The organism is Citrobacter sp. Cb028 (genome assembly GCF_030336705.1).
Classification (GTDB): Bacteria; Pseudomonadota; Gammaproteobacteria; order Enterobacterales; family Enterobacteriaceae; genus Citrobacter; species Citrobacter braakii.
In genome coordinates this window covers 1-57,671 of record NZ_JAOWCZ010000021.1, presented here as the reverse complement: position 1 = coordinate 57,671, position 57,671 = coordinate 1, and the positions used below count along the sequence as shown (strand labels likewise).

Here is a 57,671-nt window from a genome sequence, read left to right as displayed (position 1 = left end):
TTCTCTTGTTTCCCAGTCTTTTTGCTGCTGAAACATCGGGTATCCAGCCTCGCTGACCAAGTAAAATCGTTTTTTTCGCCGTCGCTGACACAACCTAACGGCAGTAGCGTATTGTGGCATAAAAATAGACAATCCGGGAGTTTCTCATGACCTTTGAATGGTGGTTCGCCTACCTGTTGACCTCTATTATTTTGAGCTTGTCTCCAGGCTCTGGCGCAATCAACACCATGACCACCGCCATCAGTCACGGTTATCGCGGCGCCAGCGCGTCGATCGCTGGTTTACAGACCGGGCTTGGCATTCATATCGTTCTGGTTGGTGTAGGACTGGGAACGCTATTTTCACGTTCGGTGATCGCATTTGAGGTGCTGAAATGGGCGGGGGCGGCCTATCTGATTTGGCTGGGTATTCAGCAATGGCGGGCGGCGGGTGCTATCGATCTGAACACCATGGCGAATACGCAATCGCGCAGCCGCCTGTTCAAACGCGCAGTCTTTGTTAATCTGACCAACCCCAAGAGCATTGTTTTCCTTGCCGCCCTGTTCCCGCAGTTTATCCTGCCACAGGAACCGCAGTTAATGCAGTACGTGGTGCTTGGCGTCACGACCATCGTGGTCGATATCATTGTGATGATCGGTTACGCGACGCTGGCCACGCGCATTGCTGGCTGGATTAAAGGGCCAAAGCAAATGAAAGCGTTAAACAAAGTGTTTGGCTCGCTGTTTATGCTGATAGGCGCCTTGTTAGCCTCGGCACGGCATGCCTGATGAAGGTGCCGGAGGCGCTTGCGCTTATCCGGCCCGGAAGAAACTTAACGCGAGATAATCAGGTGGATACCGAAGCCCGCAAACAGCGCACCGGCAAAACCATCAATCCACTTCGCCAGACGCTGATAGCCACGACGCATTTTCGGCAGTGCAAACAGGCTGGCGACTACGGTAAACCACGCCAACGTTTCCACGATGATCAGGGCAAAGATCCCCCAGCGTGCGCCCGTTCCCACGTTATCGCCAACGAACAATGAGAACACGGAGCCAAAATAGATAATGGCTTTAGGGTTCGCCAGGTTGGTCAGCAGCCCCTTCAAAAAGCTGCGTCCGCTCTGCGCGAGCTCAACCTGCGGAGTGGGAGTCGCAACATTCTGTTTTTTAAACGCGCCGCGTAGCATCTGATAACCCATCCAGCACAGATACAGCCCCCCGCCCACCATAATAATGGTGTGCAGCCAGGCCATTTTTTCGATAATCAGATGTAGGCCGAGCAGCGCTACGCCAGCCCAGACCATGACGCCACAGGTAATACCCAGCACGCCCATCATGGCTTCTTTGCGCGAACGGCTAACCGCTGTTTGAGAAACAAAGAAAAAGTCGGGACCAGGGCTCATCAGCGCAACGATATGCACCAACGCAACGGTGAAAAATAGCGTTAACATAAAAATGACTCGCGGGGGAAATAGTTCAGTGAGTCACCATCCTGGCACTTTTTTGCCTGGCTGACTACTCTTCGTCGTCACCATCAACGTGCGCGCGAATAAGCGCCATAAACTCTTTGCCAAAACGCTCAAGTTTACGCATCCCCACGCCATTAACGCTCAGCATTTCGCTCGGTGAAACCGGCATCTGCTCAGCCATTTCAATCAGCGTGGCATCGTTGAACACCACATACGGCGGGATATTCTCTTCATCAGCAATGGCTTTACGCAGCTTCCGCAATTTGGCGAACAGTTTGCGATCGTAATTGCCACCGAAGGATTTCTGCATCGCTCGCGGTTTCAGCGCCACAATTCGCGGTACCGCAAGCTGTAGCGCAACATCACCACGCAGTACCGGACGCGCGGCTTCGGTTAGCTGTAACGCGGAGTGATGAGCAATATTCTGCGTCACCAGCCCAAGATGAATAAGCTGGCGGATAACGCTTACCCAATGTTCATGGCTTTGCTCACGACCAATGCCATAGACAGGCAGCTTGTCATGGGCCAGCTCGCGAATTCGCTGGTTATTCGCTCCGCGCAGAACCTCCACGACGTAACCCATACCAAAGCGTTGATTAACACGGTAGATAGTCGACAGCGCTTTGCGCGCATCCATGAGTCCGTCGTACTGTTTTGGCGGGTCGAGACAGATGTCGCAGTTACCACACGGCTCCTGACGCCCCTCGCCAAAATAGTTCAACAGCACCAGACGACGACAGGTTTGCGCCTCGGCAAACGCCCCCATCGCATTGAGCTTATGCCGTTCGATATCCAGCAGTTGTCCGGCGGGTTTCTCTTCGAGGCAACGGCGCAGCCATGCCATATCAGCCGGATCGTAAAACAGCATTGCTTCCGCAGGCAGGCCGTCACGCCCGGCGCGGCCGGTTTCCTGATAATAGGACTCGATGTTGCGCGGAATATCGAAATGCACCACGAAGCGTACGTTAGGTTTGTTGATTCCCATGCCAAACGCCACGGTCGCCACAACGATTTGCAGGTCATCACGCTGGAATTTCTCCTGCACTTCTGCACGTACAGCGTTTTCCAGCCCGGCATGATAAGCCCCGGCGCTAATGCCTCGGCTTTGCAAACGCGCGGTGGTGTCTTCTACTTTAGCGCGACTGTTACAGTAGATAATACCGGACTTACCGCGCTGCTCTTGCACGTAGCGCATCAGTTGATCGAGCGGCTTAAACTTCTCCATCAACATGTAGCGAATATTCGGGCGATCAAAGCTGCTGATCTGAATTAACGGGTCGTTGAGCCCCAGCAGACGCACAATATCCAGCCGGGTTGTCTCGTCCGCGGTCGCGGTCAGCGCGACAAACGGCAGAGTTGGGAAACGCTGACGCAACTGCCCCAGCGCGGCGTATTCCGGGCGGAAATCATGCCCCCACTGCGAAATACAGTGCGCTTCATCAACCGCCAGCAGCACCGGGTTCCAGTGCGCCAGATTTTCAAGGAAGTTATCCAGCATCAGGCGTTCGGGCGCAATGTACAGTAAGCGAATCTGCCCGCTACGACAGCCTGCCATCACCTCAAGCTGCTGCTCACGACTTTGGGTGGAGTTCAGACACGCGGCCGCCACGCCGTTGGCAAGCAGTTGATCGACCTGATCTTTCATCAGAGAAATCAGCGGAGAAACAACAACGGTGAGGCCGTTAAGCAATAATGCGGGAATTTGATAGCACAGGGATTTTCCGCCACCGGTCGGCATAACGACCAGGCAGTCGCGACCAGCGATCACGGTATCAATGATTTCTTCCTGACCAGGGCGAAACTGTTGGTAGCCAAAGGTTTCCTGCAAAACCTGTTTAGCGCCCATTTCCAGATTCAACACTTCCGCCTGCGCCACATTAACCCCATTAGCCTGAAATAAAAACAGGCGCTATTTTCAGCGCCTGAGAGAGAAACTGCAATGATTAAAATACTCTCAATACCTGTCAGAAGATATCGTTAAGCATTACACCCACGCCAACACGGGTCTGATTGAAGTTGTAGTCAATCAGTGATTCGCCGTAGCCGCTGTAGACCTGGGTATAAAGACGCACATGCTTGGTAATGGGATAACTGGCCCCCAGCTCTGCGCCGCCATAGCCGGTATTCCAGTTGTACTGGCCTTTCACACTGATCACCGCGTCACCCAGGTGATAACCCATTTTCAACTGATAGTAGCCCATATATTTGGTGATATCAGGGTTATCGTCAGTGCTGCCGATAACGTACCACGGCTTAACTTCCACCAGCCAGTTACCGTTTTCAGCCATCAGCCGGGTGTAAAGGCGGTTCCAGCTACGTGAGGTGGGGTCGGATCGACCATTGGAGTCATGGTTATAGCCCATTTCGACATCGCGGAGCGTCCAACCGGCAAAGCGATAGTCGGTGGCGAAACCGAGGAACAATTGCGGTTCATAGTTGGTTTCGCGAAACGGCGCAGACTCTTCACTGTTCGAAAGCTGCCACCAGGACTTCTGGGTATAGGAACCGCCGAGTACCGAGTTCGGGCCTAATATTCCGCGCCAGAGCGGAAACGCCAGGCTTAGCTGAAACTTAACCTCATCTTTGCGCGCATTTTCGGACCAGCTATAGCTGCTGATCGCCTCTTTGTTCATGTCGCTGGTATTGGTGTAGATGAGATAGTTGGTCTCATAAGGATAAAGCGTGAAAGGGTTGTCATGCTCCTGCAGCATGTTGGCGATAATACTGCCGCGAACCGCCGGTGCATCATGAATCTCTTTCACTGTCGCTTCCTGCGCATACGCGGTCAACGGCAGCATGACTGCTGGTAGTAACCATCCCAGAATCGCCCGCATCGGTAATGTTCTCCTGAACCAAAATATTGATGAATTGTATAATTATCTGGCAAGTATTCTACATACTTAGCGAGTTCCTCGTTAGTTATCCCGTCCTAAAGTAGAAAACAACAAATAATAAGCATAATATCAACATTTCATTAACCATTGAGATGTAGGGATCGTATGTCTGCCGTACTTACTGCTGAGGAAGCGCTGAAGTTAGTGGGTGAAATGTTTGTCTATCATATGCCGTTTAACCGGGCGCTGGGTCTGGAGCTTGAACGCTATGAGAAAGAATTTGCTCAATTAGCCTTTAATAATCAACCGATGATGGTCGGCAACTGGGCGCAAAGCATTCTGCATGGCGGCGTGATCGCGTCGGCGCTGGACGTTGCCGCCGGGCTGGTGTGCGTAGGCAGTACGCTGACCCGCCATGAGACGATCAGCGAGGACGAACTGCGTCAGCGAATGTCGCGCATGGGAACAATCGATTTGCGCGTTGATTACCTGCGCCCGGGGAGAGGAAATCGCTTTACCGCTACCAGCAGCCTGCTGCGGGCGGGGAATAAAGTCGCCGTTGCGCGCGTGGAACTGCATAACGAAGAACAGCTTTATATTGCCAGCGCAACCGCTACTTATATGGTGGGGTAAGTGCCCAAAAAAAGGTAAACTGCTGTTACATTTCTGAAATGAGTTTTCCCGATGGATGCTAAACAAACGCGGCAGGGCGTGTTACTCGCTCTTGCTGCTTATTTTATTTGGGGTATCGCTCCTGCCTACTTCAAGCTGATTTACTATGTCCCGGCGGATGAGATCCTGACGCACCGCGTCATCTGGTCATTTTTCTTTATGGTGGTACTGATGAGCATCAGCCGCCAGTGGTCGGGCATCAAAACGCTGCTACAAACGCCAAAGAAGATCTTCCTGCTGGCGCTCTCTGCAGTGCTCATCGGTGGAAACTGGCTGCTGTTCATTTGGGCGGTCAATAATCATCATATGCTGGAAGCCAGCCTGGGCTATTTTATTAACCCGCTGGTGAATATTGTGCTGGGAATGCTTTTCCTCGGCGAGCGCTTTCGTCGCATGCAGTGGCTGGCGGTACTGTTAGCCGCCTGCGGCGTATTGGTACAGCTGTGGACCTTCGGATCGCTGCCAATCATCGCGTTGGGCCTGGCGTTCAGCTTTGCTTTCTATGGTCTGGTACGCAAGAAGATTGCCGTCGAAGCACAAACCGGCATGCTGATCGAAACCCTGTGGCTTTTACCTGTTGCGGCTATCTATCTGTTTGGCATCGCGGACAGCCCAACCAGCCATATGGGGCAAAACCCCATGTCGCTCAATCTGCTGCTGATTGCTGCGGGTGTCGTGACCACCATTCCGCTGCTGTGCTTTACCGGCGCGGCGACCCGCCTGCGTCTGTCCACGCTGGGTTTCTTCCAGTATATCGGACCCACGCTAATGTTCCTGCTGGCCGTCACTTTCTACGGTGAAGTTCCGGGAGCGGATAAAATGGTCACGTTTGCGTTTATCTGGGTGGCGCTGGCAGTTTTCGTGATGGATGCGATTTATACGCAACGACGGGTACGTCGGAGCTGAAGAAGTGCCGGATAAGGCGTAACCGCCATCCGGCACAGCCATTACAGCCAGTTCTTGCGCTTAAAGTACAGATACGGTGCCAGACCCGCGAGCATCATAAAGACAATCGCCCCTGGGTAACCGAAGCTCCAGTGCAGTTCCGGCATGAACTCAAAGTTCATCCCGTAGCTGGAAGCCACCAGCGTCGGCGGCAGGAACACCACAGAGACCACCGAGAAGATCTTGATGATGCGGTTCTGCTCGATATTGATAAAGCCCATCGCCGCCTGCATCAGGAAGTTAACCTTCTGGAACAGTGATTCGTTGTGCGGCAGCAGGGATTCGATATCGCGCAGAATCTCGCGCGCCTGTTCCAGCTGACTCCCCGGCAAACGCGCTTTACGCACCAGGAAGTTCAGTGCGCGCTGGGTATCCATCAGACACAGGCGGACCTTCCAGCCGATATCTTCCAGTTCCGCCAGCGTCGAAAGCGCTTCGTCATATTCATCGCCCTGACGCCCTTCCATGATCACACGGCTGAGTTTTTCCAGGTCGCTGTAGATGTTTTCGATCTCATCCGCCAACTGTTCAATTTTAGTTTCAAACAGGTCGAGCAGCAGCTCGTAGGCATTGCCATCCACCATCGCCTGATTACGCGCACGCATGCGGTACAGGCGGAATGCCGGCAGCTCGCGCTCGCGCAGAGTAAACAGGCGACCTTCGCGAATGGTAAATGCGACGGTTGAGTTACCCGCGTGATCGTCGGCATCTTCATAGAAGAAGAAGGAGTGAATGTGCAGACCGTCTTCGTCTTCAAAAAAACGCGCAGATGCTTCGATGTCTTCCAGTTCAGGGCGCGTAGCCAGATTCTGGCCCAAGTCCTTTTGCACACGGTTTCGTTCTTCGTCATCCGGCTCGACTAAATCGACCCAAACCGAACTGGCCAGGTGCTCGATTTCGTCTGCCTCAAGGCGAGTTAAACGATTGTTTTCCAGTTGAAATGCGCTCAGCATGACCGGGACTCCCAATGCAAAAAATTATCGGACAGTTCGGAGGGCACACAGAAACAAATTGGGTTTCAGACCATTAAACAGCCTGACTCAGCGCGACGGGAAAAAACAGAAGGTCGCTGACAACCGCGAAGGCTATCAGCAAAAAGGGATAGCCTTAGGAGTTGATCCTGGATGACAGGATAATGAGCCAGTATCTACTGGGTGTGTCCAAGGCGAATGTCCTCTTAGCGTAATCGTGCGCGCATGTTACGCCAGCAAAATTTTGACGTCAACACGCAACAGATGGCGAAAAAGTAATAATTTCCCCTTATACAAAAAGGTTAGCAGAGGGGAATTATTTATCTATGATTTCAGAATATTAACCGACAGATAGCGGGATGGCGGCTTCGCCTTGTCCGGCCTGGAAATCAAAATGTTACCCGGCCTGTAGGCCGGATAAGACGCGCCAGCGTCGCCATCCGGCAAAACCAAACCGATCAAACCGTTTCCAGTCTGGCGTAGGCCGCCACCAGCCATTTGATCCCTTGCCCCTGGAACGCGACCTGTAAACGACTGTGCTCACCGCTTCCTTCCAGATTGACGATGGTGCCCTCACCAAACTTAGCGTGGCGCACGCGCTGGCCGAGCTTGTAGCCGGTATCATTTTCCGCCATTGGCGTGCCCATCCGCTGATGGCTCACCGGGCGGCTAACCGTGGCGCGCAGGCGAACCTCTTCAACGCACGCTTCCGGCAGTTCGCCGATAAAGCGCGACGGACGGTGGTAAACCTCTTTGCCGTACAGACGACGCGTTTCGGCGTAGGTCAGAGTCAGCTTTTGCATCGCGCGAGTCACGCCTACGTAAGCCAGGCGGCGCTCTTCTTCGAGGCGCCCACCTTCGTCCAGCGACATCTGGCTGGGGAACATGCCTTCTTCCATACCCACGATAAATACCTGGGGGAACTCCAGACCTTTCGCCGAGTGCAGCGTCATCAGTTGTACCGCATCCTGCCAGGTATCCGCCTGCCCTTCGCCTGCTTCCAGCGCGGCGTGAGACAGGAACGCCTGTAGCGGCATTAAGTCTTCGTCTTCTTCGTTGTAGCTGAACTGGCGCGTTGCCGTCACCAGTTCGTCTAAGTTTTCGATACGCGTCTGACCCTTCTCGCCTTTTTCCTGCTCGTACATCATGCGCAGGCCGGAGTCTTTAATCACCCGGTCAGTCTGCACGTGCAGCGGCATATCGGCGGTCTCCTGCGCCAGCGCATCGATCAGCTCCATAAAACGCTGTAAGGCGCTGGCGGCTCGACCCGCGAGGGCTTTTTCCTGCAACAGCTCACGACAGGCCTGCCACAACGTAAGCTGGCGGTCACGGGAGGTCTGACGCACGACATCTAATGTACGATCGCCAATCCCGCGGGTTGGCGTATTCACCACGCGTTCAAATGCGGCGTCGTCATTACGGTTAGCGATCAGGCGCAGGTAGGAGAGCGCATCTTTGATTTCCTGGCGTTCAAAGAAGCGCATCCCACCATAGATACGGTACGGCATGCTGGCTTGTAACAACGCCTCTTCCAGCACGCGCGACTGGGCGTTGCTGCGATACAGAATGGCGCACTGTTCCAGCGCACCGCCGTTGTCCTGCCAGGTTTTGATACGATTGACCACAAAACGCGCTTCATCGAGTTCGTTGAACGCGCAGTACAGTGAGATTGGTTCGCCGTCGATGCCATCGGTCCACAGCTTTTTACCCAAACGCCCGTTGTTGTTTTCAATCAGGGCGTTGGCCGCGCTGAGGATGTTGTTGGTCGAGCGGTAGTTCTGTTCCAGGCGAATGGTTTCTGCGCCCGGGAAATCCGTGAGGAAGCGCTGGATGTTTTCCACCTGCGCCCCGCGCCAGCCGTAGATCGACTGGTCATCATCGCCAACGATCATCACTTTGCCGGTATCGCCCGCCAGCAGGCGGATCCAGGCGTACTGAATGTTGTTGGTATCCTGGAATTCGTCCACCAGGATATTGGTAAAGCGTTCGCGGTAGTGCTGCAGGATATGCGGCTTGTTGAGCCACAGTTCATGGGCGCGCAGCAACAGCTCGGCGAAATCCACCAGCCCCGCGCGGTCACACGCTTCCTGATAGGCCTGATACACCTTTTGCCAGGTTTGCTCAACCGGGTTGCCATAGCTCTGCAGATGGTGCGGGCGCAGCCCTTCGTCTTTCTGGCTATTGATAAACCACATCGCCTGACGCGGCGGCCACTGCTTCTCATCAAGATTCATCGCCTTGATCAAACGCTTGAGCAAACGCAATTGGTCTTCGCTGTCGAGGATCTGGAAATCCTGCGGCAGGTTCGCATCCATATGGTGCGCGCGCAGCAGGCGGTGCGCCAGACCGTGGAATGTACCCACCCACATACCGCCCTGGCTGGTTCCCATGATCTGGCCAATACGGTGGCGCATTTCCGCCGCTGCTTTGTTGGTAAAGGTCACCGCCATAATGGAGTATGGCGAGTTGTTCTCTACCGTCAGTAACCAGGCGATACGGTGCACCAGCACGCGAGTTTTACCACTCCCCGCGCCGGCCAAAACCAGCATGTTGCTGCGTGGCGCGGCCACCGCTTCACGCTGTTTATCATTAAGGCTGTCGAGCAGGTAAGAAACGTCCATTGGCACCGCCGCGTAAAAGTAGGTAAGGCGGATAAGCGTAGCGCCATCCGCCAAAAAGCTGGGTATATATACAGAGTTCTGCTGGTGATTATATCAGCGAGGTCAGAGATGCCAACTGTGAAATTTCGATATGCGGCAGCAAACGGCTGTCTGCGGTTTGCATCAGGTCGGCATTTTCCGGCTTGATCCAGCAGGCCTGCATACCGCAACGGATGGCCCCCGCCACGTCTGTCGTCAGGTCATCGCCCACATGCAGAATCTCAGCCACAGGCATTTTCAGTTTATCCGCCGCCAGCGCATACATGTCGCTGAACGGTTTTGATCGCCCGTCGGGACCGGCGCGCAGCACAAACTCAAAGTAATCGCCCAGGCCGAACAGTTCTGGCTGTGCGTTACCGTTGGTGATCGCCACCAGCGGCCATTTGCGGGCCAGCGCCTTCAGCGTGTCATGCGTCGCCTGCGGGACGTCAATGCGGCTACGCCATTTGGCGAAATTCATCATCGCCGCATTTGCCCCCATTCTGGCTTCTGCTTCTGACAATCCCGCCTCCAGCATAGCGCGCTCTACGGCGCGGTGACGCCATTGGGTAACGTCGTGGTAGATTTCCGGCTCAGCGTCGCGAACGGCCTGACGTAAGCGCTGTAGGTCGCTATTTTGCAGCGAATTCAGCGCCGGATGGTAATTCTGTACAAACGCGAGCGCTTCCTGCTCGGTGCGTGTGATAACGGGACGGTTATCGTAAAGGGTGTCATCAAGGTCAAAGGTGAGCGCAGAAATGCGCCCCAAAGGCCGGTAAAAACGCATTATTTCCCCCGTTTGGCGCGTGGATGCGCCGCATCGTACACTGAAGCCAGGTGTTGAAAATCAAGATGGGTATAGATTTGGGTAGTGGAGAGATTCGCATGCCCCAATAACTCCTGTACCCCGCGCAGATCGCCGCTCGACTCCAGCATATGCGTCGCAAAAGAGTGGCGCAATTTGTGGGGATGTACGTGGCTGTTCAGCCCCTGTTTTATCCCCCATTCCGCAAAGCGTTTTTGTACATTACGCGCAGAAATGCGTTTGCCCAGTTTTGACAGGAATAACGCATCGTCATCGCAGCCAAATAGCCCCCGCAGGTCCAGCCAGTGCTCAATCCACGCCACTGCATTGCGGCCAATTGGCAGGCGACGTTCTTTACTGCCCTTCCCCATCACCCATACTTCGCCGGTGTCGAGATCGAGATGTTTAATATCCAGCCCAACCAGTTCAGACAAACGCAGCCCTGCGCCGTACATCACTTCTAACATTGCCCGGTCGCGCACGGCGAGGGGATCGTTGAGGTCGATATCCAGCAGACGATTAACGTCGTCGACATCGATATTTTTAGGTAGATGACGCGGTGCTTTCGGCGCGGAAACACTTTTTGCGGGATTGGCTTTCAGCTCGCCCTGATTAACCAGCCAGTCAAAGAAACTGCGCAATGCGGAGAGACGCAGCGCCAGGCTCGCCGGCCCCAGCCCTTTACGACGGCTGCGCACGGCAAAACTGCGTACCATCGAAGCGTCACATTGTTGCCAGCTTTGCAGACCGGTCTCTCCGGCTAACGCAATGATGGCATCAAGCTGACGCTGATAATTCAGCAATGTGATCGGGCTAAGCTGGCGCTCAACGCCCAGATAGCGTAAAAAGCGCGCCACATCCTGAGAAAGGGGTGAATCGGTCATACGCGTTCAATCCAGCGCTCCAGCAGCTCCGGCAACATCAGCGAGATTTCCTGCAGTAATTGCGTACCTTGCCCCTGCTGGTAATGATTAACGTCGCGACTGCTGAACAGCATCACGCCCAGGGATCCATCTTGCCCCAACATCGACATCGCCACCGAGCCTATTGCTTTCGCTTCGGGCATCATGACCAGAAGTTCCGGGCCATTGAGCGGTCCAAGATAGTGCTGTGACTGGCCCAGACGCTGAATACGCAGCGGTTCAAAAGCCTGACGGCTTAATGCCAGATGAGTGAATTTTGATGGCGCACCAAGTCGCCAGCGATCCGGGAACAGACGAACCGTCGCCCCAGCCAGCCCTAACTCACGCGCCCAGCGATGAAATCGCATCAGCATGTCGTCAAGACTGCTGGCCGATACCAGCCGGGCTTGCAGATTTAACAGACGATAGAACAGGCTTTCATTGGCGTTGGCTTGTTCCATCAACAACGCCATATTCTCTTCCAGCACGTTAATATGATTACGTGCCCGCGCCATATGCCATTCCACTAAAGAGACCGTGCCCCGCACCGGGTGTGGAACACGCATCGCTTCAACTGCCTGGGCATTACGGATAAAAAACTCAGGATTACGTTGCAGGTAATCGACGACCGCCCGGTCGTCCAGCTCCATGAGCGTTTCCTGTAGTTCTTCCCCTGGTTGCTTCATAAGTGAATAAATCCGTCGTAGACATGTGCCGCCGGGCCAGTCATATACAGCGGATGACCCGGACCTTTCCAGGCGATATCAAGTCGACCGCCCGGTAATTCCACCCTCACTTCTTCTGCCAGCAGGCCCTGCTGGATACCAACCGCAACAGCGGCGCACGCACCGCTGCCGCAGGCCTGCGTTTCACCCGCGCCGCGCTCATAGACGCGCAGCCGGATATGCTCGCGCTTTACCACTTGCATAAATCCGATATTGGCGCGTTCAGGAAAGCGTTCGTGGCTTTCCAGAACCGGCCCCAACGTTTCTACCGTGGCCGTATCAACATCATCAACCTGAATTACGCAGTGCGGGTTCCCCATTGAAACCACGCCGCACAATACTGTCTGCTCAGCCACGCGCATAATATAGGTCTTCTCTGCTTTGTTGGCGCGAAACGGAACCTGCGCGGGTTCAAAATTGGGTTCACCCATATTCACCCGTACCAGCTCGTCGTCGGTTACGGTTAATACCATACGACCATTAGCGGTACTGACGCGAATATCACGCTTATTGGTCAGCCCTTTCAGGCGAACAAAGCGGGCAAAACAGCGGGCGCCATTGCCACACTGTGACACTTCACTACCGTCGGCATTAAAAATACGGTAGTGGAAATCCAGCTCCGGATCATACGGAGGTTCAACCACCAGCAGTTGATCAAATCCAACGCCGAGATGCCTGTCGGACAAGCGGCGGATCAGCTCTGGTGAGAAAAAGACATTCTGCGTTACCGCGTCGACGACCATAAAATCGTTGCCAAGGCCATGCATTTTAGAGAATTGCATCATTCACTCCGTTCACGCGGGTACAGAAATATACATCTATTCCTGCCGTCAGTAATTCACCTGAGAAGGCCCGTCACTAATCCCACGATCGTTTTTCTCTGGCGTGGTGGATTGCGATTGCGGCTGAACGCTCTTGGTCGGAGGCGGCGCGGTTTTATCTGCTGGCGGGAAATAGAGCGGGCCTTTTAGCCCACAGCCCGTCAGGCTGAACAGAGTAAAAATGACAGCGAGTGGCTTTAACACGTTTTTCATTATCGATTGCCTGTAAAGTTCATGCTTTCTGTTTTCTATCATCGCAGGAGAAGGCGTAAAAGCAAGAGTTAGCCTGTAATCTGCAACGCGTTTTGTTTCAGGTTATACTGCCGTCATCACGAAAAACAGGATAAGAAAATGAACGACAGTGAATTTCATCGCCTTGCTGACACCCTTTGGATGACCATTGAAGAGCGTCTGGATGACTGGGACGGCGACAGCGATATCGATTGTGAGATCAACGGCGGCGTGCTGACCATCAGCTTCGAAAACGGCAGCAAAATTATTATTAACCGTCAGGAGCCGCTGCATCAGGTGTGGCTGGCGACCAAACAGGGCGGCTACCACTTTGACCTGAAAGGCGACGAGTGGATCTGCGATCGTAGCGGCGAAACGTTCTGGGATCTGCTAGAACAGGCGGCAACACAGCAGGCGGGTGAAAAGGTGAGCTTCCGTTAAGTTTTATTGCCGGATACGCTTCGCTTATCCGGCATCATGCTCACGAGAAATACTGCTGCAACAGCGGTGTGTCGTTTTCCTGACTGACAGGCGGCACGGCGCTAATCGGCTGGGTACGGAACGGGATCACCTGCGCGCGCCCGTCGGTTTTCACAATCTGATAGAACTGCGGCAGGTTAAAGTTGATGAAGCTGGAGCCGTAGGTAAAGCGATCGTGCGACGACGAGTAGAAACGGCTGACATCGCGTACCAGCTCCTCTTTGCTACCTTCGCAGTGGTGATACACCTCAGCCCGATTACTCTCATCCAGAATGTAGATATTAAAGCCCTGCTCATCACCCGTTTCTTCGAAAAAGAACTGAATGATCCCTTCGCTGGCAAAACCGTCAACCACTGACGGAAGTTTCACATGATTGGTCTCAACCTGAACGGAAAGCCCGTGCAGTTTGTTATGTGAAATCGCGCCATAAAATTCAATCGCGTTTTCCAGCTTCTGTACCGAGACGTTCAGGCGCTCGAAGAACAGACCCCACGTCTGACCAGAAACGCGCAGCGCTTTGAAGCGTCCGGTTTCCTGACGGGTGCTGGAGAGGCGCAACTCGATGCACTCAGACACCAGTTGCTGCACGCGGGTGCGAATTAAACCGCGCAGATGCTGGCTATAGCAGAAGACCTCGACGCTATCCGGCGGCGCGGCATCCTGGTGCATTTTGCCCAGAATCGTTTTTAACGCTTCAATCATCGCCTGCTCACCATTGAAGTGCAGCGTACGCACTTCATTCCACGAGTTGCGGTACAACAGGTCGACGCTACCCACCAGGCAATTTTGTTCTTCACCAAAGCTGAAGACGTCCGGCTTACGGAAATCAAAATGTACCACCTGATTGCGAAATGCTGCCGTCGGGTCATATTCAAGGTTAACGATAATCGCCAGGTGGCGAATCTCGCACGGGCTATAGAGCGCTTTCGGCGTTGGCGCTGGCAGTCGCAGCGGGAAGTGATGCGACACGTCGGCGACCATTTCTTGCAGCTTCGGCAAATCAACAATGCCGTTGCCCTTAATAAATAAATGCGTACGCGAGGTCAGCAGGCCGTTGAACCAGGCCCACGCCACCAGTTTATTGAGGTAGCGGTTATATTCCAGCGGCTGATGGCTGATGATCGAGTCCATGTTAGGCGCGCGGTTATAGAGATACCAACCCGAACGGTTGGCACGGCCCGGCGGCACATGGATAAAGGTCAGATTCGGTTCCGAGAGATCCGGAGATATCTGCGGGTTCACCAGCGTTACTTTACCTGGCAATGCTTCAAACGCGGCATACAGCTTACGGGTCAGCACGCCGATATCCTGCGGGCTGGCGCTCACGCTGAGGTTATTTCGGCGGGCAAAACGGATCAGGTTACGATAGCTCTGCATCATCGCATCGAGCAGTTCGTTATGCGCTTCGCGTACCTGGTCAATCTTCCAGTTAGCGCGGTTATCCAGCATGGTCAGACGGGCGTCATCCCAGCCCCACTCTTTCACTAACTGACTTAATACTTCACGACGCCAGCCCACACAGGCGCGCTCGCGGCTCAGTTTCTCACACACTTTTAAGTAGAAACATCGACGCACTAAATCCAGACGAGTCGGGTCTTCGATCGCCGTGAGGTACTCGGTAACGCGCTCCAGCATCATGCAGTAAGGGTCGAGACCAAAAGAGACGATCTCGCCATCGTGCAGGCGCTGTTTAATATCTTTCGCCAACAGGCGTGGATTGGGGTATTCCCAGGAATAAGCTTCCAGCAGCAGCGTTTTCAATACCGCTTTGTACGGGGAGTCGATACTCTTGTACAGCTGCCAGAGGCTGGCGCCAAAGTACTCTTCGGCGGAGAGCGAACTGAGTCCGCCGAGATCCAGCCATTCGTTTGGCGTTAACACCCCCTGTGCGTAAAGCGTCATGACGTAATCGTCGTAATGCTCTTCTTCGTCGCCCGGCACCATATTCCACAGAATACGTTTACCCGCGAGACGCACAGCGGTGCGATAGAATTCATCAAGCAACAGGATATGCTGCGTCGAGCCACAGTCTTCACCACCCAAACTGCCGCTTTCATTGTGGCGGAAACGGTTTTCATCAATCAGGAAGAAGCTGACTTCCACGCCCAGCGAGGCGGCCCAGCTTTCCAGCAGGCTACATTTACGCTGCAGCAGCTGGCGCTCTTCGCTATCCAGCCAGGATTGATGGCAGACCCAAATATCAAGGTCAGAGGAACAGCTTTGCCCTACCGAAGAGGTGCTGCCCATTGAGTAAACGCCGGTGATAGGCAGTTCGCCCTTGGGAGGATCCTGCGGCGACATACCGCGGTACAGTTCCAGTTCGTTCAGGTAGTGGCGTTGGGTTTCATCAGGCGTGTAAAGGCATATGCCTTTGGGAACGTTACCATCAAGGTAACCCGGCATCAGCGGATGGTGGTAGTGCAATAATGTCGGCAGCAGACTGTATACCTGCTGGAAGGCAGGTCCCATGGCAGCAAGCGCGCGATCCACACGCAGTTGATTTATGGCATCCAGTCTCTGTTTCAGAGTCTCAATATAGAGGTACAAGACGTATCGCCTGATGTTGCTATCCGTCATGTTGTCGATTGCTGCGGCACAAGCGCTCACAATAATCGTCATCAATTCGGATAAACCGTATGTCAAAAATAACCGTTACCTGTTTTTTCGCCCATATTTTTTTATGCTGTACAGCCGAAAAAATGGTCTAAAACGTGATCAATTTAACACCTTGCTCATTGACCGTAAAGAAAGATGCGCTACATACAAGTGTAGCACCGTTCGTTACGTGTAAATTCCTTCATACGGTCGGGAGGTTTCTCGTCATTATTCACTGCCAGTGATGATGCAGCGCCTTTTCCTCTCACTCACGTTTGAGCGTAACGCTGACATCCCTTTGATAAGGATGTTAGGATGGTCAATGATTGATAATGACGGTAACAAGCATGTTAGACAATGTTTTGAGAATTGCCACACGCCAAAGCCCCCTTGCGCTCTGGCAGGCACATTATGTCAAAGACGCCTTAATGGCAAACCACCCCGGTCTGATCGTGGAACTGGTTCCGATGGTAACCCGTGGCGATGTGATCCTTGATACCCCGCTGGCGAAAGTCGGGGGGAAAGGGTTGTTTGTTAAAGAGCTGGAAGTCGCGCTGCTGGAAAAACGCGCCGATATCGCCGTGCATTCCATGAAGGATGTGCCGGTTGAGTTCCCTGACGGTCTTGGACTGGTCACCATTTGCGAGCGAGAGGATCCGCGTGATGCTTTCGTCTCAAATAAGTACAACACGCTGGATGAACTCCCGGCAGGCAGTATCGTCGGGACATCCAGTTTGCGTCGCCAGTGCCAGTTGGCAAAGCGTCGCCCGGATCTCGTCATCCGTTCACTGCGCGGTAACGTAGGTACGCGTCTGAGCAAACTGGATAACGGCGATTATGACGCCATTATTCTGGCGGTCGCCGGATTAAAACGTTTAGGTCTTGAGTCGCGAGTCCGCACCGCTCTGCCGCCGGAAGTCTCCCTACCCGCTGTCGGGCAAGGCGCAGTTGGCATAGAATGTCGACTGGATGATATGCGCACTCAGGCGCTGTTAGCGCCGCTCAACCATGAAGAGACGGCGCTGCGCGTCAAAGCCGAACGCGCCATGAATACCCGCCTGGAAGGGGGATGTCAGGTCCCTATCGGCAGTTATGCAGAACTCCTTAACGGTGAGATTTGGCTGCGGGCGCTGGTCGGCGCGCCTGACGGTTCGCAGATGGTATGCGGAGAACGTCGCGGCGCCGCGCAGGAAGCTGAACAGATGGGCATCTCTCTGGCTGAAGAGCTGCTGGAGAACGGTGCGCGCACCATTCTGGCTGAAGTTTACAACGGAGAAGCCCCAGCATGAGTATTCTGGTCACCCGCCCGTCTCCCGCAGGGGAAGAGTTAGTGAGCCGTCTGCGCACACTGGGGCGGGTGGCCTGGAGCTTTCCGCTCATCGAGTTTTCGCCCGGTCGGGAGCTGGCAACGCTGGCTTCCCGGCTGTCGGCGCTAACGGAAAACGATCTGGTCTTCGCCCTCTCGCAGCACGCCGTCACCTTTGCAGATGCCGAGCTTCAGCAACAGGGGAAAAGCTGGCCCTCCCTTCCGCGTTATTTTGCCATTGGTCGCACAACGGCGCTGGCGCTGCATACCGTTAGCGGTTTCAATATTCACTACCCTCTGGATCGGGAAATTAGCGAAGTCTTGCTACAATTACCTGAATTACAAAATATTGCGGGAAAACGCGCGCTTATATTACGCGGTAATGGTGGCCGTGAGCTGATAGGTGAAACCCTGACAGCACGCGGAGCTGATGTCGATTTTTGTGAATGTTATCAACGCAGTGCAAAATATTACGATGGTGCAGAAGAAGCGATGCGCTGGCAATCTCGTGGTGTGACCACGGTGGTTGTCACCAGCGGAGAGATGCTACAACAGCTCTGGTCGCTCATTCCGCAGTGGTATCGTGAGCACTGGTTACTACGCTGTCGGCTGCTGGTCGTCAGTGAGCGTCTGGCGCACCTCGCCCGGGAACTGGGCTGGCAAGATATTAAGGTCGCTGATAACGCCGACAACGATGCGCTACTACGCGCATTACAATAACTCTCATAATGGGATGCCATAATGACGGAACAAGAAAAATCCTCCGCCGTGGTTGAAGAGACCAGGGAGGCCGTGGAAACCACGTCACAGCCAGTCAATACTGAAAAAAAGAGTAAGAACAGCACGGCGCTGATTCTGAGCGCAGTGGCGATTGCTATTGCGCTGGCTGCAGGCGTTGGGCTGTACGGTTGGGGGAAACAGCAGGCAACAACGCAGACAGCAACCAGCGATGCGCTGGCGAACCAGCTTACGGCGTTGCAAAAAGCGCAAGAAAGCCAAAAAGCTGAGCTGGAAGGCATTATTAAGCAGCAGGCAACGCAGCTGGATGAAGCCGCTCGCCAGCAGGCCGCGCTGGTCAAACAGCTTGACGAAGTCCAGCAAAAAGTCGCCACTATCTCCGGCAGCGATGCCGGGACATGGCTGCTGGCGCAGGCTGATTTTCTGGTGAAACTGGCCGGTCGCAAATTATGGAGCGATCAGGACGTTACTACCGCCGCGGCGCTGCTGAAAAGCGCTGACGCCAGCCTGGCGGATATGAATGACCCAAGCCTGATTACCGCCCGTCGCGCGATTACCGACGATATCGCGAGCCTCTCTGCGGTGACTCAGGTCGACTATGACGGCATTATCCTGAAAGTGAATCAGCTCTCTAACCAGATTGATAACCTGCGTCTAGCCGACAACGATACCGACGATTCGCCGATGGATTCCGACAGCAGCGAGCTTTCCAGCTCGATCAGCGAATGGCGCATCAATCTGCAAAAAAGCTGGCAGAACTTTATGGACAGCTTTATCACCGTTCGCCGTCGTGATGAAACCGCCGTCCCGCTGCTGGCACCGAACCAGGACGTTTACTTACGTGAAAATATCCGTTCTCGCCTGTTAGTGGCCGCCCAGGCCGTGCCGCGTCATCAGGAGGAAACATATCGCCAGGCGCTGGAAAACGTCTCCACCTGGGTGCGCGCCTACTACGACACCGACGATGCAGCCACCAAAGCTTTCCTTGAAGAGGTAGACCAACTGAGCCAACAAAGCATCAGCATGGACGTACCGGAAACGCTGCAGAGCCAGGCGCTTCTCGACAAGCTCATGCAGACCCGCGTACGTAATTTACTGGCACAACCTGCCACAGCGCCGGTTGCAGCAGCTCCTGCGCCTTCAGCTGAAACTCCGGCAACTGCGCCGCAAGGAGAATAATGATGCTAAAAGTATTATTGCTCTTTGTGCTATTGATCGCCGGGATCGTTGTCGGTCCAATGATTGCCGGTCATCAGGGCTACGTACTGATCCAGACGGATAATTACAATATCGAAACCAGCGTGACGGGTCTGGTGATCATTCTGATCGTCGCAATGGTCGTCTTGTTTGCGATTGAATGGCTGCTGCGCCGAATTTTCCGCACTGGCGCGCATACCCGCGGATGGTTTGTCGGTCGGAAGCGTCGTCGCGCCCGTAAGCAGACGGAGCAGGCGCTGCTCAAGCTGGCAGAAGGCGATTATCAGCAGGTTGAAAAGCTGATGTCGAAAAACGCCGATCATGCAGAACAGCCGGTAGTGAATTACCTGCTGGCGGCAGAAGCGGCTCAACAGCGCGGTGACGAAGCACGTGCCAACCAACACCTTGAGCGTGCTGCCGAACTGGCCGGAAATGATACGATCCCGGTAGAAATCACTCGCGTTCGCCTGCAGCTGGCGCGTAATGAAAATCACGCCGCGCGCCACAGCGTAGATAAACTGCTGGAAGTGACGCCACGTCATCCGGAAGTGCTGCGTCTGGCTGAACAGGCCTACATTCGTACCGGTGCATGGAGTTCGTTACTGGATATCATTCCATCCATGGCAAAAGCGCACGTGGGTGATGACGAGCACCGCGCGATGCTGGAACAGCAGGCATGGGTTGGTCTGATGGATCAGGTTCGCGCCGATCAGGGCAGCGAGGGGCTACGTGCATGGTGGAAAAACCAGAACCGTAAAACCCGTCACCAGGTTGCCCTGCAGGTAGCAATGGCTGAACATCTGATTGAGTGTGACGATCATGATACGGCACAGCAGGTCATCATTGATGGTCTTAAACGCCAGTATGACGACCGCCTGGTGCTGCCGATCCCGCGTCTGAAAACCAACAACCCGGAACAGATAGAAAAAGTGTTGCGCCAGCAGATTAAAGCCGTCGGCGATCGCCCATTACTGTGGAGCACGCTGGGCCAGTCGCTAATGAAGCACGGCGAATGGCAGGAAGCCACGTTCGCCTTCCGTGCCGCTCTCAAACAGCGTCCAGATGCCTATGACTACGCCTGGCTTGCTGACGCGCTGGACAGACTGCATCAGCCAGAAGAAGCCGCCACCATGCGTCGTGATGGCCTGATGTTGACGCTGCAGAACAACAATCCCCCGCAGTAATTCCCTCTTGCCCGGTGACGCTTCGCTTACCGGGCCTACCGTTATTTCATATACACCAAATCATTCGAGATGCTTCGAGGCGACTTGAAGGATGAGGTGTATATGCATAAAAAAACGCCCGCTCTTTTGGAGCAGGCGCTAAACAGGTCTGTATGACAACATAAATGGGTGCTTCACTCAACGTTATGTCCATGGTGTTTGATGAGGCCAGAGCGACATCTGTCTGTGGACGATAAGCACCGTAAACGGCTCTGCATCATTCCTGAGTTTATGAGGCCAGATGGCGAACATAAGAGATGGAATGAGCATCTACCCGTATATTATTGCACAAGGCATGCCACGATTGCACTGCAAAAACAATGGAACCGGACTTTTTAAGACATCAGGAAATTCGGGGAAATAAAGGCTGAGAAGGGAAAATCAGAAAACAAAAAACCCCGCCGAAGCGGGGTTCAAAATTGGTCGGCGAGAGAGGATTCGAACCTCCGACCCACTGGTCCCAAACCAGTTGCGCTACCAAGCTGCGCTACTCGCCGTTTTACTGCTTTTTGAATTTTTAGTTCAATTCTTTAAGTCGTGGTGCGAGGGGGGGGACTCGAACCCCCACATCCTAAGGACACTAACACCTGAAGCTAGCGCGTCTACCAATTCCGCCACCTTCGCATTTCACAACTTTAAATTAATGGGGTGGCTAATGGGATTCGAACCCACGACAACTGGAATCACAATCCAGGGCTCTACCAACTGAGCTATAGCCACCACTGCAAATCTTTTACGCGGTATTAAAACCACCGCAGCTCCGGCACCATTACTAAATGGTGCGCCCGACAGGATTCGAACCTGAGACCTCTGCCTCCGGAGGGCAGCGCTCTATCCAGCTGAGCTACGGGCGCTTAGCGCCGTTGCGGGGCTGGATATTACGGAGGTCTCGGTCTGCTGTCTAGTGCTTTTTTAAAATAAATTATCGTTTGGTCATGGTTTGTGCGTTTTGTCGCTTATTCCTGCAATTTTTGGGCTGTGCCATGACGATTCAGGCCAAAAACCTTATAAATGAGCGTCACGGCCAGTAAGAAGATAATGCCAACAAACAGCGACATTCGGGTATCTTCATTAAAGTACATGCCGATTAATACGCAAATCAGGAACGCCATCGTCAAATAGTTCGCCCACGGGAAAAGAATCGAGCGGAAAGGATGACTGGCGATCGCCGCTTTATGCGCCTGACGGAAACGTATCTGGCTTATCAGGATCACAAACCACGGCACCATCCCCGGCAGCACGCTGGCGCTATAGACATAAACGAACACACGCTGCGGGTTGGGAATGATGTAGTTCAGGCACGAACCAACCAGCAGGATCGCGATAGAAATAGCCACGCCGGCAACCGGCACGCCCTGGCGCGAAACTTTTCCAACGGCGGCAGGTAACTGGCGATTCTTTGCCAGCGCGTAAAGCATACGCCCACAGCTGTACATCCCACTGTTACAGCCCGACAGCGCCGCCGTCAGGACCACAAAGTTAATAATCCCTGCCGCGGCGGTAATACCAATCTTGGCAAAGGTGAGAACAAACGGGCTACCGTTACTGCCAATCTCATTCCACGGGAAAATAGTGACGATAACAAAAATCGCACCGACGTAGAAAATCAGAATACGCCACAGCACTTTCCCTACTGCACTCCGCAGCGTGACCTGCGGATTCTTCGCTTCACCCGCAGTAATGCCGATCAGCTCCACGCCCTGGTAAGAAGCCACGACAATACACAATGCCGTCAGGAAGCCCTTCCAACCACCAGCAAAGAAGCCGCCGTGCTCAGTCAGGTTGCCAAAGCCGATCGCCTGACCGCCATTGCCAAAACCGAAGAAAATCACCCCTAATCCAATGACGATCATCACAATGATGGTGGTCACTTTAATCATGGCAAACCAGAACTCAATTTCACCATACAGACGAACCGCGGCGAGATTTGCCAACGCAACCAGTCCGACAGCAATCAGTGCGGGTATCCATTGTGCCATTTCCGGGAACCAGAACTGGACGTACACCCCGATGGCGGTAATCTCCGATATCCCCACCGCCATCCACATAAACCAGTATGACCAGGCAGTGAGATAACCAAAGAAGGGGCTCATATAACGATGGGCGTAAACAGCAAATGAACCGGCAACCGGCTCGAGGAATAACATCTCCCCCATAGAACGCATAATGAAAAAGACGAACAGCCCGGCGACGATGTATGCCAGCAGAACCGAAGGTCCCGCCCATTTCAGGGTACTGGCGGCCCCCATAAATAGCCCGACGCCAATAGTCCCCCCAAGGGCAATTAATTCGATGTGACGAGCCTCCAGCCCACGCTGTAGCTCAGGTTTGTTCTCGGCCATAAATCCTCTTGTTGTGTTTGCATACTGTCCGGTATTACCGGTTCTCGTTATGGGTACATCTTGTTATGCCATAACAGGCCATACGGCACCGACCGCTTAACGGTTGGCGTCAAAAACACCACGGCACTGCAATGATTGTTGCGAATGGTTTCCTAAAATCGCTTAAATGGCAATTAAAGCATTCAAAAAATAAATAGATTGTGCGAGAAAGCAGCGATTATGTTGTGAATAAGTAGCGTAATTAGCAGATCACGCTACTTATCAAAGGAGGGAGGGCGTCAGAGGTTGCCGGTATAGTGCCAGCGGAGATAGCGTAATAAGCGAAGTTGACGAGTGATACGGCTTGGCTGCGACAATAAGCGATACAGCCACTCCAGCCCCAGACTCTGCCAGATTCGCGGCGCACGCTTAACGTGACCGGTAAAGACGTCGTAGGTACCACCGACGCCCATATACAGCGCTTCAGGGTGAATCTTCCGGCAGTCACGCATAAAGATCTCTTGTTTCGGCGAGCCCATCGCCACCGTCACAATCTGCGCACCGCTAGCGTGGATACGTTCAAACAATGCCTGACGCTGGTCCGGGGTAAAATAACCGTCCTGACTGCCTACAATGTTCACGCGCCACTGGGCACGCAGTTTGGTTTCCGTTTGCGCCAGAACTTCAGGCTTGCCACCAATCAGGAAAACAGGCGTTCCTTCCTGCCCGGCTCGCGCCATAAGCGCTTCCCAAAGATCAGCCCCTGCCACGCGTGAAACCTGCGCCTGCGGAAATTTTTTGCGCACTGAGCGCACCACGCTAATCCCATCCGCATATTTGAACTCAGCGGCGTTGATCAGATCCCGCACTTCAGGGTTATCTTCTGCCGTCAGCATCTTCTCAGCGTTGATTGCCACCAGCGTTCCTGACCTGAGATGTCCCTCGGCAAACAGGTAATTTAGCGCATGCTGCATATCGCGCCAGCCAATCAATTGTAGCCCGCGCAGCGAGTAGAGTGGCGCAGTTGTGTTATCTGTCATTACGATCCTTCAATCTGTGTCCGGGGCAGCGATTTGATTCGTTTATGGATGAGTCCCGCACTATCGAATAGCCAAAACAGCAGTTTTGCCACCAGCAGACACACGCCGAAAATCACGAGGAAAAAGACCACTCGCGAGACAAACGAATCCAGCCCTTCACGTGCCAACACGATCATATTGAAAATAGCGCCAAAACAGAAACTGTGCAGAATCGCCGCCTTGTAGCGATTGGTTTCGCAGTTGCCTAACTCATACAGCCAGTCAAACCACTTGATGATGAGTCCAACGACAATCGCGCCTAACGGGATAAACAGCGCCCCGCCCATCACCACCAGTGAACCAATTAACGTCGGCGAAATCGCCAGACCTGAGTGGTTGTTCAACACTTCCCAGGTAAAGTAGTTCGCTGAGTTGAGGACAATACTCGGCCGCCCAGGCCACAGCCAGGAAGGGATAAAGACGTAGAAGTCACGGACAATCGGCGCCAGCCCCTGAAACTCAATATTGTGGTAATTTTGCAGCAACAGCGCCAGATTCTCCCACGGCGAGAAGGTGTCGCGCGTGAGGTACAGGAAGGTATAGAACGCCTCGTCGCCGCTAACGTTCATCCCATAGCGCTTCAGCGCCAGCCAGAACATCCCGACGATACCCAGCACGCCCGCGGCGGCTAGCATCCACAGCGAAATCCAGCCGCGAATGATGCCGATAAACAAGAAGATGGCAAACGCAATGATGATATTGGCGCGCGTCCCGCCAACAATCATATAGGTCAGCAAACCAAACGCGACGGTACTCACCAGGAAGAATAACCACGCTTTGCTGTCCTGACGCAGGAAATAGACCACCAGCATTGCCGGAATGAAGAAGTAGAAGAAACGCTTCAGAGCGACCCCAGAGACTTCACTGGAAAAAATTTGGCTGTAGGATTGCAGTCTGAACAGCAGGAATCCGTTGTGCATAAAGAAGACGCCCACGCTCACCAATGCAATCGCCATCAGGATAACCCAGGTCAAATGCGCTTCAACGCGATTGATGGTAAATAGCGGCCTGCGTGGCTTATCCTCGACTCGCTTGCGAAGGCGTGTTTTATACGTCACGTAGTAGACGGCATAGAAACAGGCGGCTGACAGCAAGGCCTGCAGCAGGATCTCCGGCGGAGCAACTGCCACATCAAAACGGAACACCAGTATGCTGGTCAACGGGAACCCGAAGAAGAACGTCAGCAAAAACAGCAGTGAGAAGAAAACATTGAAGTTAAAACGCACGCGGCGGAATTCAAACCAGGTCAGCGTGGCGATAAACAAGGTGGAGAGCAGCCATACCACCAGCAGACCGCTAAATTGCATCAGGCTCATACGGTTTCTCCTGAAGCAATACGCAACGCGTTGTGCCACGGCTGCAGATAATTCGGGCTAAAGAAGGTGATTGAATTTTTATCTACCGATGCCAACTGGCGCTGCGCTTCGCGTACGACGCCTTCACTGAGCTCATCAGTGGTAAATAACACCGGGAGATTCTGTTCCACCATATCCTGCCAGAAGGGATTTTCACGGTTGAGCACGCACGGGATACCGGCCTGAATCAGCAAACACAGGGTACCGATCCCCTGCTGACGGGCAAAAATAAAGTAACCCAAATCACACTGACGTAATAATGTCAGATAGGCATCAAATTCCAGCTTTTCACTTAAAATTTGCAGATTCTCAGCGCTAAACAATGCCAGGCCGGCCTGACGAACCTCGTCGATATAAGCCGCATTATTGGCGGGGTACCCCATCGGCACAATCACATTCACCGTGTCGCCGAACTGCTGATGGACGGCGCGTAGCGCGGCAATATGCTCATTGCTGCGATCGCCAGAGTTGCCAACCAGCACCGTCATCTTGCCGCTGCGCTGACACGCGTTGCTCATATTATTGAGCGAGGGATCCATCCGCGTTGGGAAATAGAGCAACTCGCCACGCACGCGCGGATGCTGTTCGGCGAAATAGCTCAAATCACCCCGCGTGGCAAATACGCAGCCCACACGATTCTGCGCCATACGGCGAATGGGGTAAAACAGGCGAAATTTCAGTCCACTGGAGACTTCATATAAATCCGCGCCCCAGATATGCCAGTAAAACTGCTCCGGTTTAATTCCCCCGCTCAGCAGCGCTAACCACAGGCTGGTGTTGAACTGACCGTGGAAGAAAAAACGCTGTTGGCGATCCGCTTTTGCTTTCGCGATAACCGCTTCAGCCAGCGCCTTTTTCCCACCATAGAAGCTTAGCGATAACGCCGGGCAGTTCTCTCTGAATCCGGCATCCTGACCTGCAACCATAAACGTGCGCGCGTGCTCGCTCATCGCGGCCAGCGAGTCGTTGAAAAACCGCAGCACGGTTTGGTTATGGTGAGGGATATCCGATCCCAGAACGTGAATCAGTACAGTCATACCCGCCTACGCCAGAGTAAAAACACGCCACAACAAAGAGAGAAATAGACAATGTACGTTGCCATGTAAGCCTGTGCCGCGCCCAGCGCACCATGTGCAGGGATCAGCCAATGTGCAAACGCCGTCAATAACATGAACTGGCTAATTTCTGCCAAGATATAAAACCGCAGCGACGCTTTCGCGATCACCAGATAACCGAAAACATAGGCGCCGACTTTCAGCACATCACCGACCAGTTGCCAGGCGAACAGGTCGCGCATGGCGGTGAATTTAGCGGAGAAAAGCAGCCAGATAGCAAAATCGCGCAGTAGCCAGACGGTAAAGCTTGCGGCAGCAACCGCCGGCAGCACGAATTTCAACGACTTGATCACTTCGCGTGTAATGTCGCGCTTTTCAGTCAAACGCGACAACGTCGGCAGCAAGTAAACGCTGAATGAGGCGGTGATGAATTGCAGATAAGCATCGGAGATACTGCTCACCCCCTGCCAGATCCCCACATCATCCCAGCTGTACTGCGCCGCCAACAGGTTTCGCATCATCACGTATGCCACTGGCAGCGTTACGGAGGTAATCAGCGCCATCAGCGTAAACTTGCTTAACTGCCCTGCCAGACCGTTATCCCACGAAGGTTTCAGGTAATGCAGGGGGATCGCCCCACGCTTAATCAGCATTATCGCGGCAGGGATTACGACCAGCGCAGGTACCAGCGCCAGGCCCAGCAAGGCGCCTTCATACCCTCCCAGGCGATAACAGCCATAATAAGCCGCTACACCCACCAGGCTCCCCACAATCAACGACAGCGCGTTACCCGCCGCATCGCGGAAGCCCTTCATCAGCGCCAGCAGCAGGTTCGCCCAGGCAATGCCCATCTGTACCAGCGCAACCAGTCGAACCAGCCCCTGATAATGAGTATGACCAAATAATCCCTGACTGATAGGTGCGGCCGCCAGCAAAAAAATCACCGCCATCAGCGTAGAGAATCCCAGCACCATCGCGGAAGATGTACCAACCACCTTACGGAGCCGGGCCGGATCGTCATGATGCTGCGCAACGTATTTCGTGACGCCATTGAAAATGCCGGCCCCCGCCAACACGCCAAGCACGGTGACCATCTGGCGGAAGTTACCCGCCTGCCCCACGCCTGCAGGTCCAAACGACACCGCCAGCAACTTCACAACCAGCAAACCTGCACCAATTTTTACCAGCGTACTGGCCGCCGTCCATAAGGACGCTTTTGCAAGCGACATATCAGGCGAAGTAGTTGAGTAAGGTCGTAATGACTGTTCGCTGGTTCACCGGCGACAGATTGTAGAACAGCGGTAAACGCAGCAGGCGTTCGCTCTCTTTGGTGGTGTAACGATCAACACCGGCAAACACGCCGAATTTATCGCCAGCCGGGCAATCATGCAGCGGGATATAGTGGAACACCGCCATAATTTCAGCTTCTTTCAGGAAGTTAATCAACGCAGTGCGATCGTCGATATCACGCAGTTTGATGTAAAACATATGGGCATTCTGTACGCAACCCTCCGGTATCGAAGGCAGCTCAATACGTCCGGCACGCGCCAGCGGTTCCAGGGCATCGTAATACTTTTGCCACAGCGCCAGACGCTGCTGGTTAATACGATCAGCCGCTTCCAACTGCGCCCACAGATAAGCCGCCTGCAGATCGGACATCAAATAGCTGGAACCGATATCACGCCAGGTATACTTATCTACCTGGCCGCGGAAAAACTGACTACGGTTAGTCCCTTTTTCACGGATGATCTCTGCGCGCTCGACTAATTTTTTATCATTAATCAGCGTCGCTCCACCTTCCCCGCCTGCGGTATAGTTTTTGGTCTCATGGAAGCTAAAGCAGCCGATGTGACCAATCGTACCCAGCGCACGCCCCTTGTAGGTCGACATGACGCCCTGGGCGGCATCTTCCACCACATACAGGTTATGTTTAGTGGCCAGCCCCATGATGGTATCCATTTCGCAGGCCACGCCCGCGTAATGTACCGGCACAATAGCGCGGGTTTTATCGGTGATCGCCGCTTCAATCAGCGTTTCGTCAATGTTCATGGTATCCGGGCGGATATCAACAAAGACAATTTTCGCGCCGCGCAACACGAAGGCATTGGCCGTCGAGACAAACGTGTAGCTCGGCATAATGACTTCATCGCCAGGCTGGATGTCCAGCAACAATGCCGCCATCTCAAGCGATGCGGTGCAGGAAGGCGTCAGCAGCACTTTCTCACTGCCAAAATGCTGCTCCAGCCACTGCTGACAGCGACGGGTAAAGCCACCGTCACCACACAGTTTGCCGCTATTCATCGCAGACTGCATGTAATCGAGTTCAGTTCCCACCACCGGCGGTGCATTAAATGGAATCATCGTGTCACCTGTATAACCAATACGCGGTGCTTTCCACATTCGCACCACTGTGTATATAACGTTTAAGCGCGGCGGTGTTGCCCATTTGGGTCGCCACGCGCAATGTTGTTTTACCGCGGGCCTGTGCCCAGTAAAGCGCGGCCTGCATCAGTTCTGCACCCGCACCACGCCCGGCCAGCAGGCCAATTCTCGCCTCGGTCGCATTCAGTTCACGCAGCGAGACATAGCCACGAATCTCACCAGTCGGTTTACGAAAAACGAGGCACTGATGATCAAACGTCCCCAGCACCGCGTTTTCAATCCACTGTGCGTAGAAACGCGCGCTGGCATCTTCGGCATACCACGGGGCGCGAAAACGGCTTTGCGCAAATGCCTGTCCTGCCAGATGGCGTAATACCGGGATATCCGTAGGTTGCGCGACCTGCGCACCGGGGTTGCCGCTGGCACACGTCACCGGCAGTACAAAATCGACTTCACCTTCTACCAGTGAGAAACCCAAATGCTGCAGAGCATCTAATTCATGGCTATTTGCGGCAAGTATTTTTGCTTGTACACGCGACCAGGGCAGCAACGCATCCGCAGTTAGAACCGGTGCGCGTTGGTCAAAACGGACAATGGCGCTATTCACGCCAAAGAACGTATTTTCCCAGCTAAGCGGCTCAATACTGGCGCGGACGAGCACGGAGCAGCTCCAGCAGGTATTGACCATAACCCGTTTTGGCCAGTGAACTGGCGGCACGCTTCACGCCTTCGTCATCCAGCCAACCGTTACGCCAGGCGATTTCTTCCAGACAGGCTATTTTAAAGCCCTGGCGTTTCTCCACCGTCTGCACAAAAGTGCTCGCTTCGATCAAACTGTCATGCGTACCGGTATCCAGCCAAGCAAAGCCACGCCCAAGCAATTCAACCGTCAGATGTCCGTCATCAAGATACATCTGGTTGATAGACGTAATCTCCAGCTCCCCACGCTCAGAAGGTTTCACGCGTTTCGCGTATTCCACCACTTTGCTGTCATAAAAATAGAGCCCTGTCACCGCCCAATTAGATTTCGGCGCTTTCGGCTTCTCTTCCAGAGAGACTGCGCGAAAATTGTCATCAAACTCAACAACACCAAAACGTTCAGGGTCCATGACCTGATAGCCAAACACCGTCGCGCCTTGCGTTCTGGCGGCCACATGACGCAGTTTTGGACTGAATCCTTGACCAAAGAAGATGTTGTCCCCTAACACCAGGCACGATGGTTCACCGTTAAGAAACGTTTCACCGATAATAAAAGCCTGCGCTAATCCATCCGGGCTCGGTTGCTCAGCATAGTGCAGTTCAATGCCAAACTCAGAACCATCGCCCAGCAAACGCTGGAAATAGCCTTTATCTTCCGGAGTGGTGATAATCAGGATTTCGCGAATTCCCGCCAGCATCAGTACCGATAGCGGGTAGTAAATCATCGGCTTATCGTAAATGGGCAATAGTTGCTTCGATACGCCCCGCGTAATGGGATACAGGCGAGTACCTGAGCCACCCGCCAGAATGATACCTTTCATGCGTTGTCTCCTCCGCAAAACCAGGCGGTTAGCCCTTCAGACCTAAACGTTCGCCCTGGTAACTGCCGTCCTGCACGGGTTTCCACCATGCCTGATTATCCAGATACCACTGCACGGTTTTGCGCATTCCACTTTCAAACGTTTCCTGCGGCATCCACCCGAGTTCACGCGCAATTTTTGAAGCATCAATGGCGTAACGTAAATCATGGCCTGGGCGATCGTCCACAAAAGCGATCAAGTCGCGATACTGCGCGATGCCCTGCGGTTTATGCGGAGCCAGCTCTTCCAACAGGCTGCAAACCGTTTCGACAACATCCAGGTTTTTACGCTCGTTATGGCCACCAATATTATAGGTTTCCCCAACCGCGCCCGTCGTCGCCACGCAATAGAGCGCCCTGGCGTGATCTTCTACATACAACCAGTCACGGATCTGTTGACCATTGCCATATACCGGCAACGGTTTGCCCGCCAGTGCGTTGAGGATCATCAGCGGAATCAGTTTTTCCGGGAAATGGTACGGACCATAGTTATTGGAACAGTTGGTAATCAGCGTTGGCAGACCGTAGGTACGCAGCCAGGCGCGAACCAGATGATCGCTGCTGGCTTTCGACGCGGAATAAGGGCTGCTCGGCGCATACGGCGTGGTTTCGGTGAAGAAATCATCTGTGGAATGGAGATCGCCATACACCTCGTCAGTCGAGATATGGTGGAAACGAAACGCCAATTTTTCCTCGCTGGCTAATGTACTCCAGTAAGCGCGCGCCGCTTCCAACAGCGTGTAGGTTCCCACAATGTTGGTTTCGATAAAGGCGGCCGGACCATCAATTGAACGATCGACATGGCTTTCTGCAGCCAGATGCATCACGCAGTCCGGCTGATATTGTTGAAACACCTTGTCGAGCGATGCCCGATCGCAAATATCCACTTTCTCAAAGGCAAAACGGGAATTCTGCGCAACCGACTCCAGCGACATCAGGTTTCCGGCGTAGGTCAACTTATCGACCACAACCACCGCATCCTCGGTATCATGAATGATGTGTCGCACAACCGCCGAGCCGATAAATCCCGCTCCACCGGTAACCAGAATTCGTTTCATTAGCGCCAGACCCCTTTGGTATCAACGATGTAATGCTGTTGAACCGCATCGCCTTTGATGGCTTTAAATTCATTATGGTCAACCAGCATGACCAACACATCAGCACGTGCCAGAGCATCGTCCAGCGTCGCCAGTTGGCAAAGACCATCCAGTTTTTTCGGCAGTTGATGGATGTTCGGTTCCACCACCAGCATTTCGCCTTTGTGCCATTGCGCAATATTCTGCGCAATTCCCATCGCCGGGCTTTCACGCAAATCGTCAATATTGGGTTTGAATGCCAGACCAAAACAGGCAATTTTCACTTCGCTAGCCCGTTTGTTGGCATCCGCCAGACAGTCGGCTACGGCAGCCTTTACCCGATCGACCACCCAATGCGGTTTACCATCGTTTACCTCGCGCGCGGTGCGGATCAATTTCGCCTGCTGCGGGTTCTGCGCCACGATAAACCACGGATCGACCGCGATACAGTGTCCACCTACGCCAGGGCCGGGCTGCAAAATATTCACGCGTGGATGCCGGTTTGCCAGGCGAATCAGTTCCCAGACGTTGATCCCCTGATCGGCACAAATCAGCGACAGTTCATTGGCGAAGGCGATATTGACATCGCGAAAGCTATTTTCCGTCAGCTTACACATTTCTGCAGTGCGGGCGTTGGTTACCACACATTCGCCTTCGAGAAAGATGTTGTACAGCTCGCTGGCGCGCGCGGAACAGACGGAGGTCATTCCTCCAATCACCCGATCGTTTTTAATCAGTTCGACCATTACCTGACCCGGCAGTACGCGCTCTGGGCAATAAGCAATGTTAACGTCCGCCTGTTCACCGACCTGCTGCGGGAAAGTCAGGTCAGCCCGCATTTCTGCAAGCCATGCGGCCATCTGTTCAGTTGCCCCGACAGGTGAGGTGGATTCCAGAATCACCAATGCGCCTTTTTTCAAAACTGGCGCAATAGATTTCGCCGCGGCTTCTACGTAGACCATATCGGGTTCATGATCTCCCTTGAATGGGGTAGGCACCGCAATCAGATACGCATCAGCATCTACGGGTGTCGCGCTCGCACGTAAAAACCCATTTTCGACCGCCGTTTTCACCACCGCCCCCAGATCGGGCTCAACGATGTGAATTTCGCCGCGATTAATGGTATCCACCGCATGTTGATTTATATCTACGCCAATTACGTGTTTTTGACGGGAAGCAAAGGCAGCCGCCGTTGGCAGTCCGATATAACCCAACCCAATGACAGAAATGGTCGTAAAACTCATAGCGATATCCGATTATTTTTTAATGCATCTAAAATGCGGTCACATGCCAGCCCGTCTCCATACGGATTATGGGCGCGGCTCATGATCTGATATTCATTGTCGTCATGCAGCAAACGCGTGACTTCTTCAACAATCCGCTGTGGGTCTGTACCTACCAGGCGTACAGTCCCTGCGGTAATAGCTTCCGGGCGCTCCGTTGTTTCACGCATCACCAGCACAGGTTTCCCCAGAGACGGCGCTTCTTCCTGAATCCCGCCGGAATCAGTAAGGATCAGCCAGGCGTGATTCATCAGCCATACGAATGGCAGGTAGTCCTGCGGTTCAATCAACACCACATTTTCAACGTGACCCAGGATGCGATTGACCGGCTCACTGACGTTAGGGTTCAGGTGTACCGGATAGACAATCTGCACATTTTGGTTAGACGCGGCTATTTCCGCCAGGGCATGACAGATTTGCTCAAAACCGAGACCGAAGCTTTCCCGACGATGACCGGTCACCAGGATCATCTTTTTATCAGCATCCAGGAAAGGATAACGTTCGGCCAGATCCGCACGCAGCGTCTCATTTCCCAGTACGCGATCCCGAACCCAGATCAACGCGTCAATAACCGTATTACCCGTGACGAAAATACGATCATCAGGGATAGCTTCTCGTAACAGATTTTGGCGCGAGTTTTCTGTTGGGGCAAAATGATACATTGCCAGACGCCCGGTCAGCGTACGATTAGCCTCTTCCGGCCATGGTGAATAGAGATCGCCTGTACGTAAACCAGCCTCTACATGCCCCACCGGGATGCGCTGATAGAACGCGGCCAGACTGGTAGCAATCGTGGTTGTGGTATCACCATGAACCAACACCACATCGGGTTTGAATTCAGCCAAAATAGGCTTTAACCCTTCCAGGATGCGGCAGGTTATTTCTGTTAGTCCCTGACCTGGCTGCATAATATTGAGATCGTAGTCAGGTACAATGGAAAAAAGATTCAACACCTGATCGAGCATCTCCCGATGCTGCGCCGTAACGCAAACTTTCGCCTCAAAATCAGGATCTTTTTCCAGCGCATGAACCAGAGGAGCCATCTTAATGGCCTCCGGTCGCGTACCAAATACAGTCAGTACTTTCACATCGATTCTCTTCGGATTGGCAGTGAGGGCCCAGCCCCTCACTGCAACGGCATTGCTAAATCGTACGGCGACGGGTTAACGCGACACCAGCACCGATCAGAGCCCCAACGATACCCCACATAATCATCAGGAAGGCGTGACGAGGGCTGTCACGTTTTACCGGCTCTTCCGGCGTTCTCAAATAACGATAGGTCTGAAAACGCGGATCTAAAGTTGGTCCAACGTTCAGGGTGTTCAGCATTGCCCTGTTCTGGAAATAGTCCAGATCGAAATCCGGACCAATTGACTGCAGATTCTCAAGTCGCGCCTGCAACATAGGACGTCCGAGTAAGAACAATTCTGAATCCGGTAATTCATCAGCTGGAACATCTGTGGAAGTACGCGAAATATTATGCTGCTCAGCAATTTTAAGCGCTTGTTCAATGCTGTGGACGCGGCGAGAGAAAATGGATTTTGCCACTTCTTCCTGACGTTTGACCTGCGCTTTCATCTGCACAGTGCGTGCGGCCCATGCGCCTTTTAACTCATCATTCAGATGACGTGCCGCGCGTTGGCTGGCAAACGCGACGTACTGGCGCAGCAAATTGTTGGCATCAGGAGCCGTCTCGGCAATCAGCTTCACGCTGTCATTGGTATTACGCAGCGTATCGCCAGGCAAAAACTGAATGTTATTGATCAGTTCATCCAGCATCGCCGCATCGGCTTTGCTATTACCGACCATACGCTGCTTATAGTAATCAGTCTGCTGCCAGAATTCTCGGCGTGTATCCCAGGAGGCAAGCTGCATAATGAATTCTTTATAGGCCTCATCCATTACTGACGGTTGGTCCGTGGACGCAAGACTGGCCTTAATATCCAGGTTGCGTAAAAACTGTTGTTGAGAGTAAAAGCCACCCAACATATTGACCGTTGGCCTGTCAGTAATCGCCGTGGCGCTCCACTCCTGACGCGCAAAAAACGTATAGGCGAGTGCCGCTATCGCGAAGGCGAGAGCCATACCGACGATCCACACCTTCCCTGACCACAAGGTACGAAACAACCCACGGATATCCAGTTCATTTTCAGCGCTCACGGCGTTTTCCCCCGGTAATGGTTGTCTCATCGTACCCTCAATTTATTTGGTTAAGTCTGGTTTACTTTCACGGTTTCTACGCAACTTGCGCTTCAAACGTTTGATAAATCTCGCTACCTTCCAGGCCCGTTTAATACAGATGTCGTACAAGACAAACGCCAGTAAAAAAAACACCAACATCACCCACTCCGGGACAATGCGAGAATATTCAGCCAGCACGCCAATAGATGCCAGAATAGCTGCAGCCAGGGTAATCAGGACAAAAGCCTGTCGGGAGGTAAATCCGGCGCGCATGATTAAATGGTGAATATGTTGGCGATCCGGGGAGAAAGGGCTCATGCCCTTGCGTAAGCGACGATACATAATTGCCACCATATCCATTAACGGAATGGCAATAATCCACAAAGCGGTGACCGGGCTGATAGGATGCGTTGGCCCCTGGGTAGTCTCCAGCAGGATCCAAATCACCGTGAAGCCAATCAGCGTACTGCCCGCATCCCCCATAAAAACTTTATAGCGGCGTCCGAGAATACCCAAATTCAGCAGGATGTAAGGCAGAATGGCGGCGATCATGGCAAAACACCAGATGGCCAGGCTTGTTTGACCATCGAACCACAGGATAAGCCCCATAGCGGCGAATGACACGCTAGATAATCCACCCAACAGACCATCAATCCCATCCACCATATTGAAGGCGTTTATTGCCGCCCAGACGGCAAACAGGGTAAGGAAATATCCAAAAGGACCGAGCACCATCTCCCAAGGGCCGAAAATATAGCCAAGGCTTAGCAGATAGAGTTTACCCACCGTCATCATAATGATGCCGATAAGGGCCTGGATGGTTGCGCGGATTTTTACACTGATATCAAAACGATCGTCCAGGGCACCGATAAACACCAGTACACCAGCACAACCCAGGTAGAGAGTAGCATGCGGGATATAGTAATCGGCGATAAGAAACGTAAAGCAAATGCCTGCGTAAACCGAAATCCCTCCAACCAGCGGAATCAGTCCCTGATGACGTTTGCGGAAGTTGGGTTTATCCACCAATCCAATCTTTTTCGCGACCTTGCGGGCAAAGAAAAGAAACAGCGTTGTGAATAAAAAAATACTGATGAGATCAGTACTTGCTGTCAATAAATTCACTATACATGCTCTCAGAGAATATCAATACACGAAGTATAACCATTCAGCCAATTATTCAGAAGAGAAACCCGACTCAATATCAGGTGGTTCTATATGATTAGCAACCACAAAATACGAATTTCAACCCTTCTTCGCCATGCGGTATGTCATACCGTATTATCGTTATTGTGTCGTTAAGATTACAGCCACAAAAGCAAAACGCCACGTAAAAACGTGGCGTTTTCGGATGAGACCTGAATTACGAACGCTTCATCATATCGAAGAAGTCGTCGTTAGTCTTGGTCATCGCCAGCTTGTTAATGAGGAATTCCATGGCATCAATTTCACCCATCGGATGGATGATTTTGCGCAGGATCCACATTTTCTGCAGCTCTTCCTGAGTGGTGAGCAGCTCTTCTTTACGGGTACCGGAACGGTTGTAGTCGATAGCCGGGAAGACGCGTTTTTCAGCAATCTTACGAGAGAGATGCAGTTCCATGTTGCCGGTACCTTTAAACTCTTCGTAGATAACTTCATCCATTTTAGAGCCGGTATCGATCAGCGCAGTCGCGATGATGGTCAGGCTACCGCCCTCTTCCACGTTACGCGCCGCACCGAAGAAACGCTTCGGACGATGCAAGGCATTGGCATCAACACCACCGGTCAGAACTTTACCGGAAGCCGGAACCACGGTGTTGTAAGCACGCGCCAGACGGGTAATGGAATCGAGCAGAATGATAACGTCTTTCTTGTGTTCAACCAGACGTTTCGCCTTCTCGATAACCATTTCCGCAACCTGAACGTGGCGGGAGGCTGGTTCGTCAAAGGTAGACGCAACCACTTCACCTTTCACCAGACGCTGCATCTCGGTAACTTCTTCCGGACGTTCGTCAATCAGCAGCACCATCAGCACGCAGTCCGGATGGTTGTAAGCAATGCTCTGCGCGATGTTCTGCAGCAGCATGGTTTTACCTGCTTTCGGCGGAGCAACAATCAGACCACGTTGGCCACGACCGATCGGTGATGCCAGATCCAGTACACGCGCCGTTAAGTCTTCAGTAGAACCGTTACCACGTTCCATACGCAGACGAGAGTTTGCGTGCAGCGGTGTTAAGTTCTCAAAGAGGATTTTGTTACGGGCATTTTCTGGTTTGTCGTAGTTAACTTCGTTAACTTTCAACAGCGCAAAGTAGCGTTCACCTTCTTTCGGCGGGCGAATCTTACCAGAGATGGTATCACCAGTGCGGAGGTTGAAACGGCGGATTTGGCTGGGAGAAACGTAGATGTCATCAGGACCGGCGAGGTAGGAGCTGTCTGCAGAGCGGAGGAAACCAAATCCATCCTGCAATATCTCCAGCACACCGTCACCAAAGATATCTTCGCCACTCTTTGCGTGCTGCTTCAGGATGGCAAAAATAATGTCCTGCTTGCGCATACGAGCCAGGTTTTCAAGGCCCATATTTTCGCCGAGAGTGATCAGCTCAGAAACCGGCGTATTCTTTAATTCGGTAAGATTCATAATGGTGTGAGTTCTTAAACTTGGGGTAAATCTCGAACTTAATGTTGTGAATGGTATGGCAGGGTCATCCATGCCTGTTTACGGCCATCAACTCATGTCTGTTCGCTGTCTGGTCACAGGAAAGTACGCAGAACTGAAACGACAAGACGGATTGAGTGACAAGCCAGGAATCTGTCCACTTCTCGCGCGAGAAACAACGGGAAGTATTGGATATAACTAGATTCAAACTTAATAAGGTATGTTTAATACGAAGTCAACACTAACTTAGCACGACTCAAGTCGGGCGTCCAGTCATCCGAATCATTTCGAAGTATGGTCGCCCGATCATGAGACTTCCTTACGCTAAATTAGCGTCGAGGAATTCTTTCAACTGACCTTTGGATAGTGCGCCGACTTTAGTCGCCGCAACTTCGCCGTTTTTAAACAGCAGCAGGGTCGGGATGCCACGGATACCATACTTCGGCGCGGTGCCTGGGTTTTGGTCAATGTTCAGTTTAGCAACCGTCAATTTGCCCTGATATTCGTCAGCGATTTCATCCAGAATTGGAGCGATCATTTTGCACGGACCGCACCACTCTGCCCAGAAATCAACGAGGATAGCTCCGTCCGCTTTGAGTACATCCGTGTCAAAACTGTCGTCAGTCAGGTGAATAATTTTATCGCTCATATTAACTCCACAGGAATAAGCCTGGTGCGTTGGTGTACTCTTAATCAACGACGTGTTGATGTAGCATTAACCAACTAAAGGTTGACTTTATTTCACCGGATACGCTTTCGTAAAGCAATAGTAAGCTGATATTCTACCACACTATGAGCAAAACACATTTAACAGAACAGAAGTTTTCCGACTTCGCCCTGCACCCAAAGGTGATAGAAGCCCTTGAAAATAAAGGCTTTCATAACTGCACGCCCATTCAGGCCCTCGCGCTGCCGCTAACGCTGGCAGGTCGTGATGTTGCAGGGCAGGCGCAAACCGGTACCGGAAAAACGATGGCGTTCCTGACGTCAACGTTTCATTATCTTCTCTCTCATCCCGCGATTGCCGATCGCAAGGTGAACCAACCGCGTGCGTTAATTATGGCGCCAACGCGTGAGTTAGCCGTGCAGATCCACGCTGACGCCGAGCCGCTGGCACAGACCACCGGTTTGAAATTAGGCCTGGCTTATGGCGGCGACGGTTACGACAAACAGCTGAAAGTGCTGGAAAGCGGCGTCGATATTCTTATCGGCACGACCGGTCGTCTCATCGACTATGCAAAACAGAACCACATTAACCTGGGCGCGATTCAGGTCGTGGTGCTGGATGAAGCCGATCGTATGTACGATCTGGGCTTTATCAAAGATATCCGTTGGCTGTTCCGTCGTATGCCGCCAACCACCCAACGTCTGAACATGCTGTTTTCTGCAACCCTCTCTTACCGCGTTCGCGAACTGGCGTTCGAACAGATGAATAACGCCGAGTACGTTGAAGTCGAACCGGAACAGAAGACAGGTCACCGTATAAAAGAAGAGCTCTTCTATCCTTCCAACGAAGAGAAAATGCGTTTACTGCAAACGCTGATTGAAGAAGAGTGGCCAGATCGCGCCATCGTCTTTGCTAACACCAAGCATCGTTGTGAAGATATCTGGGGTAGCCTTGCCGCTGACGGTCATCGCGTCGGTCTGTTGACCGGTGACGTGGCGCAGAAAAAACGTCTGCGTATCCTTGATGAGTTCACCCGTGGCGATCTCGACATTCTCGTTGCGACGGATGTCGCCGCGCGTGGTCTGCATATCCCAGCCGTAACGCACGTATTTAACTATGACCTGCCGGATGACTGTGAAGATTACGTTCACCGTATCGGTCGTACCGGTCGCGCCGGAGCAAGCGGTCACTCTATCAGCCTGGCCTGTGAAGAATACGCGCTGAATTTACCAGCAATCGAGACCTATATCGGTCACTCGATCCCGGTCAGCAAGTACAACCCGGATGCGCTGATGACCGATCTGCCGAAGCCGTTACGCTTAACGCGTCCGCGCACAGGCAATGGCCCACGCCGTACCGGTGGTGCTCCGCGTAATCGTCGTCGTTCAGGTTAACGTTAGATATGCTCACAACCACTTCGCTGTACGCCGCAATTGATTTAGGCTCGAATAGTTTTCATATGCTGGTTGTACGCGAGGTGGCGGGAAGCATTCAGACGCTCACGCGTATTAAACGCAAGGTGCGTCTGGCCGCTGGCCTCAACAGCGACAACGTTCTTTCCGCTGAAGCTATGGAGCGCGGCTGGCAATGCCTGCGCCTGTTTGCTGAACGCCTGCAGGATATCCCTCAGCCGCAAATCCGCGTGGTCGCCACGGCAACATTACGCATCGCGGTAAACGCCGATGAGTTTATCGCCAAAGCGCAAGAGATCCTCGGCTGTCCTGTCCAGGTCATCAGCGGCGAAGAAGAAGCGCGGCTGATTTATCAAGGTGTTGCCCACACCACCGGCGGTGCCGATCAGCGTCTTGTCGTTGATATTGGCGGTGCCAGCACTGAACTGGTTACCGGCTCCGGCGCGCAAACCACCTCTCTGTTCAGCCTGTCAATGGGCTGCGTCACCTGGCTCGAAAGGTATTTCACCAATCGTAATCTGGCACAGGAAAACTTTGACGAAGCAGAGAAAGCGGCTCGCGAAGTTCTGCGCCCGGTCGCCGACAAACTGCGTTTTCATGGCTGGAAAGTTTGCGTTGGTGCCTCTGGCACCGTCCAGGCGTTACAGGAAATCATGATGGCGCAAGGCATGGATGAGCGCATTACGTTGGCCAAGCTTCAGCAGCTTAAACAACGCGCCATTCATTGTGGTCGTCTGGAAGAGCTGGAAATAGAAGGGTTAACGCTGGAACGCGCACTGGTTTTTCCCAGCGGACTGGCCATTCTGATCGCCATTTTCACCGAACTGAATATTCAATGCATGACTCTGGCCGGCGGCGCACTACGCGAAGGTCTGGTCTACGGCATGCTGCACTTACCGGTTGATCAGGACATTCGCAGCCGTACGCTGCGTAATATTCAGCGTCGATTTATGGTCGACACCGATCAGGCGAATCGTGTCACGCAATTGGCTGTACATTTACTCGAACAGGTGAAAGATGAGTGGCATCTTGAAGCCATTAGTCGTGAACTGCTGCAAAGTGCCTGTCAGTTGCATGAAATAGGACTGAGCGTAGAGTATAAGCAGGCGCCACTGCATGCCGCCTGGCTGGTACGTAATCTCGATCTCCCGGGCTTTACTCCCGCGCAGAAAAAACTGTTAGCCACGCTGTTGCTCAACCAAACTAATCCGGTCGATCTCTCTTCACTCCACCAGCAAAACGCTGTGCCACCACGCATCGCTGAGCACCTTTGCCGTTTGCTACGCCTGGCGATCATTTTCGCCGCTCGCCGTCGCGACGATTTAGTGCCACATATCACCCTGCAAGCTCAGGATGAGAATCTGACGTTAACGCTACCGGAAGGCTGGCTGGAACATCATCCATTAGGTACAGAGTTAATCGATCAGGAAATACAGTGGCAAAGCTATGTCCACTGGCCGCTGGAAGTGCATTAGATGCTGGCTGCCGGATAGCGCTTACGCTTATCCGGCCTACAAAATACCTATTTCTCTTTGGCTTTCGCCATCATTGCCCGAATATTAGCAATGCTGGCCTGCCCTTTTTGCATCCGCTCCTCGGCACTCACCACTTTACGCTCCTGTTCCCAGATAACGTCATCTTGTGGTAGTTCCAACAGGAACCGGCTCGGTTCCGGTCGTACCAGTTCACCGTACTGACGGCGCTCTTTACACAGCGTGAAGATAAGTTCTTTCTGCGCGCGCGTAATCCCGACGTAAGCCAGACGACGCTCTTCGTCGATGTTATCTTCATCAATGCTGCTCTGGTGCGGCAAAAATCCTTCTTCCATTCCCACCATAAATACGTACGGGAACTCCAGTCCTTTTGAAGCATGCAGCGTCATTAACTGCACCTGATCCAACTCTTCTTCGCTCTCTCCGCGCTCCATCATGTCGCGCAGGGTAAAGCGGGTAACGACCTGAGTCAGGGTCATTGGCTCTTCCAGCTCACTACCTTCCAGCATCTCCGTCATCCAACTGAACAGCGTGTTGACGTTTTTCATACGCATTTCGGCCGCTTTCGGGCTCGGCGAGGTTTCATACAGCCAGGATTCGTAATCAATGCCGTGGATCAGATCGCGTACGGCGGCAACCGGCTCGCGCTCCGCCAGACGTTGAATTTCACCCAGCCAGTGCGTAAAGCGGGTCAGAGAATCATATCCGCGCCCGGTTAGCGTCTGGCTAAGTCCCATATCAAAGCTGGCGGTAAACAGGCTTTTATTACGCGTCATCGCCCATTCCCCCAACTTTTGCAGCGTGGCCGGACCGATTTCACGCTTTGGCGTATTTACGATGCGCAAAAATGCACTGTCATCATCCGGGTTGCTGAGCACGCGCAGATAGGCCAGCAAATCTTTAATCTCCGGACGTGAGAAGAACGACGTCCCGCCGGAAATTTTGTACGGGATGCGGTTCTGCATCAGAAACTTTTCGAACACTCGCGACTGATGATTACCGCGATACAGGATGGCGTAGTCTTTATACTGCGTCTTGTTCACAAAGTGATGGGCAATCAGTTCCCCGGTCACGCGTTCTGCTTCGTGCTCTTCATTATTCGCACTCAACACCTTCAGCTCAGCGCCGTAGCCAAGCTCAGAAAAGAGCCGTTTTTCAAAGACGTGTGGGTTGTTAGCAATAAGGATGTTCGCCGCCTTCAGGATACGCCCTGATGAACGATAGTTTTGCTCCAGCTTCACCACCTGCAGCGCCGGAAAATCTTTGCTTAACAGTACCAGGTTCTGCGGACGTGCCCCGCGCCAGGAGTAGATCGACTGATCGTCATCACCCACGACGGTAAAGCGCGCGCGTTTCCCCACCAGCAACTTCACCAACTCGTACTGGCTGGTGTTGGTATCCTGATATTCATCCACCAGCAGGTAGCGGATTCGGTTTTGCCAACGCTCACGTACTTCTTCATTGCGCTGCAACAGCAGCGTGGGGAGCAGGATCAGATCGTCAAAATCGAGGACGTTACACGCCTTCATATGCGCGTCATACAGACCATAGCAGTGGGCAAAAATACGATCGCGTTCACCCTTTGCACTGGCTGCCGCCTGCGCTGGGGTCATCAGATCGTTTTTCCAGTTGGAGATCGTTGAAATCAACTGTTGAAGGATAAGTTTATCGTCTTCAATTAGCCCTTCGGTCAATTCCTTAAGCAGGGCCACCTGGTCAGTATCATCAAACAACGAGAAGTTCGACTTCATCCCTAGCGCGGCGTATTCACGCTTAATGACATCCAGTCCCAGAGTGTGGAAAGTAGAGATCATCAACCCGCGCGCTTCTTTACGACCCAACGTTTGCGCCACACGCTCTTTCATCTCGCGCGCAGCCTTATTGGTAAAGGTTACTGCCGCAATATGTCGTGCCTGATAGCCACATTCACGGATCAGATGTGCGATTTTGTTTGTGATAACACGCGTCTTACCGGAACCCGCTCCCGCCAGCACCAGGCAAGGTCCGGTGACGAATTCGACGGCTTGTTGTTGTCCGGGGTTCAAACGCATAGAGGATTGCTCAATCTGTAAACACGGGGATGTGGATTGTAGCAGAAAGTGACGCCAGGGGGATCGGTCATAGCCCATCGTCGAAGACCATGGATTACATGCTACTATTGCGCCCTGATTTATCACTCAACTCAGAGCACAAACCATGGCAAAAACAGCATCAGCAGTGCATATCCTTGTTAAAGAAGAGAAACTGGCTCTAGATCTTCTGGAACAAATCAAAAATGGCGCCGATTTTGGTAAACTGGCGAAGAAACACTCTATCTGCCCGTCGGGCAAACGCGGCGGCGATTTAGGCGAATTCCGTCAGGGCCAGATGGTTCCGGCGTTTGATAAAGTGGTGTTCTCCTGCCCGGTGCTGGAGCCAACCGGCCCACTGCACACTCAGTTCGGTTACCACATCATTAAAGTGCTGTACCGTAACTAATAGAAAGCCCGGTGTGTTCAAACACCGGGCTTTTTTTGCCGAATGGCAGCCTCTTAGCCAGCTACAGCAATACGTTTCATATCAGTCATATAGCCACGCAGTTTCTGGCCCACTTTCTCGATAGCATGGCTGCGAATAGCATCGTTTACGTCGCGCAGCTGCGCGTTGTCTACTGCACCTTCGGCAATCGCTTTGCCCAGATCTCCGGTTTGCAGGGTGGCCATGAACTCTTTCAGCAGCGGTACGCACGCGTAAGAGAACAGGTAGTTACCGTATTCTGCGGTATCGGAAATGACAACGTTCATTTCGTACAAGCGCTTACGGGCGATGGTGTTCGCGATCAGCGGCAGTTCGTGCAGTGATTCGTAGTAAGCAGACTCTTCGATGATGCCGGAATCCACCATGGTTTCAAACGCCAGCTCAACGCCAGCCTTCACCATCGCGATCATCAGCACGCCTTTATCGAAGTACTCCTGCTCGCCAATTTTACCTTCAAACTGCGGCGCGGTTTCGAACGCGGTTTTGCCGGTCTCTTCACGCCAGGTCAGCAGTTTCTTATCGTCGTTGGCCCAGTCAGCCATCATGCCTGAAGAGAATTCGCCGGAGATAATGTCATCCATGTGTTTCTGGAACAGCGGCGCCATGATCTCTTTCAGCTGTTCGGACAGCGCATAAGCACGCAGTTTCGCTGGGTTAGACAGACGATCCATCATCAGGGTGATACCGCCCTGCTTCAGCGCTTCGGTGATGGTTTCCCAGCCGAACTGAATCAGTTTTTCGGCGTAAGCCGGGTCAGTACCTCCTTCCACCAGCTTGTCGAAGCACAGCAGAGAGCCTGCCTGCAGCATACCGCACAGAATTGTCTGCTCGCCCATCAGGTCAGATTTCACTTCCGCAACGAAGGACGATTCCAGCACGCCCGCACGGTGACCGCCAGTGGCCGCAGCCCATGCTTTGGCAATCGCCATGCCTTCGCCTTTCGGATCGTTTTCCGGGTGAACGGCGATCAGGGTTGGAACACCAAAACCACGTTTGTACTCTTCACGCACTTCGGTACCCGGACACTTCGGCGCAACCATCACCACAGTGATATCTTTACGGATCTGCTCGCCCACTTCGACGATGTTGAAACCGTGGGAGTAGCCCAGCGCCGCGCCATCTTTCATCAGCGGCTGTACGGAACGTACAACGTCGGAGTGCTGTTTGTCCGGGGTCAGGTTAACCACCAGATCTGCCTGCGGGATCAGCTCTTCGTAGGTACCTACTTTGAAGCCATTTTCGGTCGCTTTGCGCCAGGAAGCGCGCTTCTCAGCAATCGCTTCTTTACGCAGGGCGTAGGAGATATCCAGACCGGAGTCGCGCATGTTCAGGCCTTGGTTAAGCCCCTGAGCACCGCACCCGACGATGACCACTTTTTTACCCTGAAGGTAGCTTGCGCCATCGGCGAATTCGTCGCGACCCATAAAGCGACATTTGCCCAGCTGCGCCAGCTGCTGACGCAGGTTCAGTGTATTAAAGTAGTTAGCCATGGTGATACCTCGTGATGTTGTACTGTCTTATTGTTCGGTTCGCGTTTCAGCGAGAATGAACCCACATTACAACAGGAAATTTATTGCGGAAATTGATATATTCACAACATCACATTGCAATATCTGCAACGTAGAAAATCGGAGGCTCGTCCGTGGATTTACGCGATCTGAAAATGTTCCTGCATCTGGCGGAAAGCCGCCACTTTGGCCGCAGTGCGCGGGCGATGCACGTCAGCCCCTCCACACTCTCACGCCAGATCCAACGGCTGGAAGAAGATCTCGGCCAGGCGCTGTTTGTGCGCGATAACCGTACGGTCACGCTGACCGAAGCAGGCGAAGAGCTGCGAGTATTTGCCCAGCAGACGCTGTTGCAGTATCAACAATTGCGCCACACCCTCGATCAGCAGGGACCGTCGTTGTCGGGCGAGCTGCATATCTTCTGCTCGGTTACCGCCGCCTACAGCCACCTGCCGCCAATTCTCGACCGCTTTCGCGCCGAGCACCCCTCGGTTGAAATTAAGCTCACCACCGGCGATGCCGCTGACGCAATGGACAAAGTGGTCACCGGAGAGGCCGATCTGGCAATAGCAGGTAAGCCGGAGACGCTGCCCGGCGCAGTAGCATTCTCGATGCTGGAGAATTTAACGGTAGTGTTGATCGCACCAGCATTGCCTTGCCCGGTGCGAAACCAAGTTTCGGTCGATAAGCCGGACTGGTCGACGGTGCCGTTTATCATGGCCGACCAGGGGCCGGTACGCCGCCGCATCGAACTGTGGTTCCGCCGTCACAAAATCAGCAACCCATCGATTTACGCCACGGTCGGGGGGCACGAAGCGATGGTCTCGATGGTGGCGCTGGGCTGCGGCGTGGCGCTGCTGCCGGAAGTGGTGCTGGAAAACAGCCCGGAGCCGGTACGGAATCGCGTGATGATTTTAGAACGCAGCGACGAAAAAACACCGTTCGAGCTGGGCGTCTGCGCGCCGAAAAAACGGCTGCATGAGCCGCTCATAGACGCGTTCTGGAAGATTGTTCTGGAGCGTAAATCCGCCGAGTAGCGCCAGCGTCAGGCCTAAAATCAGTGGTAGATTCAGTATTGGCACTCCTTTTCTGTATAATGTCCCGTGCCATAATAGATGTGGGGGGCTTGTTAACCATCACGTTTAGCAAGCCAGAACAGACGGTGTCATTGCGCACTTGACAGCGAAAATACAAACTTAATTAGCCATCATTATGATAATCAAACCAAAAATTCGTGGATTCATCTGTACAACGACCCATCCGACTGGCTGCAAAGTCAATGTGGAAAAACAGATCGATTATGTGAAGAAAAACGGGAAAATCGCTAACGGCCCTTCCCGCGTGCTGGTCATCGGTGCTTCCACCGGTTACGGCCTTGCTTCCAGAATTTCCGCCGCGTTTGGCAGCGGAGCCGCCACTATCGGCGTATTTTTCGAAAAACCAGGCACGGAAACCAAGCCAGGTTCCGCGGGCTGGTATAACTCTGCAGCCTTCGATGAGGCCGCAAAACGTGAAGGTCTGTATTCCAAAAGCATCAACGGCGACGCGTTCTCCGACGAGTGTCGCGACGCAGTTATCAAACTGATCAAAGAAGACCTGGGTCAGATTGACCTGGTGGTTTATTCACTGGCATCTCCGGTACGTAAAATGCCGAAAACCGGTGAAATCGTCCGTTCTGCGCTGAAGCCAATCGGTGAGGTTTATACCTCTAAAGCGATCGATACCAACAAAGATCAGATCATAACCGCCAGCATTGAGCCGGCAACCGAAGAAGAAGTTCAGAACACCGTCACCGTTATGGGCGGCGAAGACTGGGAACTGTGGATGGGCGCGCTGAGCGAAGCAGGCGTGCTGGCTGACGGCGTGAAAACCGTTGCCTACTCCTACATCGGTACTGACCTGACCTGGCCAATCTACTGGCACGGCGCGCTGGGCAAAGCAAAAGAAGATCTCGACCGCGCGGCAGGCGCGCTGCGTAATCAACTGGCTCCGCTGAACGGTTCCGCTAACGTTGCTGTACTGAAATCCGTTATCACGCAGGCCTCTTCTGCGATTCCGGTGATGCCGCTGTACATCTCCATGGTCTTCAAGCTGATGAAAGAACAGGGCATTCATGAAGGCTGCATCGAGCAGATCAACCGTCTGATGACCACCAGCCTGTACGGCGATAAAGTGGCGCTTGATGACAACCAGCGTATCCGTATGGATGACTGGGAACTGCGTGAAGACATTCAGCAGGCATGCCGCGATCTGTGGCCGCTGATCACCACCGAAAACCTGGCGCAAAAAACGGACTATGCAGGATATAAGCAGGAATTCCTGAATCTGTTCGGTTTTGGTCTCGACGAAGTGGATTACGATGCGGATGTAAACACCGAAGTCGAATTCGAAGTCATCACGCTGTAATCTGCTGATACAGTTGCAAAAAGGGTTCATGTTTTTACATGAACCCTTTTTTAATGGCTACCGCTAACCCGCCAGGAAGAACCTGAACGCCGGGTTATGCGTTTCATCATGACAGTCATAACCCAGTTCGTTCAGTCGCGTTTCGAAATCAGGCTCGTGCTCACCCAACTCAAACGCCGCCAGTACGCGACCATAATCGGTTCCGTGACTACGATAGTGGAACAACGAAATATTCCAGTGCGTCCCCAGGGTATGCAGGAATTTGAGCAACGCCCCCGGAGATTCCGGGAATTCGAAGCTGTACAGCCGCTCCTGCAAGGGTTTCGACGGGCGCCCGCCGACCATGTAGCGCACGTGCAGCTTCGCCATTTCGTCGTCGGACAAATCCACTACGCTGTAGCCACCCTCGTTAAGCAACTGGAGGATTTCCTTACGCTCTTCCAGCCCACGGCTCAGACGGACGCCAACAAAAATACAGGCGTCTTTCGCATCAGCAAATCGGTAGTTAAACTCGGTAACCGAGCGTCCTCCCAACAGCTGGCAAAACTTCAGGAAGCTGCCCTTTTCTTCCGGAATAGTTACGGCCAGCAACGCTTCGCGCTGTTCGCCCAGCTCGCAACGTTCGGAAACATAACGTAGGCCATGGAAGTTAACGTTAGCGCCGGAAAGGATATGCGCCAGACGTTCGCCGCGAATGTTGTGCTGGGCAATGTACTTTTTCATCCCCGCCAGCGCCAGCGCACCGGAAGGTTCCGCCACCGCGCGCACATCCTCGAACAGATCTTTCATTGCCGCGCAAATAGCGTCGCTATCGACAGTGATGATGTCGTCGAGATATTCCTGGCACAAACGGAAGGTTTCGTCGCCGATACGTTTCACCGCCACGCCTTCAGCAAAGAGGCCAACACGCGGAAGATCGACCGGTTGACCGGCATCCAGCGCCGCTTTCAGGCAGGCTGAGTCTTCAGCTTCAACGGCAATCACTTTGATCTGCGGCATCAACTGTTTGATCAGCACCGCCACACCTGCCGCTAATCCGCCACCACCCACTGGCACGAATACACGATCAAGGTGGGCATCCTGCTGCAATAACTCCAGTGCCAGCGTGCCCTGCCCGGCAATCACCATCGGATGGTCGAATGGAGGAACCCAGGTAAAACCCTGCTGCTGCGACAGCTCAATCGCTTTGGCTTTGGCTTCATCAAAATTCGCGCCGTGTAACAGTACTTCACCACCGAAACCGCGAACGGCATCGACTTTGATATCAGCGGTAGCCGTAGGCATGACAATCAGCGCCTTCACGCCTAATCGCGCAGAAGAGAAAGCTACGCCCTGAGCATGATTACCTGCCGATGCGGTGATTACGCCATGCGCTTTTTGCTCTTCGGTCAGACCGGCCATCATGGCATAGGCACCGCGCAGCTTGAAGCTGTGAACGGGTTGACGGTCTTCGCGCTTCACCAGGATCACGTTATCGAGGCGCGAAGAGAGTTTTTCCATTTTTTGTAGCGGTGTGACCTGCGCCGCTTCGTATACCGGCGCACGCAGCACTGCTCTGAGATACTCGGCGCCTTCTGGAGCGCCGGAGAGGGGTTGAGAATCCGCCATGGTCATTATCCCCCTAGTTTCGACTTATCGCGCACCGCACCTTTGTCGGCGCTGGTTGCCAGGCTGGCGTAAGCGCGCAGCGCAAAGGAGACCTGACGCTGACGATCTTTTGGCGTCCAGGCTTTGTCACCACGAGCTTCTTGCGCTTCACGGCGCGCAGCGATTTCCGCATCGCTCAGTTGCAGTTGAATGCCACGATTCGGGATATCGATAGCAATCATGTCGCCATCTTCGATAATTGCGATATTACCGCCGCTGGCCGCTTCAGGAGAAACGTGACCAATGGAAAGCCCCGAAGTACCGCCAGAGAAACGACCGTCGGTAATCAGCGCGCAGGCCTTACCGAGACCCATCGATTTCAGGAAGGTGGTTGGGTAGAGCATTTCCTGCATGCCTGGCCCGCCCTTCGGCCCTTCGTAGCGAATCACCACCACGTCGCCGGCAACCACTTTACCGCCGAGGATAGCTTCAACCGCATCGTCCTGGCTTTCATACACTTTTGCCGGGCCGGTGAATTTCAGGATGCTGTCATCCACACCAGCGGTTTTTACGATACAGCCGTTTTCCGCGAAGTTACCGTACAGGACTGCCAGGCCGCCGTCTTTGCTGTAAGCATGTTCCAACGAGCGAATGCAACCTTCTGCGCGGTCATCATCCAGGGTGTCCCAACGACAATCCTGCGAGAACGCCTGGGTGGTACGGATGCCAGCCGGACCTGCGCGGAACATTTTTTTCACCGCGTCGTCTTTGGTCAGCATAACGTCATAACTATCGAGCGTTTGAGGCAGAGTCAGTCCCAGCACGTTTTTCACGTCGCGGTTCAGTAGACCGGCGCGATCCAGCTCGCCTAAAATGCCCAGTACGCCGCCCGCGCGGTGCACGTCTTCCATATGGTATTTCTGCGTACTCGGCGCAACTTTACACAGCTGCGGGACTTTGCGGGACAACTTATCAATATCACTCATGGTGAAGTCGATTTCCGCTTCCTGCGCGGCCGCCAGCAGGTGCAGAACGGTGTTGGTGGAGCCGCCCATCGCGATATCCAGCGTCATGGCGTTCTCAAACGCCGCCTTGCTGGCAATGTTGCGCGGCAGGGCTGAAGCGTCATCCTGCTCGTAGTAGCGTTTGGTCAGCTCAACGATGCGTTTACCTGCGTTGAGGAACAGCTCTTTACGGTCGGCATGAGTCGCCAACAGCGAACCGTTACCCGGCTGCGACAGACCCAGCGCTTCGGTCAGACAGTTCATCGAGTTGGCGGTGAACATCCCGGAGCACGAGCCGCAGGTCGGACAGGCCGAACGTTCAACCTGCTCGCTCTGCGAGTCGGAGACTTTCGGGTCTGCGCCCTGAATCATCGCATCAACCAGATCAAGCTTGATGATTTGGTCAGAGAGCTTGGTTTTCCCGGCTTCCATTGGGCCGCCGGAAACAAAGATCACCGGAATATTCAGCCGCAGAGAGGCCATTAACATCCCGGGGGTGATTTTATCGCAGTTAGAGATGCAGACCATCGCATCGGCGCAGTGGGCGTTAACCATATATTCCACTGAATCGGCGATCAGCTCACGCGACGGCAGTGAATAAAGCATGCCGCCATGACCCATGGCGATACCATCATCTACGGCGATGGTGTTGAACTCTTTCGCCACGCCGCCTGAGGCTTCGATTTGTTCGGCAACCAGCTTACCGAGATCGCGCAGGTGGACGTGGCCCGGCACAAACTGGGTAAAGGAGTTCACCACAGCGATAATCGGTTTACCGAAGTCATCATCGGTCATCCCGGTGGCGCGCCACAGTGCGCGGGCACCCGCCATATTGCGGCCGTGGGTGGTGGTAGCAGAACGATACTTAGGCATGCTTGATTAACTCCCGTCTGTCTTTCCCCTGCATATTTCACGCCGCTGCTGAGGGCTGCCTCGCTCCCCCCAGTCACCTACTAAAGTAAGCTCCTGGGGCTCGCTGCGTTGCCATCTTCCTGCAACGTGAACTATTTTGGGGAAATATTAATTTTGTTATTGGTTTACTGAATCCAACCAGCCGTATTTATCTTCCGTTTCACCGGTGAAGAGGCCAAAGAAGGCCTGCTGGATGCGTTTGGTGACCGGACCGCAGCGGCCTTCACCCACCTGAATACCATCGACGCTGCGTACTGGGGTGATTTCGGCCGCGGTACCGGACATGAACACTTCGTCGGCCAGGTACAGCGATTCACGAGACAGCACCTGCTCACGCACTTCGATATTGAGATCTTTCGCCAGCTTAATGATCGCGTCACGGGTAATACCCGGCAGCGCGGAAGAGGTAAACGGCGGGGTAAACAGAATGCCGTCTTTTACTTCAAACAGGTTTTCGCCCGCGCCTTCGGAGATGTAGCCATTCACATCCAGCGCAATGCCTTCCTGGTAGCCATGACGACGCGCTTCACTACCCACCAGCAGCGAAGACAGATAGTTACCACCTGCTTTAGCAGCGGTAGGAATCGTGTTCGGCGCAACGCGGTTCCAGGAAGAAACCATCGCGTCGATCCCCTGCTCCAGCGCTTCAGCACCGAGGTAAGCCCCCCATGGGAATGCGGCGATTATCACATCAGTGGTATATCCCGCAGGCGGGTTAACGCCCATCCCTACGTCGCCAACAAACACCAGCGGACGGATATAGGCGCTGGTCAGGTTGTTTTTACGAATCACCTCACGGCAAGCTTCCATCAGCTCATCAACGCTCTGAGAAACGGGAAAACGATAGATCTTGGCTGAATCACGCAGACGCTGCATATGTTCGCGATGACGGAACACTACCGGCCCTTTGTGAGAATCGTAGCAACGGATCCCTTCAAATACAGAAGTACCGTAGTGCAGCGCGTGGGACATCACGTGGACCTTCGCGTCTTCCCAACGAATCATCTCGCCATTAGACCAAATGTAATCAGCTTTTTTCGTCGTCATTTTTCTTCCTTTTGCGCTCAGGCGCGGATTTGTTGTGATGTGGTTGTGCTCTGGCAGATAGCAACATGTGCAACATCTACCAGTTTACTTAACTGACTAAACAGTAAGTCGACCGACCGGGGGCTGGCAACGGTCAATTCGATATTTATATTCTGCGCATCGCTGGCGGCTTCCATATTCATGGAGCACACCTGAAAACCACGATGGCGTACCACGCGTAAAACACGTTCTAACGTTTCCGGATTGAAACGAGCCTCAACGGCGACCTGATGTTGCATCATGATAATTTCTCCAGCATTTCTGAGTTACTGGCGCCAGGTGGCACCAGAGGCCAGACATTCTCAAGTTCGTCGATTGAGACATGAAGCAAGTATGGCCCCTCGCTGTTCAGCATGGTGTCGAGTGCCGCTTCAACCTGGTCTTTACGGGTGATGTGTTGACCAGGAATGCCGAAGGCTCTGGCCAACATGAGGAAATCGGGGTTATCGGTAAGGGTGGTTTCGCTATAACGTTCCTGGAAAAACAGCTGCTGCCATTGTCGCACCATGCCTAACCGCTGGTTGTCGAGTAAAACTATCTTCAGCGGCAACTGCTTGCGTTTTACGGTGCCCAATTCCTGTACATTCATCATGAAGGAACCGTCACCGGAGATACAGATTACCGTATCATTCGGGCGAGCAACCTGCGCGCCAACCGCTGCTGGCAGGCCAAAGCCCATCGTCCCCAGACCGCTCGACGTGATGAAATTTTCAGGGCGAGTGTAGGTCATATGCTGTGCCGACCACATCTGATGCTGGCCAACATCCGTTGTCACTACGCTATCCGCAGGTTTGCGATCGGATAACTGCTTTAACAACAGTGGCGCATAGATAGCTTCCCCCGGATGGTCGTAGCGCCAGATATGTTCTGCGCGCAGTTCAGCGCTGTGCTGACGCCATTCGTCAATCTTCATCAATTGCTGTAATGCTGGCAGCAGAGAATTTAAATCCCCCTGCAGCGCCACGTGTGCCTGGCGCAGTTTGTTCATTTCCGCCGGGTCGATATCCATGTGGATTACGCTGGCGTTCGGTGCGAAGGTATTCAGCTTGCCAGTCACCCGGTCATCAAAACGTGCGCCAACCGCAATCAGTAAATCGCACTCTTGCACCGCGAAATTCGCGGCTTTAGTACCGTGCATTCCCAACATCCCCAAATAGTACGGGTAGTCAGCATCTACTGCGCCCAGACCTTTCAGCGTGCAGGCGACCGGCATTTGGGTTATCGCGATAAATTCACGCAGGGCCGGGACCGCCTGCGCCATACCTACGCCACCACCTACGTACAGGATGGGCTTTTGCGCCTGCGCCAGCATATTACGTGCCTGCTCAACGTCAGCGTGCGGAAACGTCTCTACGTTTTCGACGGTCGTAAAATATGGCTCCAGCGTACCGCTGGCTAATTGAATGTCTTTCGGGATATCAACCAGAACCGGACCCGGACGACCGGAATTCGCCACGGCGAAAGCCTCAGCCATGATACGCGGCAGTTCTTCGAGTGACTGTACCAGGAAGCTGTGTTTGGTGCAGGACAGAGACATCCCCAGCACGTCCACTTCCTGGAACGCATCCGTTCCGATGAAAGGTGATGCCACCTGACCGGTGATCGCCACCACTGGAACAGAATCTAACAGCGCATCGGCAAGGCCCGTGATCAGGTTGGTTGCGCCAGGGCCGGAAGTAGCGATACAAACGCCGGTTTTACCGGTCGCGCGGGCATAGCCAATCGCCGCCATTGCCGCACCCTGCTCGTGTCGGCACAACAGGTGCTCTACGCCGCCGTCATACAACGCATCGTAAACCGGCATAATTGCGCCACCAGGATAACCAAAGACGGTTTGAACCCCTTGTGCACGCAACGCATGTACCACCCACTGTGCCCCATTCATAGTTACATCCCCGCCGTAAATCTTGAGAAACAGAATTTTATGCTACCGTTCACTTTCTGCTCCTCGTGTATGTTTTTAAGGTCAAAAAAAACCCCCGGACCTTTCGGTGCGGGGGTCTTAGTTCGTTAAGGCTTGTTTTCTAAGCCTTTCCTCGTCCAAGTGCAGCCCCGCACGGTGGGATAATAATCACCACCACGCTAATCACGACCAGGCTAATCACTCGTAGAAGGGCTGTCATTTTTGTATTTTCTTGCATCTTGTTCGAAGGAATACCTAAAGAGTTACCATAGAATTTGCAAATGACACAAGATATTTTTTTATTCGTTTTTCTGACGTCGTTAACGGTTTAGATAAATACCGTTGTTTTTTATACAAAAAAATCAAAAATGAAAATATTTCACGCTTCAGGCGATCCTCGGTAACCCGATCCCCAATACAAACACCATTCAAAAGCATTTGCGGGCGTCATTCCAGGCTTAATGCAAGCAGTTATACGTTGCGCAAAAATACGGGAATTAGCATCTAAAAACCGTAATTATATGAAATCTTGCCGCGATGTATTACGACATAATACTTTTATCAGGAGGAATTATGTCACTATCGATTGTTCACACACGCGCCGCGCTAGGCGTGAATGCGCCAGCCATTACCATCGAGGTACATATCAGCAACGGCCTGCCTGGTTTAACCATGGTGGGGCTGCCCGAAACGACGGTGAAAGAGGCTCGCGATCGGGTACGCAGTGCGATTATTAATAGCGGTTATGAATTCCCGACAAAGAAGATAACTATAAACCTCGCTCCGGCCGATCTCCCGAAAGAAGGGGGGCGATATGATTTACCTATCGCTGTTGCGCTTCTGGCCGCTTCTGAGCAGCTTACACCCCACAATCTCGACACCTACGAGCTGGTAGGTGAATTAGCGCTTACAGGCGCGCTACGCGGCGTTCCCGGCGCGATATCAAGCGCAACCGAGGCCATTCGTGCAGGCAGGCGAATTATTGTCGCAAAAGAGAATGCCGCTGAAGTTGGACTGATACACGGCGAAGGGTGCCTGATCGCCGATCACCTGCAGACCGTATGCGCATTTCTCGAAGGTAAGCATGATTTAGACAGGCCATCATCCGCAGATTTTACGCCTAACGCATTAGCTGATGATCTGAGCGATGTTATCGGCCAGGAACAGGGTAAACGCGGGCTGGAGCTTACCGCAGCAGGCGGCCACAACCTCTTGCTCATCGGCCCGCCGGGTACGGGAAAGACTATGCTAGCCAGTCGACTCAGAGGGCTGCTCCCTCCACTTAGCAACGATGAAGCGCTGGAAAGTGCCGCGATACTCAGTCTGATCCATTCCGACACGATACAAAAACAGTGGAAGCAACGCCCTTTTCGCTCGCCACATCACAGTGCTTCATTAACCGCCATGGTCGGTGGAGGCTCTATTCCTGCGCCAGGAGAGATCTCTTTAGCGCACAACGGCATACTGTTTCTGGATGAACTACCCGAGTTTGAGCGGCGCACGCTGGATGCACTGCGCGAACCCATCGAGTCCGGGCAGATCCATCTATCCCGCACCAGAGCAAAAATAACCTATCCCGCACGCTTTCAACTCATAGCTGCGATGAATCCAAGCCCGACGGGCCATTATCAGGGAAACCATAACCGCTGTACCCCAGAACAGACACTGCGCTACCTAAATCGATTGTCAGGTCCATTTCTTGACCGCTTCGACCTCTCCCTCGAAATTCCCTTACCGCCGCCCGGTATACTCAGCCAGAGCGCGATGAAAGGGGAAAATAGCGCAACGGTGAAGCAACGTGTTATGGCAGCGCGAGAGCGTCAGTATCAGCGGCAAAATAAGTTAAACGCACATCTGGACAGTCAGGATATCCATAAATACTGCCTACTGCGTAGCGACGATGCACAGTGGCTTGAAGAAACGCTCGCTCATCTCGGATTGTCTATCCGCGCCTGGCTGCGCCTGATTAAGGTCGCTCGAACGATTGCGGATATCGAACAATGTGATCACATCTCTCGCCAGCATTTACAGGAGGCCGTTGGGTACCGAGCGATAGACAGGTTACTCATTCATCTGCAGAAACTACTGACATAAAAAAAGGGCTTTCGCCCCTTTTTATTAATCATCAGATTCGGTGTAGTCTTCTGCGCCTTCCACCTGAGGTTTCCCACCCGATAAGGTGTGGAAGCGTTTTGGACGCTTAATACGCGTCATATATTTAGACCACACACGTTCAGCTTCGGTAACCGGCTCACGTTCACCACGGCATACCGCAACAAACAGTTTTTCTTCTTCAGTTACCGGCTCACGCTTGCCCAGATCCAGCTCGTTGAAAGCATAACCGTGACGCTCAAGCAGTTGTGCTTCTTTAATGGTGAAATCACCATGACGGGAGAATCCGCGGGGATAATATTTATTATCGAAATATCGATTAGTCGTCGTAAAGCTTTCCGCCATCCTGCACGCTCCTAATTCTTTGGCCGAGCTATTTATGGCGCGGAGTATTAGTTACGCTTGACAGAGCGTCAAACAAAAGATTTAAATCATAACGACAAATAATTTTATGGAGCGAGTTGTGGATACGGAATTGTTAAAAACTTTCCTGGAAGTTAGCCGGACACGCCACTTTGGCAGGGCTGCTGAAGCGCTCTACCTGACCCAATCAGCGGTTAGTTTCCGGATCAGACAACTGGAAAATCAATTGGGTGTAAACCTGTTCACCCGACACAGAAACAATATCCGTTTAACCGCTGCAGGTGAAAAATTATTGCCTTACGCCGAAACGTTGATGAATACGTGGCAGGCAGCACGTAAGGAAGTCGCGAATACCTCGCGGCATAACGAGTTTTCTATCGGTGCCAGCGCATCTCTCTGGGAGTGCATGCTTAATGACTGGTTGAAGCGTTTGTATCAATCTCAGGAGCCACAATCCAGCCTGCAGTTTGAAGCGAGGATCGCTCAACGCCAATCGTTAGTAAAACAGCTTCATGAACGACAGCTTGATCTACTGATTACTACCGAAACACCCAAAATGGACGAATTTAGCAGCCAACTGTTGGGATATTTCACGCTGGCGCTCTATTGCAGCTCTCCTTCGCAAACCAAAGATGAGCTGAATTATTTACGCCTGGAATGGGGACCCGATTTCCAACAACACGAAGCAGGACTAATAGCGGGAGATGAAGTGCCGGTACTCACCACCAGTTCGGCAGAATTGGCCAGGCAGCAACTTTCAGTGATTAAGGGCTTTAGCTGGCTTCCCGTCAACTGGGCCAAAACCAAAAGCGATCTCCATACGGTTACCGACAGTACAACGCTTTCACGTCCTTTATATGCAGTTTGGCTGCAAAACAGCGATAAAAATGGACTAATTTGCGATCTGCTGAGAACAGATATTCTGGAAAATTAAAGAAAATATAGGCAAGGATGCCGGGAGTAAAACAGCAGGAAGGCATAATTCAAATTGCAGGTAAAAAAAAATCCTTAGCAAAAATGCTAAGGATTGTTTCTGGCAGGGGCGGAGAGACTCGAACTCGCGACACCCGGTTTTGGAGACCGGTGCTCTACCAACTGAGCTACGCCCCTAAATTTTCTTATCATTAAGCCTGCTTGGTAGCAGGCTTAATTTTCTAATAAGTGGCGGAACGGACGGGACTCGAACCCGCGACCCCCTGCGTGACAGGCAGGTATTCTAACCAACTGAACTACCG

At 53.1% G+C, this 57,671-nt stretch carries 53 protein-coding genes and 5 tRNA genes (1 of these 58 running past the window's edge); 15 read left to right on the top strand and 43 right to left on the bottom strand.

What is annotated here, in order from left to right:
• On the bottom strand, positions 1-36 hold the 5' portion of the coding sequence (gene pldB, locus OGV75_RS01600) for a lysophospholipase L2 (protein WP_003017911.1). It extends 981 nt beyond the left edge of the window; 36 of the gene's 1,017 nt are visible here — the first part of the coding sequence; its start codon is at positions 34-36; the stop codon falls past the left edge of the window.
• Between the two features lie 110 nt (positions 37-146).
• Between pldB and rhtB the strand changes: the two genes are divergently transcribed.
• Positions 147-767, top strand: coding sequence for a homoserine/homoserine lactone efflux protein (gene rhtB / locus OGV75_RS01595; RefSeq protein ID WP_003828938.1), 621 nt, complete (start codon positions 147-149; stop codon positions 765-767).
• 44 nt (positions 768-811) lie between these two features.
• Here the strand turns inward: rhtB and rhtC are convergent, their stop codons facing one another.
• The 3 genes from rhtC to pldA all read right to left on the bottom strand — a co-directional run bounded on the left by rhtC (position 812) and on the right by pldA (position 4,284).
• On the bottom strand, positions 812-1,432 hold the full coding sequence (gene rhtC / locus OGV75_RS01590) for a threonine export protein RhtC (protein WP_271441017.1): 621 nt from the start codon (positions 1,430-1,432) through the stop codon (positions 812-814).
• Positions 1,433-1,496: 64 nt separating this feature from the next.
• A complete protein-coding gene (gene recQ, locus OGV75_RS01585; RefSeq protein ID WP_286480294.1) occupies positions 1,497-3,326 on the bottom strand; it encodes an ATP-dependent DNA helicase RecQ in 1,830 nt (609 codons plus the stop codon).
• 88 nt (positions 3,327-3,414) lie between these two features.
• A complete protein-coding gene (gene pldA, locus OGV75_RS01580; RefSeq protein ID WP_016157849.1) occupies positions 3,415-4,284 on the bottom strand; it encodes a phospholipase A in 870 nt (289 codons plus the stop codon).
• A 165-nt stretch (positions 4,285-4,449) separates the two neighbouring features.
• Between pldA and yigI the strand changes: the two genes are divergently transcribed.
• Both yigI and rarD read left to right on the top strand, forming a co-directional pair.
• Complete coding sequence (gene yigI, locus OGV75_RS01575; RefSeq protein WP_003017917.1) at positions 4,450-4,917, top strand: acyl-CoA thioesterase YigI; 468 nt, start codon at positions 4,450-4,452, stop codon at positions 4,915-4,917.
• Between the two features lie 51 nt (positions 4,918-4,968).
• Positions 4,969-5,862, top strand: a complete 894-nt coding sequence (gene rarD, locus OGV75_RS01570; RefSeq protein WP_016155131.1) for an EamA family transporter RarD — start codon at positions 4,969-4,971, stop codon at positions 5,860-5,862.
• A gap of 41 nt (positions 5,863-5,903) precedes the next feature.
• Here the strand turns inward: rarD and corA are convergent, their stop codons facing one another.
• From corA to lptM, 8 genes are all read right to left on the bottom strand, one after another.
• Positions 5,904-6,854, bottom strand: coding sequence for a magnesium/cobalt transporter CorA (gene corA / locus OGV75_RS01565; RefSeq protein ID WP_003017920.1), 951 nt, complete (start codon positions 6,852-6,854; stop codon positions 5,904-5,906).
• A gap of 154 nt (positions 6,855-7,008) precedes the next feature.
• Positions 7,009-7,065 (bottom strand): YsgD/CorL family protein, encoded by a 57-nt coding sequence (gene ysgD / locus OGV75_RS01560; protein WP_212723238.1) that lies wholly within the window; start codon positions 7,063-7,065, stop codon positions 7,009-7,011.
• 265 nt (positions 7,066-7,330) lie between these two features.
• Positions 7,331-9,493 carry a DNA helicase II gene (gene uvrD, locus OGV75_RS01555; RefSeq protein ID WP_016155130.1) on the bottom strand — a complete coding sequence of 721 codons (2,163 nt, stop codon included), beginning with the start codon at positions 9,491-9,493 and terminating at the stop codon, positions 7,331-7,333.
• A gap of 88 nt (positions 9,494-9,581) precedes the next feature.
• Positions 9,582-10,298: a 5-amino-6-(5-phospho-D-ribitylamino)uracil phosphatase YigB gene (gene yigB / locus OGV75_RS01550; protein ID WP_016155129.1), complete on the bottom strand. Its 717-nt coding sequence runs from the start codon at positions 10,296-10,298 to the stop codon at positions 9,582-9,584.
• A complete protein-coding gene (gene xerC, locus OGV75_RS01545; protein ID WP_049040600.1) occupies positions 10,298-11,200 on the bottom strand; it encodes a tyrosine recombinase XerC in 903 nt (300 codons plus the stop codon). Before xerC ends, yigB begins: the two co-directional genes overlap by 1 nt.
• A complete protein-coding gene (locus OGV75_RS01540; protein ID WP_103284402.1) occupies positions 11,197-11,904 on the bottom strand; it encodes a DUF484 domain-containing protein in 708 nt (235 codons plus the stop codon). Before OGV75_RS01540 ends, xerC begins: the two co-directional genes overlap by 4 nt.
• Entirely contained in the window at positions 11,901-12,725 is an 825-nt protein-coding gene (dapF, locus tag OGV75_RS01535) for a diaminopimelate epimerase (RefSeq protein WP_016155126.1), read from the bottom strand. The genes OGV75_RS01540 and dapF overlap by 4 nt, the downstream gene beginning before the upstream one ends.
• 48 nt (positions 12,726-12,773) lie before the next feature.
• Complete coding sequence (gene lptM / locus OGV75_RS01530) at positions 12,774-12,977, bottom strand: LPS translocon maturation chaperone LptM (RefSeq protein ID WP_003017937.1); 204 nt, start codon at positions 12,975-12,977, stop codon at positions 12,774-12,776.
• Between the two features lie 138 nt (positions 12,978-13,115).
• Here lptM and cyaY point away from each other — a divergent pair, with 138 nt between their 5' ends.
• Positions 13,116-13,436, top strand: a complete 321-nt coding sequence (gene cyaY / locus OGV75_RS01525) for an iron donor protein CyaY (RefSeq protein ID WP_019078434.1) — start codon at positions 13,116-13,118, stop codon at positions 13,434-13,436.
• Positions 13,437-13,476: 40 nt separating this feature from the next.
• Here cyaY and cyaA read toward each other — a convergent pair whose 3' ends face one another.
• Positions 13,477-16,023: a class I adenylate cyclase gene (gene cyaA, locus OGV75_RS01520; protein WP_286480298.1), complete on the bottom strand. Its 2,547-nt coding sequence runs from the start codon at positions 16,021-16,023 to the stop codon at positions 13,477-13,479.
• Between the two features lie 395 nt (positions 16,024-16,418).
• On the opposite strand from cyaA, the gene hemC reads away from it, so the two are divergent.
• From hemC to hemY, 4 genes are read left to right on the top strand one after another with little or no spacing between them, the layout of a single operon-like run.
• On the top strand, positions 16,419-17,360 hold the full coding sequence (gene hemC, locus OGV75_RS01515) for a hydroxymethylbilane synthase (protein WP_046274890.1): 942 nt from the start codon (positions 16,419-16,421) through the stop codon (positions 17,358-17,360).
• Positions 17,357-18,097: a uroporphyrinogen-III synthase gene (gene hemD, locus OGV75_RS01510; RefSeq protein WP_046274889.1), complete on the top strand. Its 741-nt coding sequence runs from the start codon at positions 17,357-17,359 to the stop codon at positions 18,095-18,097. The genes hemC and hemD overlap by 4 nt, the downstream gene beginning before the upstream one ends.
• 21 nt (positions 18,098-18,118) lie before the next feature.
• A complete protein-coding gene (hemX, locus tag OGV75_RS01505; RefSeq protein ID WP_053389013.1) occupies positions 18,119-19,294 on the top strand; it encodes a uroporphyrinogen-III C-methyltransferase in 1,176 nt (391 codons plus the stop codon).
• A 2-nt stretch (positions 19,295-19,296) separates the two neighbouring features.
• The gene (gene hemY / locus OGV75_RS01500; protein ID WP_016155120.1) at positions 19,297-20,496 is read left to right on the top strand and encodes a protoheme IX biogenesis protein HemY; all 1,200 of its coding nucleotides are present in this window, start codon (positions 19,297-19,299) and stop codon (positions 20,494-20,496) included.
• A 459-nt stretch (positions 20,497-20,955) separates the two neighbouring features.
• Here hemY and OGV75_RS01495 read toward each other — a convergent pair.
• The 20 genes from OGV75_RS01495 to trxA form a co-directional block, all read right to left on the bottom strand.
• Positions 20,956-21,032: transfer RNA gene (locus OGV75_RS01495), tRNA-Pro, on the bottom strand.
• A gap of 41 nt (positions 21,033-21,073) precedes the next feature.
• A tRNA-Leu gene (locus OGV75_RS01490) sits at positions 21,074-21,159 on the bottom strand.
• A 20-nt stretch (positions 21,160-21,179) separates the two neighbouring features.
• Positions 21,180-21,255: transfer RNA gene (locus OGV75_RS01485), tRNA-His, on the bottom strand.
• Positions 21,256-21,312: 57 nt separating this feature from the next.
• Positions 21,313-21,389 (bottom strand) — tRNA-Arg (locus OGV75_RS01480).
• A gap of 102 nt (positions 21,390-21,491) precedes the next feature.
• The gene (gene thrP, locus OGV75_RS01475; RefSeq protein ID WP_016155119.1) at positions 21,492-22,877 is read right to left on the bottom strand and encodes a bifunctional threonine/serine APC transporter ThrP; all 1,386 of its coding nucleotides are present in this window, start codon (positions 22,875-22,877) and stop codon (positions 21,492-21,494) included.
• Between the two features lie 278 nt (positions 22,878-23,155).
• Positions 23,156-23,896, bottom strand: coding sequence for a lipopolysaccharide N-acetylmannosaminouronosyltransferase (gene wecG / locus OGV75_RS01470; RefSeq protein ID WP_053389658.1), 741 nt, complete (start codon positions 23,894-23,896; stop codon positions 23,156-23,158).
• Entirely contained in the window at positions 23,896-25,251 is a 1,356-nt protein-coding gene (gene wzyE / locus OGV75_RS01465) for an ECA oligosaccharide polymerase (RefSeq protein WP_047358751.1), read from the bottom strand. Before wzyE ends, wecG begins: the two co-directional genes overlap by 1 nt.
• Positions 25,248-26,327: a TDP-N-acetylfucosamine:lipid II N-acetylfucosaminyltransferase gene (locus OGV75_RS01460; RefSeq protein ID WP_053389657.1), complete on the bottom strand. Its 1,080-nt coding sequence runs from the start codon at positions 26,325-26,327 to the stop codon at positions 25,248-25,250. The genes wzyE and OGV75_RS01460 overlap by 4 nt, the downstream gene beginning before the upstream one ends.
• Positions 26,324-27,574 carry a lipid III flippase WzxE gene (gene wzxE, locus OGV75_RS01455; RefSeq protein WP_016157841.1) on the bottom strand — a complete coding sequence of 417 codons (1,251 nt, stop codon included), beginning with the start codon at positions 27,572-27,574 and terminating at the stop codon, positions 26,324-26,326. The genes OGV75_RS01460 and wzxE overlap by 4 nt, the downstream gene beginning before the upstream one ends.
• A 1-nt stretch (position 27,575) precedes the next feature.
• Positions 27,576-28,706 carry a dTDP-4-amino-4,6-dideoxygalactose transaminase gene (gene rffA, locus OGV75_RS01450; protein WP_016155114.1) on the bottom strand — a complete coding sequence of 377 codons (1,131 nt, stop codon included), beginning with the start codon at positions 28,704-28,706 and terminating at the stop codon, positions 27,576-27,578.
• 4 nt (positions 28,707-28,710) lie between these two features.
• The gene (rffC, locus tag OGV75_RS01445) at positions 28,711-29,388 is read right to left on the bottom strand and encodes a dTDP-4-amino-4,6-dideoxy-D-galactose acyltransferase (protein WP_286480293.1); all 678 of its coding nucleotides are present in this window, start codon (positions 29,386-29,388) and stop codon (positions 28,711-28,713) included.
• Entirely contained in the window at positions 29,366-30,247 is an 882-nt protein-coding gene (rfbA, locus tag OGV75_RS01440; RefSeq protein ID WP_016155112.1) for a glucose-1-phosphate thymidylyltransferase RfbA, read from the bottom strand. The genes rffC and rfbA overlap by 23 nt, the downstream gene beginning before the upstream one ends.
• 28 nt (positions 30,248-30,275) lie before the next feature.
• Positions 30,276-31,343, bottom strand: a complete 1,068-nt coding sequence (rffG, locus tag OGV75_RS01435) for a dTDP-glucose 4,6-dehydratase (protein WP_109017235.1) — start codon at positions 31,341-31,343, stop codon at positions 30,276-30,278.
• A complete protein-coding gene (wecC, locus tag OGV75_RS01430) occupies positions 31,343-32,605 on the bottom strand; it encodes a UDP-N-acetyl-D-mannosamine dehydrogenase (protein ID WP_286480291.1) in 1,263 nt (420 codons plus the stop codon). Before wecC ends, rffG begins: the two co-directional genes overlap by 1 nt.
• Positions 32,602-33,732 carry a non-hydrolyzing UDP-N-acetylglucosamine 2-epimerase gene (gene wecB, locus OGV75_RS01425; RefSeq protein ID WP_049282715.1) on the bottom strand — a complete coding sequence of 377 codons (1,131 nt, stop codon included), beginning with the start codon at positions 33,730-33,732 and terminating at the stop codon, positions 32,602-32,604. The genes wecC and wecB overlap by 4 nt, the downstream gene beginning before the upstream one ends.
• A gap of 55 nt (positions 33,733-33,787) precedes the next feature.
• Positions 33,788-34,834, bottom strand: coding sequence for an ECA polysaccharide chain length modulation protein (gene wzzE / locus OGV75_RS01420; protein ID WP_286480290.1), 1,047 nt, complete (start codon positions 34,832-34,834; stop codon positions 33,788-33,790).
• Between the two features lie 12 nt (positions 34,835-34,846).
• Positions 34,847-35,950 (bottom strand): UDP-N-acetylglucosamine--undecaprenyl-phosphate N-acetylglucosaminephosphotransferase, encoded by a 1,104-nt coding sequence (gene wecA, locus OGV75_RS01415; RefSeq protein WP_053389656.1) that lies wholly within the window; start codon positions 35,948-35,950, stop codon positions 34,847-34,849.
• Between the two features lie 238 nt (positions 35,951-36,188).
• On the bottom strand, positions 36,189-37,448 hold the full coding sequence (rho, locus tag OGV75_RS01410; protein WP_002437993.1) for a transcription termination factor Rho: 1,260 nt from the start codon (positions 37,446-37,448) through the stop codon (positions 36,189-36,191).
• An 87-nt stretch (positions 37,449-37,535) separates the two neighbouring features.
• On the bottom strand, positions 37,536-37,655 hold the full coding sequence (locus tag OGV75_RS01405; RefSeq protein ID WP_049259789.1) for a rho operon leader peptide: 120 nt from the start codon (positions 37,653-37,655) through the stop codon (positions 37,536-37,538).
• A 130-nt stretch (positions 37,656-37,785) separates the two neighbouring features.
• Complete coding sequence (gene trxA / locus OGV75_RS01400) at positions 37,786-38,115, bottom strand: thioredoxin TrxA (protein ID WP_001280776.1); 330 nt, start codon at positions 38,113-38,115, stop codon at positions 37,786-37,788.
• A gap of 143 nt (positions 38,116-38,258) precedes the next feature.
• Between trxA and rhlB the strand changes: the two genes are divergently transcribed.
• Both rhlB and gppA read left to right on the top strand, forming a co-directional pair.
• Positions 38,259-39,527, top strand: a complete 1,269-nt coding sequence (gene rhlB / locus OGV75_RS01395; protein ID WP_003829013.1) for an ATP-dependent RNA helicase RhlB — start codon at positions 38,259-38,261, stop codon at positions 39,525-39,527.
• Between the two features lie 8 nt (positions 39,528-39,535).
• Entirely contained in the window at positions 39,536-41,020 is a 1,485-nt protein-coding gene (gppA, locus tag OGV75_RS01390) for a guanosine-5'-triphosphate,3'-diphosphate diphosphatase (protein WP_016157837.1), read from the top strand.
• Between the two features lie 47 nt (positions 41,021-41,067).
• Here the strand turns inward: gppA and rep are convergent, their stop codons facing one another.
• Positions 41,068-43,089 (bottom strand): DNA helicase Rep, encoded by a 2,022-nt coding sequence (rep, locus tag OGV75_RS01385; RefSeq protein ID WP_016157836.1) that lies wholly within the window; start codon positions 43,087-43,089, stop codon positions 41,068-41,070.
• Positions 43,090-43,234: 145 nt separating this feature from the next.
• On the opposite strand from rep, the gene ppiC reads away from it, so the two are divergent.
• The gene (gene ppiC / locus OGV75_RS01380) at positions 43,235-43,516 is read left to right on the top strand and encodes a peptidylprolyl isomerase PpiC (RefSeq protein ID WP_016155104.1); all 282 of its coding nucleotides are present in this window, start codon (positions 43,235-43,237) and stop codon (positions 43,514-43,516) included.
• 53 nt (positions 43,517-43,569) lie between these two features.
• On the opposite strand, the gene ilvC is transcribed toward ppiC, so the two are convergent.
• Positions 43,570-45,045 (bottom strand): ketol-acid reductoisomerase, encoded by a 1,476-nt coding sequence (ilvC, locus tag OGV75_RS01375; protein ID WP_286480289.1) that lies wholly within the window; start codon positions 45,043-45,045, stop codon positions 43,570-43,572.
• Positions 45,046-45,197: 152 nt separating this feature from the next.
• Between ilvC and ilvY the strand changes: the two genes are divergently transcribed.
• Together ilvY and fabV are read left to right on the top strand one after the other, a co-directional pair.
• A complete protein-coding gene (ilvY, locus tag OGV75_RS01370; RefSeq protein WP_016155102.1) occupies positions 45,198-46,100 on the top strand; it encodes an HTH-type transcriptional activator IlvY in 903 nt (300 codons plus the stop codon).
• Between the two features lie 175 nt (positions 46,101-46,275).
• On the top strand, positions 46,276-47,469 hold the full coding sequence (gene fabV, locus OGV75_RS01365) for an enoyl-ACP reductase FabV (RefSeq protein ID WP_211941531.1): 1,194 nt from the start codon (positions 46,276-46,278) through the stop codon (positions 47,467-47,469).
• Between the two features lie 63 nt (positions 47,470-47,532).
• Here the strand turns inward: fabV and ilvA are convergent, their stop codons facing one another.
• The 6 genes from ilvA to ilvL all read right to left on the bottom strand — a co-directional run bounded on the left by ilvA (position 47,533) and on the right by ilvL (position 54,181).
• Positions 47,533-49,077, bottom strand: a complete 1,545-nt coding sequence (gene ilvA / locus OGV75_RS01360; RefSeq protein WP_016157833.1) for a threonine ammonia-lyase, biosynthetic — start codon at positions 49,075-49,077, stop codon at positions 47,533-47,535.
• Between the two features lie 5 nt (positions 49,078-49,082).
• Positions 49,083-50,933: a dihydroxy-acid dehydratase gene (gene ilvD, locus OGV75_RS01355; RefSeq protein WP_016157832.1), complete on the bottom strand. Its 1,851-nt coding sequence runs from the start codon at positions 50,931-50,933 to the stop codon at positions 49,083-49,085.
• Between the two features lie 156 nt (positions 50,934-51,089).
• On the bottom strand, positions 51,090-52,019 hold the full coding sequence (locus OGV75_RS01350) for a branched-chain amino acid transaminase (protein ID WP_103928788.1): 930 nt from the start codon (positions 52,017-52,019) through the stop codon (positions 51,090-51,092).
• 17 nt (positions 52,020-52,036) lie between these two features.
• Positions 52,037-52,300, bottom strand: coding sequence for an acetolactate synthase 2 small subunit (ilvM, locus tag OGV75_RS01345; RefSeq protein ID WP_003018017.1), 264 nt, complete (start codon positions 52,298-52,300; stop codon positions 52,037-52,039).
• Positions 52,297-53,943: an acetolactate synthase 2 catalytic subunit gene (gene ilvG, locus OGV75_RS01340; protein ID WP_103928787.1), complete on the bottom strand. Its 1,647-nt coding sequence runs from the start codon at positions 53,941-53,943 to the stop codon at positions 52,297-52,299. The genes ilvM and ilvG overlap by 4 nt, the downstream gene beginning before the upstream one ends.
• 139 nt (positions 53,944-54,082) lie before the next feature.
• Positions 54,083-54,181, bottom strand: a complete 99-nt coding sequence (ilvL, locus tag OGV75_RS01335) for an ilv operon leader peptide (RefSeq protein ID WP_001311244.1) — start codon at positions 54,179-54,181, stop codon at positions 54,083-54,085.
• Positions 54,182-54,534: 353 nt separating this feature from the next.
• Between ilvL and OGV75_RS01330 the strand changes: the two genes are divergently transcribed.
• Complete coding sequence (locus tag OGV75_RS01330; RefSeq protein ID WP_142418359.1) at positions 54,535-56,055, top strand: YifB family Mg chelatase-like AAA ATPase; 1,521 nt, start codon at positions 54,535-54,537, stop codon at positions 56,053-56,055.
• A gap of 24 nt (positions 56,056-56,079) precedes the next feature.
• On the opposite strand, the gene maoP is transcribed toward OGV75_RS01330, so the two are convergent.
• Entirely contained in the window at positions 56,080-56,418 is a 339-nt protein-coding gene (gene maoP / locus OGV75_RS01325; RefSeq protein ID WP_003018025.1) for a macrodomain Ori organization protein MaoP, read from the bottom strand.
• A 106-nt stretch (positions 56,419-56,524) separates the two neighbouring features.
• On the opposite strand from maoP, the gene hdfR reads away from it, so the two are divergent.
• Positions 56,525-57,370 (top strand): HTH-type transcriptional regulator HdfR, encoded by an 846-nt coding sequence (hdfR, locus tag OGV75_RS01320; protein WP_087121878.1) that lies wholly within the window; start codon positions 56,525-56,527, stop codon positions 57,368-57,370.
• A 100-nt stretch (positions 57,371-57,470) separates the two neighbouring features.
• Here hdfR and OGV75_RS01315 read toward each other — a convergent pair.
• A tRNA-Trp gene (locus tag OGV75_RS01315) sits at positions 57,471-57,546 on the bottom strand.
• Between the last annotated feature and the right edge of the window lie 125 nt (positions 57,547-57,671).

Coding starts and splice junctions, on each gene's coding strand:
- rhtB (WP_003828938.1), top strand. CDS start 147: ATGACCTTTGAATGGTGGTTCGCCTACCTGTTGACCTCTATTATTTTG.
- rhtC (WP_271441017.1), bottom strand. CDS start 1,432: ATGTTAACGCTATTTTTCACCGTTGCGTTGGTGCATATCGTTGCGCTG.
- pldA (WP_016157849.1), bottom strand. CDS start 4,284: ATGCGGGCGATTCTGGGATGGTTACTACCAGCAGTCATGCTGCCGTTG.
- yigI (WP_003017917.1), top strand. CDS start 4,450: ATGTCTGCCGTACTTACTGCTGAGGAAGCGCTGAAGTTAGTGGGTGAA.
- rarD (WP_016155131.1), top strand. CDS start 4,969: ATGGATGCTAAACAAACGCGGCAGGGCGTGTTACTCGCTCTTGCTGCT.
- corA (WP_003017920.1), bottom strand. CDS start 6,854: ATGCTGAGCGCATTTCAACTGGAAAACAATCGTTTAACTCGCCTTGAG.
- uvrD (WP_016155130.1), bottom strand. CDS start 9,493: ATGGACGTTTCTTACCTGCTCGACAGCCTTAATGATAAACAGCGTGAA.
- yigB (WP_016155129.1), bottom strand. CDS start 10,298: ATGCGTTTTTACCGGCCTTTGGGGCGCATTTCTGCGCTCACCTTTGAC.
- xerC (WP_049040600.1), bottom strand. CDS start 11,200: ATGACCGATTCACCCCTTTCTCAGGATGTGGCGCGCTTTTTACGCTAT.
- OGV75_RS01540 (WP_103284402.1), bottom strand. CDS start 11,904: ATGAAGCAACCAGGGGAAGAACTACAGGAAACGCTCATGGAGCTGGAC.
- dapF (WP_016155126.1), bottom strand. CDS start 12,725: ATGCAATTCTCTAAAATGCATGGCCTTGGCAACGATTTTATGGTCGTC.
- lptM (WP_003017937.1), bottom strand. CDS start 12,977: ATGAAAAACGTGTTAAAGCCACTCGCTGTCATTTTTACTCTGTTCAGC.
- cyaY (WP_019078434.1), top strand. CDS start 13,116: ATGAACGACAGTGAATTTCATCGCCTTGCTGACACCCTTTGGATGACC.
- hemC (WP_046274890.1), top strand. CDS start 16,419: ATGTTAGACAATGTTTTGAGAATTGCCACACGCCAAAGCCCCCTTGCG.
- hemD (WP_046274889.1), top strand. CDS start 17,357: ATGAGTATTCTGGTCACCCGCCCGTCTCCCGCAGGGGAAGAGTTAGTG.
- hemX (WP_053389013.1), top strand. CDS start 18,119: ATGACGGAACAAGAAAAATCCTCCGCCGTGGTTGAAGAGACCAGGGAG.
- hemY (WP_016155120.1), top strand. CDS start 19,297: ATGCTAAAAGTATTATTGCTCTTTGTGCTATTGATCGCCGGGATCGTT.
- thrP (WP_016155119.1), bottom strand. CDS start 22,877: ATGGCCGAGAACAAACCTGAGCTACAGCGTGGGCTGGAGGCTCGTCAC.
- wecG (WP_053389658.1), bottom strand. CDS start 23,896: ATGACAGATAACACAACTGCGCCACTCTACTCGCTGCGCGGGCTACAA.
- wzyE (WP_047358751.1), bottom strand. CDS start 25,251: ATGAGCCTGATGCAATTTAGCGGTCTGCTGGTGGTATGGCTGCTCTCC.
- OGV75_RS01460 (WP_053389657.1), bottom strand. CDS start 26,327: ATGACTGTACTGATTCACGTTCTGGGATCGGATATCCCTCACCATAAC.
- wzxE (WP_016157841.1), bottom strand. CDS start 27,574: ATGTCGCTTGCAAAAGCGTCCTTATGGACGGCGGCCAGTACGCTGGTA.
- rffA (WP_016155114.1), bottom strand. CDS start 28,706: ATGATTCCATTTAATGCACCGCCGGTGGTGGGAACTGAACTCGATTAC.
- rfbA (WP_016155112.1), bottom strand. CDS start 30,247: ATGAAAGGTATCATTCTGGCGGGTGGCTCAGGTACTCGCCTGTATCCC.
- rffG (WP_109017235.1), bottom strand. CDS start 31,343: ATGAAACGAATTCTGGTTACCGGTGGAGCGGGATTTATCGGCTCGGCG.
- wecC (WP_286480291.1), bottom strand. CDS start 32,605: ATGAGTTTTACGACCATTTCTGTCATTGGGTTGGGTTATATCGGACTG.
- wzzE (WP_286480290.1), bottom strand. CDS start 34,834: ATGAGACAACCATTACCGGGGGAAAACGCCGTGAGCGCTGAAAATGAA.
- rho (WP_002437993.1), bottom strand. CDS start 37,448: ATGAATCTTACCGAATTAAAGAATACGCCGGTTTCTGAGCTGATCACT.
- trxA (WP_001280776.1), bottom strand. CDS start 38,115: ATGAGCGATAAAATTATTCACCTGACTGACGACAGTTTTGACACGGAT.
- rhlB (WP_003829013.1), top strand. CDS start 38,259: ATGAGCAAAACACATTTAACAGAACAGAAGTTTTCCGACTTCGCCCTG.
- gppA (WP_016157837.1), top strand. CDS start 39,536: ATGCTCACAACCACTTCGCTGTACGCCGCAATTGATTTAGGCTCGAAT.
- rep (WP_016157836.1), bottom strand. CDS start 43,089: ATGCGTTTGAACCCCGGACAACAACAAGCCGTCGAATTCGTCACCGGA.
- ppiC (WP_016155104.1), top strand. CDS start 43,235: ATGGCAAAAACAGCATCAGCAGTGCATATCCTTGTTAAAGAAGAGAAA.
- ilvC (WP_286480289.1), bottom strand. CDS start 45,045: ATGGCTAACTACTTTAATACACTGAACCTGCGTCAGCAGCTGGCGCAG.
- fabV (WP_211941531.1), top strand. CDS start 46,276: ATGATAATCAAACCAAAAATTCGTGGATTCATCTGTACAACGACCCAT.
- ilvA (WP_016157833.1), bottom strand. CDS start 49,077: ATGGCGGATTCTCAACCCCTCTCCGGCGCTCCAGAAGGCGCCGAGTAT.
- ilvD (WP_016157832.1), bottom strand. CDS start 50,933: ATGCCTAAGTATCGTTCTGCTACCACCACCCACGGCCGCAATATGGCG.
- OGV75_RS01350 (WP_103928788.1), bottom strand. CDS start 52,019: ATGACGACGAAAAAAGCTGATTACATTTGGTCTAATGGCGAGATGATT.
- ilvM (WP_003018017.1), bottom strand. CDS start 52,300: ATGATGCAACATCAGGTCGCCGTTGAGGCTCGTTTCAATCCGGAAACG.
- ilvG (WP_103928787.1), bottom strand. CDS start 53,943: ATGAATGGGGCACAGTGGGTGGTACATGCGTTGCGTGCACAAGGGGTT.
- ilvL (WP_001311244.1), bottom strand. CDS start 54,181: ATGACAGCCCTTCTACGAGTGATTAGCCTGGTCGTGATTAGCGTGGTG.
- OGV75_RS01330 (WP_142418359.1), top strand. CDS start 54,535: ATGTCACTATCGATTGTTCACACACGCGCCGCGCTAGGCGTGAATGCG.
- maoP (WP_003018025.1), bottom strand. CDS start 56,418: ATGGCGGAAAGCTTTACGACGACTAATCGATATTTCGATAATAAATAT.
- hdfR (WP_087121878.1), top strand. CDS start 56,525: ATGGAGCGAGTTGTGGATACGGAATTGTTAAAAACTTTCCTGGAAGTT.